A 57,671-nucleotide genomic window follows, 5' to 3' on the forward strand; every position below is an offset into this window, starting at 1 on the left:
ATTTTTAAAATTTAAGTGCCTAAAATTCGTTTACTACATGTTGTTTTAATTTTTATGATTTCACCTATGGTAATTTACATTACAAAACCTTTATCTATCTGAGCATTTTAACTTTTCAAGGGTGCCAATAGCAACAAATGCAGCTCTATCGTTAAAATAACGCTTAGCCAATAACCTCCAACTTAGCAAAACGCAACAGTAATTTTTTCGTGCCGCCGTGCTGAAAACTAATTTCGGCTTTTATATCGGCTCCCGTGCCTTCTATTTTTAAGACTTCACCCGTTCCAAAACGAATATGTTTTACCATATTACCCACTACTAATTTACTATCAAATAAATTAGTATTTCCGCTTGTTTTAGCAACTGGTTTTAGATTTTTTGGCGTAGTAACTTGAAATTTTTCGGTCTCTGACTTTGCTGTTTTCCCTTTTTTTAACACGGGTTGTTTTGCTGGCTTATATCTAATTTTTGTAGGTTCTACATCTCCAAAAATATCGGCATCCAACATGGGATTGAAACGGCGCTCTTCAATTGGGGTTACAATATCTAAATATTGCTCATCGATTTCTTCAATAAAACGACTTGGCTCAGCATCTACCAGTTTTCCCCATCGGTAACGCGATAAGGCATAAGTTAAATAGGCCTGTTTTTCAGCTCGTGTTAAAGCCACATAGAATAAACGGCGCTCCTCCTCTAGTTCGCTACGGGTATTCATGCTCATGGCACTAGGGAATAAGTCTTCTTCAAGGCCAACTATAAACACGTACGGAAATTCCAGTCCTTTAGCTAGGTGTATGGTCATTAAAGCCACGTGGTCTGCATCGCCTTTATCGGCATCCATATCTGTAGCCAATGCAACATCTTCTAAAAATTCTGCAAGCGACCCTGTAGTATCGGCAATTTCTTTTTGGCCTTCAACAAAATCTTTCATTCCGTTTAAAAGCTCCTCGATATTCTCCATTTTGGCCACGCCTTCTGGGGTACCATCTTTATTAAATTCTTTTATTAAACCCGTGGTTTTAGTAACATATTCTGCCAATTCAAAAACATCGGCAGTTTGATTTAGTACTTGAAAGCTTTCAATAAGGGTCACAAAATTTTGAAGCTTAGATTTGGTTCCAGAATTAACATTAACATTGGTTTTATCAATGTTTTTCATCACCTCAAAAATAGTGCGGTTATAGCCATTTGCGGCTACGGTTAACTTATCAACAGTAGTTTGTCCGATGCCTCGTGGCGGAAAATTAATGACGCGTTTTAAGGCCTCTTCATCGGCCGGATTAATGATGAGTCTGAGGTAGGACAAAACATCTTTTATCTCTTTACGCTGATAAAACGATAGGCCACCATAAATTCTATACGGGATATCGCGTTTTCGCAAAGCATCCTCAATGGCACGCGATTGTGCATTGGTACGATATAAAATAGCAAAATCGCTATTTTTTAATTGATGATTCATCTTGCTTTCCCAAATGGTACTAGCCACATAACGCCCTTCGTCTCCATCGGTTAACGAGCGGTTTACTTTAATTAATGGTCCTTCGTCATTCGCAGTCCAAACCACTTTGTCTAGCTTGGTTTGGTTTTTATCAATGATTGAATTTGCGGCGTTTACAATATTTTTTGTGGATCGATAATTTTGCTCTAACCTAAAAACCTTTACATCGTCATAATCTTTCTGAAAGTTCAATATATTGTTAATATTAGCACCTCGGAAGGCATAAATACTCTGGGCATCGTCCCCTACTACACAAATATTTTGAAACTTATCTGACAGTGCTCTCACGATTAGATATTGCGAGTGGTTAGTATCTTGATACTCATCAACAAGAATATATTTAAAACGATTTTGGTATTTCGCTAGTACTTCAGGAAAACGCGTTAAAAGTTCGTTGGTTTTCAATAATAAATCATCAAAATCCATCGCTCCTGCTTTAAAACAGCGGTCTACAAATTCCTTGTAAATATCACCCATGCGTGGTCTTCTTGCCATGGCATCGGCTTCTTTAAGCTCTGGGTTTTGAAAATAAGCGCGTACTGTAATTAAACTGTTTTTATATGAGGAAATTCGCGAACGTACTTGTTTGTATTTATAAATATCTTTATCCAAGTTCATTTCTTTAATGATAGTGGCTATTAATCTATCAGAATCTTGGGTATCATAAATAGTGAAATTGCTGGGATAACCCAACTTATCGGCTTCAATACGTAAAATTTTTGCAAATACAGAGTGAAAGGTACCCATCCATAAATTTTTGGTTTCACTTGCTCCAACAATACTGGCAATACGCTCTTTCATTTCGCGTGCCGCTTTATTGGTAAACGTTAACGATAAGATGTTAAAAGGATCGATACCCTTACTCATCATATAGGCAATACGGTAGGTAAGCACACGTGTTTTTCCAGAGCCAGCACCTGCAATTACTATCATAGGGCCGTCAATTTGTATGGTAGGTTCTAATTGTGCTTCGTTTAACTGACTTAAATACTTTTCCAATTCATTTTCATTTTAAGCTGTGAAATTAACTAATGTTGCGCTTTTAATTAAGGGGAATTATCAATAATTATAAACAATTTGAAATTCCAGTCACTTTTGGCACCATTTAAATACGATATGCCAAATTATTAATTTGATAATAAGTCAAGTTATGGCATAGTCGTTAAGACTTGTATAACCAATAACAATATCTATTTAACCAAAAATTTAGGTAAACAAACGAGATAAAAACGCTTTACTTGATGTCTAAAATTTTATGGTACTGAGAAGCTTATCATCTATCGTTTTTTGCGTCTAGAATCGCCTTTAGATTTGCGTTTATGTTTTTTAAACTTCGGATTAAAAGGTGTGACCGTATCATCAAAAGTATTTTTTGTTTTACCTGCCTTCTTATTCTTTTTCCACGATGTATTTTCGGGTAATAAAACCTTTAATAAATCGGGGCGACCTACTTTAGTTAATCGGTCTTTTATCCATTTTCGATTCTCATCCTTATACCAAAAGAAAAAACGGTGTTGATTTTCTTTCTCTTTAGCCGTTCTTGCTGTTTTTGTGGGTTTTAAGGTGTAGGGATGATAACCGCTGTAATAAATCACCGTGGCAACCGTCATAGGCGTTGGCGTAAAGCCTTGTACTTGCTCTAACTGAAAGCCCATATCTTTTGTTTCGGCCGCTAAATTGGCCATGTCTTCATCTTCACAAGCTGGATGACTAGAGATAAAATAAGGAATTAATTCAAGTTTTAATTTTTTCTTTAAATTTATTCGATCAAAGCGTTCTTTAAACAAATGAAAATATTTAAATGAAGGTTTACGCATGAGCTTTAAAACGGGATCTGAGGTATGCTCAGGAGCCACTTTTAAGCGTCCAGAAACATGGTTGGTCATTACTTCTTCGGTATAGGCATCCAGTTCCTTTGGGTCGGCATTTTTATTAAATTCAGGCACCAACATATCATGACGAATACCACTTCCAATAAATGATTTTTTAACTTTTGGATGGGCATCAACGGCTTTGTATAAATCGGTTAAAGGCTTGTGAGACGTGTCTAAATTACTACATATTACAGGCGAAATACAAGACGGTGCCACACACCTATCGCAAATGGACTGTATTTTTCCTTTCATTTTATACATATTGGCAGATGGCCCCCCAATATCAGACAAATAACCTTTAAAATCGTCCATTTTAGTAACCGCATCCACTTCTTTTAATACCGATTCTTGACTACGACTGGCTATAAATTTACCTTGATGAGCCGAAATGGTACAAAAGCTGCAACCCCCAAAACAGCCGCGGTGCACGTTTATGGAAAACTTAATCATTTCAAACGCTGGTATAGGTCCGCGTTTATTGTATTTGGGGTGTGGTAAACGCGTAAAAGGCAAATCGAAAGAGGCATCAATTTCACTTTCGGTCATGGTGGGGTAAGGTGGATTTATCATCAGCATCTTATCTCCCACTTGCTGAAAAATTCGTCGTGCCTTTAATTTATTCGACTCCTGCTCTATCACTTTAAAATTAGAGGCGAATGTTTTTTTATCTTTTAAACAAGCCTCATGCGAGTTAATTTCTACATCTTCCCAGTTTTTATTCTTCGGAACTTTCTCGTCTTTATTAACAAAAACAGCAGTTTGTTTGATGGTTTTTAGACTTGAAAACGGCACCCCTTTTTGTAATAATTCTACAATTTCACGTAAAGGTTGTTCGCCCATACCATACACTAGCATATCTGCTTTAGAGGTTTCTAAGATGGTTGGCAATAATTTATCAGACCAATAATCGTAATGGGTTACACGACGTAAAGACGCTTCAATCCCTCCTATTAAAACAGGAATATCTGGAAATTTTTCTTTTAATATTTTAGAATACACCGAAGTTGCATAATCTGGTCTAAAACCTTTATCCCCATTGGGGGTATAAGCATCTTTATCTCGACGGCGTTTACTAGCGGTATAATTACTCACCATGGGGTCCATACAGCCCCCAGTAACTGCAAAAAATAAACGTGGTATCCCTAGTTTTTCAAAATCCTGCAAATTGTCGTTTACACTAGGTTGTGGCACAATAGCTACCCGTAATCCGTAACTTTCTAAGATACGTCCAATGACGGCAGGTCCAAACGAGGGGTGATCTACATAGGCATCGCCACTAAAAAGGATGACATCTAGCTCGTCCCACCCTCTAATTTTAACCTCTTTTTTTGTAGTAGGTAACCAATCTGAAACACGTCTTATTTTCATACCCTGCAAAGATACGATGTTTTAAGTTTATATTTCTACCTTCAGGCAAAGCAGCTTCTGTGATAAAACTCGGCCCAAATTTAAAGTCACCACGAGATAACATAAATGGGTTTTTTAAGCTTAATCGCCCATTTCAAGAGGCGTATTTAAAAATTAAAAAAGCTCATTTTTCTATTAAATTTATATATTTACGACAACCAAAAAACCAAAAGTATGAAAATATTTTTAAAATTCTCAGTCTTATTTTTGCTTATTTTTACGAATTGCACTCCAAAAGACAGTAAAAACACTGAGATTAGTAACACTTTTGTTCAAGATCATTACACCAAAAAAGAGGTCAATATTACTATGCGGGATGGCGCTAAATTACATACCACCATCTACGCTCCTAGAGATGCGAGCCAAGCCTACCCTATTTTATTACAACGCACACCTTACAGCTGCAGACCTTATGGTGATGATGCCTTTAGAAAGAATATCGGTCCCAATTTACACCTTATGAAAGAAGGCAATATTATTGTTTATCAAGATGTTCGCGGCCGTTGGATGAGTGAGGGGGTTTATGATAATATGCGTGCCTATATCCCTAATAAAACGGGAAACCAAACCGACGAAACTACCGATACTTACGACACCATTGATTGGTTAGTAAACAATATTGAAAATAATAACGGTAATGTCGGTACTTGGGGGATTTCTTACCCTGGATTTTATACCACGGTTTCTACTATTGATGCGCATCCGGCTTTAAAGGCAGCATCGCCACAAGCCAGTATTGGCGATTTCTTTTTTGATGATTTTCACCATAATGGTGCATTTTTGTTAAGCTATTTTAATGCGATTCCTTTATTTGGTACTTATAAAGACCAACCCACCGATTCGGCTTGGTATAAGTTTCCAGATATGAAAACTCAAGATCAATATCAGTTTTTCTTAGACAAAGGCCCTTTAAAAAATTTAAACCAATATTTTCAATACCATACAGATACTACCGCTGTTGTCGACAAATACCATATCGACGATTTCTTTTGGAAGGAAATTGTAGAACATCCTAATTACGATACCCTTTGGCAAAGTAAAGGCATTATACAGCATTTAGATAAAGTTGCGCCCACCGTTGCCACCATGGTAGTTGGTGGTTGGTTTGATGCTGAAGATTTGTACGGTCCTTTAGAAACTTATAAGAACATTGAGAAGCATCAACCAAACAATTACAACACCTTGGTATTTGGCCCTTGGGATCATGGCGGATGGTCTAGAAATAAAGTAAAAAACACTGTAGGGAATTATTATTTTGGCGATTCGATTTCATTAAAATATCAAAAGGATATTGAAACAAAATTCTTTAATCATTTCTTAAAAGGAAGTGGCTCTAAAGACAGCGGATTACCAGAAGCTTATGTTTTCGATACGGGTAAAAAAGAATGGCAGTCTTATGCTGTTTGGCCGCCTAAAGATGCTAAAAAACAAGCCTTCTTTTTATCTGAAAATCAAGAATTGACTTCTAATCAAAAAGGCGTTAGTGAAATAAAATTTGTAAGTGATTTACAGAAACCCGTGCCTTATTCTGAAGATATAAAAACGGTTTTCACACCTCGTAAATACATGACAGACGATCAGCGTTTTGCGGCTCGCAGACCAGACGTTTTGGTTTTTGAAACTCCTGTCTTAACTGAAGACTTTACGCTTGCAGGAGATATATTAGCCCAATTACAAGTTGCCACCACAGGCTCTGCTGCCGATTGGATTGTAAAAGTCGTTGATGTGCATCCTGGCGATTTAGAAAATGATAACGAAGACATGCAATCGCACTTAAAACTAAGCAACTACCACTTGATGGTACGCAGTGAAGTGATGCGTGGTCGATTTAGAAATAGCTTTTCAAATCCCGAACCTTTTACACCTAATAAGAAAACGGCAGTAAATATAAAACTGCAAGATGTTTTTCATACGTTTAAAAAAGGACACAAATTGCAAATACAAGTTCAAAGTACATGTTTTCCATTAATTGATTTGAACCCACAAACCTATGTAGATAATATTTACAAGGCCGATGAAAAAGATTTTAAAACACAAACACATACTGTTTTTACCGATAGTAAGATTGAGTTTACGGTTTTAAATTAACACCAAATTAACCATACGACATTTCATAATTAAATTGGTATTAGATTTTTTTATAGGTTAAAAGTATTCATACATTGTATGTTTAAGAAACTAAAAACAGAAATCTAAATCATTTAAAATAAAAAGCAGCCCAATATAAAAATTGGGCTGCTTTGCATTGTATATTTAAATGTAGAATCGTTATTTACATAACATTGAGTTTGTTAAAAGCTATGCTTAAAGAAGTAGTTGTATGTCCGTTTTTCATCATACGACGAAAAAATCTGCGTTCATCTGCGAAATCAGCGAGAAAACAAATATTAGATAAGGAAGAATTATCCCGCAGATTGCGCAGATTTACGCGGAATAAAAATAAATATTTATTTTCGTGACGGTACAAAGATGTCATCATAAGTTACTAATTTATAGGTTTATGACAAATAGCGGACAATCAAAGAAGTAGTTAACATATAATTCTAGAAAAGTATGTGCTAGTAAAAGCATAAAACCATATCGTGTTGTCTATGACTAACTTGTTTTTGAGTACAGCATATAAATTTACCAATTACATTGAATAAAAGATCATTCATTTAAAGCCCCCACAAAATAGGTAGCACTATGTAAACAAACACAAATAAAATGACTATTGAAATGATATTCATCCAGAAACCTGATTTTACCATATCGATTATTTCTAAATAGCCAGAGCCAAACACCACGGCATTTGGAGGTGTTGCTACCGGAAGCATAAAAGCACATGACGCTGCTGTCGTGGCAGCCACAATAAGAATAAAGGGATCTACACCTAAACTCACAGCAACTGGCGCTAAAATTGGCAGTAACATGGCTGCTGTGGCCAGATTAGAAGTTATTTCTGTTAAAAAATTTACGGAAAATAAAATAATAACAACTAAAAGCGCAAGGGAAATTCCAGTTAATAAATCGATTTGATTCCCCAACCATAAAGCGAGACCCGTTTCTTGAAAACCTGCAGCGAGTGCCATACCTCCGCCAAAAAGCAAAATAATCCCCCAAGGTATTCTTATGGCGTCACCCCAATTAATAATGCGGTCGTTTCTCTTTTTTGTTGGTAATATGAATAAGAGGATTGCAGCTCCAATAGCAATAATCGTATCGTCTATTCCGGGAATTAAGTCTTGAAGTAAAAAAGAACGTGTAATCCAACACAGTGCGGTTAAAACAAAAACCAATAAAACAATTTTTTCTTCATATTTTATGGGACCTAACTCTTGTAGTAATCGATTGACTTCGTCTTTACCTCCAGGGAATTCTTTTTGTTCAAATTTAAAGGCAAAACGTGTTAAATAAACCCATGCTATCGTCAATAATAATATTGAAATTGGCAAACCGAATTGAAACCATTGTCCGAAAGTAATTTCTATCCCATAAGTCTTTAGAACAAATCCCGCCATGACCAAGTTTGGTGGCGTACCAATTAAGGTGGCAATGCCACCAATTGACGCTGAATACGCTATGCTTAGCATTAAAGCTTTTCCGAAAATAGCGTTCTCATTTTCTACAGTTGTTGGATTATCTTTTAATTGAGAGACAATAGACATGCCAATAGGCAACATCATCACCGCAGTCGCCGTATTAGAAATCCACATCGATAAAAAAGCCGTAGCTACCATAAAACCAAGAATTACTTTGTAAATATTGGTTCCTATCAGTTTGATAATATGTAACGCCATACGCTTATGTAAGTTCCATTTTTCAATAGCTATTGCCAAGAAAAAACCGCCTAAATACAGAAATATATATTTATCACCGTAGGCAGCTGTAGTCTCCGATATTTTCATGATACCCGTAGTTGGAAATAAAATCACTGGTAATAATGCGGTTACTGCAATGGGAACGGCCTCTGTAACCCACCAAATAGCAATCCATAATGTGACACCAACCATGAAGTAAGCAGAATCGGACATTCCTTCGGGTGGGTTAAAAAAAGTTAAGATTATAAAGGATAATGGCCCTAATATTAAGGCTATAATTTTTTTAGGATTGGTCATCTTAAATCGTTTTTAGTCTAGTTGAGTTTAAAAAAAGAACAAAAAAAATAGCCTCACAAACTAGCTATACGACATCGTATGAGTTGTTCTCTTCATTAAGGTCTAAAAGTATAAATTTAATTGGGAAATCCTTAGTGTTTTATATTTTTTAGAATACCGTAAAACATGGCATACCTGTTTACTTGCTTTCATTAGAAAGTTTTATGCCTTAAATTGAGACTTTTAATTTAATCCTGAGTAGTTTTGCTTTCCGAATTAATAACGGCAAGTTATTAGACTGTTCGATAAAATTATTGTTTCATTATGCTGCTTATAAGCATCTTGAACATAAAGAATCTCTTTTTTTATGCACAATTGTTCAGCCGGAATATAACGAATAGCAAGACAACTTTAAAAGTGTATTGAAGGACTGAAAAACGATTCAAATTTAGCTGTTTTTCTTCTATGCCAACAACAATCCATTAAACTTGAAACAGTTGACACTTAACAGGTGTAACTGATATCATATTATTGTTTCATATGTAGAGCGACATTCGCTCAAAAAGACTTCAAACGTACTTAATATCAACCTGAAAACAGACACGCTACCTTCATTTTAAAGAAGGGTTCTTCTCAACAAAAAGACGAGACATTTATAAACCAGTTTAACCGAACTTATGGCAACTTTTTTGTGTGAACTACAAGATAAACAAAGCGACCAAAAATGCAATGCTATTCGGCTTGGGAGAGAAAATTAAATTCTAAAGTGGCGTAAAAATTAAGCAAACTGTGATAAACAGCTAACTCTTTTTCTTTATCTAATAAATTCTTCGAGCTGTGTTCTGCAATCATATTTGAAGTATGCACCACAATTTCTGAGTCTAAATTAATAGTATTTTCAGACGACTTACTACCTAAAAGTTGTAACTCTAAAGCCCTTTTGTAAACGTTACACCAATGGTTAACCTGCAATTTGTTGAGTATTTCGGTTTTTAGAGTCATCAACCTTGTTCTACTGATGTTTAATTCTTGTTGAATATGCTTTTTAGGTGTTCTCTTATAACTTAGCTTTAAAATTTTTAGTTCTTCTTCAGATAAGTTGACCGTATGGTTTTTTAAGAAATTGTATTTACAACTGTTTAAAAACAAAAAGATTAAACCGTTTAACTGTTCTTTAGATACGACCTCCTCTTTTATTTTCTCAGTAATAATTTTAGAATAAACTAGAGCTTCATCTTTTACAAGCTGGGGTAAGTAATCTTCCTTTTTTAACATGCCAGAATCAAAAGTTTTAAGTTGGGCATCGAACATAGAAACTGTAATTAAGGTATTTTTAATACGCTTAATGGTGCTGTTGTAACTACTTTCAGTTAAGTCTAAAAAATCGATAATTTGCTTTTCGGAGTAATCATGTGTTAGTAACCTTAAAGTTAACAGTTCTAAACTACTTAGTTTAACAGGAGATTTTCCTGGGATTACCACAACTTTTTTCTTGTTGTAGTTGGTCATCACTTTATAGTAAACATCTCTCATATCGAACCTTATTTGTTACGGTTAAAAACTATTTTGCCCCCCTTGTTTCTGCAATGTAACCGCTAGTTATTGTTACAGTTTATCTAGGAATTTAGTTCTGCCATTATAAAAACCCTTTGACCATGTTAACAGCCAAAGAGTTTAAATAAATGGCTTCCCCTTTTTTTAAAACGTTTTTGTTAAACCATAAAACTAAACTCTTATGAAACGTTTGGAGCGAATTTAAAACCTTAACACATCAAAAATTAAACCGATGTAATAACTGATTTTTATCATGTTATAAACGTAAATATGATATACCATAAAATCAATATTATAGCAGTTTAAGAACTTTATATCTGCAATTTACCTAGTCACCTAAACCTTTTAAACACCTTTTAAAACTTTGATTTTGGCAGGGCCTTGTGAAAATCCCTAAAAACAATAAAAAAATCCAGTAAAATGGTAGAATTTAAGAGGTCTTCATTTTATTTAGAATAGTATTGACATATGTCAACTAATATTCAAATTTCTATCTAATAATTAAATTGAAAAAGGTATTTTTATGCACTTTTATTAATTAACGCTACAACTGATAAACTCCTATTCTTTTCTGTTAAAATGAACAGAAAAACATAGGCTATTAGAGATTGTATTTTATTATGAAGAAAAACGCATCGAAAAAATACCCTTCAAAACTAACAAAAGACTTAGATATCATTTTACAGCACATTGTAGAGCAATCCTCAGATTCGATTCTAATTTGTGATTTATCGGGTACTTTGCTGTATGCTAACGAATTAAGCCGAGTATGGCTAGGCCTCGAAAATAAAGAGCTAGATAATATAAAGGTTTACGATTACGAGCAGTTTTTTAATGGCGATAAGTTAAAGCATTGGGAAGCCCATGTTCAAGAACTCAAAAACGTTTCGGTAAAAGTGGAACGCGGTGCTTTGGTTAATTTCGAGACAAGCACGGTAACTCGTACTCATGTTAGACTTAGCTATTTGTCTTTAGAGCAGCAAGACTACATTTTGGCCGTGTCAAAAAAACATACAGAAAAAGACATTTTAGAACAGGAACTTATTCAAAACGCAAAACTTCAAGACGCCTTATTAAAAATGGCATCGAAATATATTAATGTTGATATTTCCGACTTAACTCATGTTATCAATAATTCCTTGCAAGAAGTTGCGCAATTTGTTGATGCCGATCGTGTTTATATATTTTCTTATGATTTTAAAGCGCAAACCACCTCGAATACCTACGAGTGGTGTCAAGAAGGCATTGAACCACAGATTAATGAGCTTCAAGATGTTCCAATCTCGGCGATACCAGAATGGGTAGACCAACATCGAAAAAAAGCATCTTTTATCATTCCAGACGTTTCACAATTACCAGATACAGGACCTTATGGTGTAAAAGCAATTCTGGAGCCCCAAGGTGTTAAAAGCCTAATAGCGCTTCCTATGTTTAATAAGAATGAATTGGTTGGGTTTATTGGTTTCGATTCGGTAAGAGAAAAACATTTTTACTCTAAAAAAGAAGAGAATTTACTTTTTGTATATGCCGAAATATTATTAAACATGGAGCTTAGGCAGCAATTTGAATTGGAACTGCTAAATCAAAAAGAACGCTTTCAAAATATTATTAGTAGTATCGATGCCGGGCTGGTGCAAATGGACGAAAATTTCAATATTACTTTTACAAACCACTCGTTTTTAAAGTTTTATAGCTATAACAAATCTAGTGTTTTTGGTAAAAACGCTTTTAATTTGTTTTTAAAACCAGAGGATTGGGATCCCTTAATGCTTAAAATGAACCAATTGGAAAAAAAAGAGGTGCTTCTTGAAGAGTTGTTAACTAAAGACAGCAAAGGCAATTTTATTCCCATATTAGCCAGTATCGTACGATACGATACTGATGAAACTAAGGGTTTTTTGGCCGTTATCATAGATTTAACCAATCAGAAAAAGCTAGAAAATGAATTACGAGATGCCATACAAAAGGTTGAGGAGTCGATGAGTTATAAAGAGAAATTCTTTGCCAATGTAAGTCACGAACTAAGAACACCATTAAATATAATTGGCGGTAGTCTTTCTGAAGTGGTTAAGCAGCGTCTATCGGAAGATGCTCACTTTTTAGTAAATCAAGCTAATGTTGCATCCCGACACATGTTAAGTCTGGTTAACAACATTTTAGAGTTTGCTAAAATTAATGAAGGCGCTATTAAGCTGACTCTAAAAAACTTTAATTTAAAAAATACACTAAAAGACACCTTTAATATTTTTGAATTAATGACCAGAGAAAAAGGTCTGAGATACGAATTGTTTATTGACGAGGCCATTCACCCTCATATTACAGGAGATTATGGCAAGTTAAACCAAATTTTAATTAATTTTTTGGGTAATGCCATTAAATTTACAGATCAGGGCAGCGTAACTTTAGCTGTAAAACTTTTAGAAACCACACGCCATTCGCAACGCATAGGCTTCTCGATTGCAGATACAGGCATTGGTATGAATAAAGTCTTTTTGGAAAATATATTCGACGAATATGCCCAAGATAACTCGGTTGAAAATCTTAAAAGTGGTACTGGTCTGGGGATGACAATCTCTAAACGACTTATCGACTTTATGGATGGACATGTGGAAGTTCACAGTGAAAAAAATAAAGGCACAACGGTACATTTTAATTTAACTTTTGAAAAAAGAGAAAAACCCGTTAACCATAAAATAATACAGACTAATAAATCACTCTTATCTAACAAAGTCTTTCTTATCGCTGAAGATAACTATATGAATGCCGTGGTATTAGAACGTAAAATATCAGATTTAGGCGCTCGGGTGGTTACGGTAGAAAATGGTCAGCTTGCCGTAGAAGCGCTTCAGAAGCAACACTTCGATTTAGTTTTTATGGATGTGCAAATGCCTATACTTGATGGATTTGGCGCCACGAAAGCCATACGAGAGAATCTAAAGTTAAACATTCCAATTATAGCCATTACGGCCAATGTTTTTAAAAATGGAATTCATGATTATTTGGATTTTGGTTTTAATGATGTTATTCTCAAACCCTTTGAGGATGAATTACTGTATTCTAGAACCTTGGAAGCTTTAAAACCCAACAAAGAAGACAGGTCTAAAAAAAGAAACAAAAAAACGAGAGTGCATAAAGCCACAAAAAAGGAATATCAATTAGAATACCTAGAAAAAATAAGCCATGGCGATCCAAAATTCTATAAGCGTATGCTAGTTGTTTTTGTCGATATTATGAAGACTGCCATAAAAGACTTAAACACAGCTTTAGATTCACAAAATGTGGACTCTATTGCTAAAACCGTGCATAAAATAAAGCCAAGCTTAAAAGACCTAAAGGTAAAAACAGCAGTGGGTCTCATAGAGGTCATAGAATCATCAGAATACAAGGACAGTGATTTTGTAGTAACTAATACCAAAGCCTTATTAAAAACCTTAAAAAAAGTACATACTGAATTTTCTAAAAATGAGTTGACCAAATAGAGATATTTAAACAAGTACCTACGATTTGCAAGCACAAAAAAATTAGAAAAAAACAACAAACAGGAGAAGGTCGAAAGCAAAATGTTAGGGATCTCTACCTTAGACAAAATTGAAATTGTAAATATTGCCGACATTCTATACATTAAGGCCGACGGGAGATACTCCCACTTTTATCTTAAAGATAGTTCGAAAAAAGTCGTTTCTAAAAATTTGGAAGAATATCAAAAATTTCTTCAAGTTCACTCTCCTTAGACAGATACAAGTTATAATTGCAAACCGTAAACATATTAAATTGGACCTGCTTTTCACTTTATAGCATTTTTATACGCTAAAAATACCACGTGGTTAATAACCATAAAATGCAGCGATAAAAAACAAGTAAAAACTCAATAATCGTTATACATAATCTCTCTTCACTTGAATAAAAATGCCATGATATCAAAGCATTTATTGATACTTGCTCTTATTATTTCACTTATTTTAGAGCTTTTTAACTACAAAAATCAACTAATCATTATTTCTCTTGAGATTAACATGGTAGGGCTTCCTTTTCCTTATCTGATAAAGGTTTAAAATATTAAGTAAAACCAAAAAATCACAGTTATTACATATTAATGACCAGTTATTACACAAATACATGAAATTTGTAATCCTTTCCTTATGTTCGTTTGTGTGGAATTACGACTAAAGCTTGTTGAAGAGTTTTGGCCATATGATTACTTCAGATACCAGAATATTAATTATTAAAAACTAAAAATATGAAAGTAAAAAAAGTCTATTTCGTCGTAATTATCATGGCCTTAATGAGTTTTACACAAAAATCTTTTTCTCAAAACCCAAGGTTGTGGTTTAGTGAAAATGGTGTAGAGTTTTATGTAAATTATGTTCCAAAAAAAGGGAGTGAATACGCCTATTACTATTTAACAGTAATCAATAAAAGGGGCACACAGAAATTAATTTATTATTATCCAGTTTTTGTGCATAATAATAAAATTACAGGAGAATCTCTGGAAAGAACGTTTCGTTTAGCGCCGGGAGAATCTAGAAGTGAAACATTTTACATATCAACACAACTTCTTATCCAATCTGGAGATCATATTCCTAAATTGACGTTTAAGAAATATTATGTGAAAGATGTTAATTAATAGTAGTTTTGAGTTTTTATTTAAAGAAGCCGTCTCATTCTAATAAAATAGACGGCTTCTTTACATCAATGGATAAAGCGCTCACTTGTAAACCCGTTAAAGTCACATAAAATCAGGATAAGAAATTGTACTAAAACCATCTTATAATTACTAGTATCTCTAATAATTGGGGTATTAAATCACTTGGGTTTCATTCCAAAAGTATAGTTTTTAATGTCACTGTAATCATGACTATTTAATTTAATGGGTGTTTTTAGTTTCTTTTTATGAACAAAATAAGAAAGTGTCATTTCATTTCCCTCAAGATAAATCAAATCGTTCGTCTTTAGATTTTAAGTTTAAAATTAGGAATCACATATTGCTTAATAAAAGTTATAAATTCTTTAATTACTTATAAACCTAGCCAAGCCGTTTTTAAATACATCTGGTTTTCTGTATTTAAAAATAGCTCTATGTCTTCTTTGTTTACCAATCTTTTAATAAATGACTTCAAGAGGTTAAAATTGAACGGTATCACCAATCCCAGACTTGAATTCAGAAATCGAATTTTAAACTTTATCGATTCTTGTAAATTGAGTTTAATCGAAAATTCACATATTTAAGATTCCATATTGTAGGGCAAAGCCATTACTTTAAAAAGTAAAAGGAAGAGTAATATCACGAGACCAGTCATAATTAGAGGTGGTAAAAAGTTTTGTGATATGGAAATAATGAAATATTTTTCTATTGAGATTTCAGCGAAAAATCATATTCATAAAGTCTGGCAGATAGAAGACTTTACAAGGCTACGCTCGGCTATTTATTGACCAATGCTCGGGTGTGTTCCTTTAAATAGCGCAACGGGTATAGAATCTTTTAAGCTCATTTGGTAAATTATTTGGGGTTCTTTTAAATTTTCAAATCCGGAATAATACAAATGATCTGCTCTATCCAACCACAAGTTCGTTGCACAAAGTCCTTTTTTAGTTAATCGTTTAACCTCTTTTGTGGTAAAATTATAACAAAATATAGCACTAGAAGGCGTATTCAATCCTGCTACATATTCGTTTATTCCAGCCTCAAATATTAAATTTTTATGATCAGATGTAAACCAAAAACGCGACTCAGTTGAAAAAAAGAACTCATCTCCAAGAAGTTTTGATAAATTGTAGGTCTCCAGTTGTTTCCCACTAATGTTAAACTTATACAAGTTAAATAGGTCGTGGGTATAAATATATTTTCCATTTGCGCCCCAAGTTGGAGCATATAGTCCATTTGATGAGTTGTTTGTTATCATTTTAAATGCGGAACCATCAGGCTTTATCAGTCCAATTTGCCATGTAGTTTTAAATATACTAAAGGCTAAATACTCACCAGTGGGCGAAAATATTGCCCCGAAATTATTTTTGTTATTTAGGTTTAAGTCGGTAATTTTCCCGCTTTTTGTACTAATCAACGCTATATTTCTTGAAAAATCAACGGTATCATGAGATGATTTTGTATAAGCAATCCATTTGCCGTTTGGTGAAATACAGGGGTCAAATCCTTGAGTTATTTTTTTAGCATTCTGGTTTAAAAAGCTGTACACACAAATAAACTCACCGCTTTGAAAAGCCAATTTTCGCGAATCTGTTTTAAGTTGATTTATCGCATCAAATTTATCGCTTTTTAAATTATTGTTCGAACCATTGATAACGGCATAAACGAATATAAAAAGTCCAGTTATTAAAATAAGATACTTCATGTTGAGCTTGTTTAATGTTACCGTCTCTATGGACTAAAATTTATCCTATATTAACGAGTGTAATTTAAAAAAATAATAGTTGCGGTGCAACATGCAGATAGAGTACATTTTTATCTAAGTAGTGCCTATACCTTTATTCTAAATTCAGAAATAGCCTTAACACCATCTTTCATAACACGTTACGTTAATGGCGCACCGTTTTCTACAGATTTCGCAACAACGGCATCATTTAATAATAATTTTAATTTTGCTATAGGCTATAGAACCGATAAAACTTTGGCTGGTTTAACCCAACTCACAATAAGCAACAGAATGGTTGTTGGCTTAGCTTACGAATATAGTTTAAGAAGTGAACTCATCAACAAAGCAAGAGGAACTACAGAATTATTTTTACAGTTTCAGCTTTAACCAAATAACATTTTTATAAAAGATAATAGGGGAATCATTTTTATGTATTCCCTTATTTTTATTTTATACTTATTGAATCACATGTCATAATCTTATAAAAATATACATTCGTAATACAACAATTATTTCTACCTAAAATATCTAAAAGAAGGAGAGGCAAAAACGCGCCTTAAAATTATGCTAGCTTTTGGTAATAGTTATAAACTATACTTCTACTAGAAAGCAAAATCTAAAAATATCTTTTTTGTTTAAAAGGTAATTTCAAAGTCAGCCTTTACCGGGTTTACTATAGTGTAAAGGTCTGCTGTTTGTATTGAAACGTATCATTAATCCACCTAATAAATCATTCGCTTGCCATCAGCTTGTAAATGTTTTCAAAACACTGATAACATCAAACTAAAATCCCAATTCTGATAATTGAAATACTTCTTGGGCTTTGCCATTTTTTTTGTACCTTTAATTGTACGATTAATGTAGAAAATTCAGAAACAACAATCCTATAAATTTTATGAATACCAACTATATGAATACAAGTAAAATCTTAGTTTTTACCCTCTTGTTTTTTTCAATATTAAAAACAGAAACAATTAATGCACAAATTGAAAGTGCTAACAAAAAAAAGGATAACCTAAAAGGTCCAATTTGTTTGTATAAAAAAACAGTTCAAAAGGATTTTTTAGAAAAGTTTGGAGAATATGAACCTGGAAATTCCACGATAGCGGCTTGGTATATTTACGATAAAGAAGGCAGAAAAATATTCAGCCAAGAGCCAAATGAGTCAAATCACAAGTTTTTTAGCCGTGACATTTATTTATATGAAAAAGGAAAGCTTCAGGTAAGGGCTTCGTCTCTTGTTAATGTCAGTGATAACAATATTTCTCAAGATGGCTACCACAATTATTATTTTTATAAATATCTACCAAATAACACAATTGAGGAACGATTTTATGGTGCCGGAGGAAAGGAAGTTATAAAACTAACTGAAAAAATTGATAACAAAAACAATTTAATTGAAAGATATGCCCGTTTAGGAACAGACTGGGGTTTTAAACTGGTTAAAACATACGATGACAACTCACAAATAATAGAGGAAACAAAATATGACGGTTACGGAAAAATTAAATACAAACAAAACTGGAAAAGAGATGCTAATGGCAATACAACAGAATGGGTTGAATACAATGCTGATGGCTCGTTAAAAAATAAAAACACTTACAAATATAACAACGCCGGAAAAGAAACTGAAGTCATCTGTTATAAATCAAACGGTGCTATTGATTGGGGTGCCAAAAAGACTTATATTAACGATACTTTGCTTTCTAAATATTATGGATATACTGGAAACGAAAAAACACCCAGCTATATTTTTAAAATCGACTACAACAGTAACAATCAGCGTATTAAAGATGAATACGAATACTCAAAAGGTAAAAAAGTTGACGAATATATTACTCATATTTACAATGCCAGTGGACAAAATACTGAAACTCATTTTTTTAAAGATAAAAAGCTAACAGAAAAACATATTTTTTCTGATTTCGTTGGGGAACAAAACCAATTAAAGAAGACTGAGGTTTATGATTCGACAGGAAATATAGTGGAGTTGATTGAATATAGATATGATAAATACGGTAACGAAATTGCATACGAAAAATATAAGGTTACTACCAGTTTTGGAGAAAAAAAGAAGATTCCGGTAGAAAAACGAAAGGTTGAAATATCGTATTATGACGGAAACCCGAAATTCAAAGTTAAGGTGGCCTACGAAAAAAGAAAAAACAGCAAAAAGAAGAAAGAAAATTACATTATTTTTGATATTGACCAATTTGGTAGTGAACAACCAAAGCTCTATTTGTTTCGTAAACCTGGCGTAACTGGGGGAAAAGAGGTTGAAGTGAATCGCGGTGGTTTAAGAAGTTACCAGCTAAGCATGTTTTCACGCTTTTATTTATCTACTTACATTGTAGAATCAGGAAACTACATTGTATTAATGAAAAGACCTGAAAGTGATGGTGTTTGGAGCCTTGAAAACAGTCATGTTTTTCAGTATTAACTCGTAAACAAAATAATAACTAATAAAAGGAAAAAAATACGACTCATTGAAATGGGGGGTTAAAGTAACTTTAAGAAGCACTAAGTACCCCTAAGTGACATTTTTGGCGAAATCGCGGTAACAAGGTGTAATAATTTTGGAAATATTAGATTATCTAACAGCTTAACATGATATTTATACTTTATGAGTGACTCAAACAAAATTAAAAGGTAGCGATCAAAAATCGCTACCTTTTAAAAATAATTCATATTGCAAGGCGATAAGATTCACCTCAAGTACTTCTAAAAAATTTAATTGTTGTTTTTCATTTCAACGCCGTTTGTCGAAGAAGAAATCTTAGCTGTTCCGTTATTAAATTTATTATCGTAGACTCTCACTTCTATTTTGTTTGGCGTCGTTGTATTCGCGTTTACGCTCGATAAAGCAACGGTGTTTCCAACTTTTACATTAATATCATTTGAATAAATTTGAACATTCTTCATCACCGCAGTATGGGCATAAATACCTCTTGTGAATTCAGTAGAATTATTAGTAATTATATTACCGTAAATTTGTGTATCTCTAACCTCATCTGGTACAAAAATACCTTTTCCAGCATTCTCGATAACATTATTAAAAACTTTTGCTTGTTTTGCATATAAGGTAATTCCGGTACCATAACCTTTTATTATATTTCCGGAAATTTCATTATTATAGGTTGTTTCGGTATTGGCAACACCTCCGCCAATAGCATTACTGTTTAAATGCTTTTCTGAAACGCCAGTAATTCTATTGTTTCTAATTTTAACGCCTGTGGCCAAAGAATAACTTATACCATTTTCAGTATCGTTATTTTCAATGAGTGTATCATCTCCAATAGCTACTATAAAAGCAGATCGCGCACTCCCCTTTTCAACATTATTTCTAATAATAACATCCTTTACTATTTCGTAATAAATATAATTACCAGCACTGTCAATATCTCTTAACGCTTCAATATCAATTCCTGCCTTGGGATTAGTTCCCAAAGATTTTCCAGTGTCTACACCTGCGTTTAAAATTTGGCAATTTTCAACAATAACATCATGTGCGTTAACTATAGATATGTTATTTCTTCTACTTTTATCGATAATACAATTTTTTATAACAATGTTATGAGATGGTCTATAATCGGGATTAAAAGAGAATCCAATAGCTTTAACCATTATGCCATCGGCTGTAGAATTGTAGAAGTTCACACCATCTACAACCACATTAACAGCAGCTTCAAGCTTTAACAAATCGCTATCTTGACACCATTCTCTACCACCACATGTACTGTAGTTATGCTCGTCTCTATCGCCATGTAAGTTACCACCTGTTATCGTAACATTCGATTCCTTATATACGGCTAATAACGTAAAATCTGTAAAACCATTTGGCTGCACTCTTAAGTGCGTGTTATCGGTCATGTTTAAGTTAAAATCTGAAGGGATAAAGATATCACCCATTCTATATTTAGGCGGGAAATTATTTTCTTTACTTACCAAGAAGTAAGCATCCATTTTATCAATATTAAAAGTAGTTACACCCAAGGCTTTGGTTTTAATAAAAAGATCGCTTAAAATATTTCTATTATTTAAGGCAACCTCATCAGAAACTTTGCCCTCTACAATACCCCATCGGCTGGGAATAAAGTTAAAGTTCGTGTCTTTTAATTGAGGAGAAGTACCTGAAATGGTTAGCGATTTATTTAGCAACTCAGAATCTAAAGTTGAGCCCGTAGAGAAAATAATAGTTCCATTAATTATATCGCCTCCTTCATAAGAAATAGTTACATTTTCTGGCAGGGTAATTGTTTTACCACCAAGATCCATTATACAATTTATTACCACTGTAGCATTAGGTTTAACATCATCTAAAGTAAAATCACAAGGTGCAGTTACATTTTGTACATCGGGGGTCTGGGTTTCGGTAGTATCGGTATTTTCTGTGTTCTCTGTGTTCTCTGCTAAAAGCGCATCTGCTAAATCTTCCTTATTACACGACATGATTGTGGTTGACAGTAATACGAAGAAGAAAAAATTTCTCATAATAGTAATTTTAAGTTTTAATAATTAAATATAGATTAGACCGCAATTCAGAATGGGATGTTTACTTATAAAAAAAACACTGATTAATAAAATCTGATAGGAATTCGATTTTATAAGCACAAATGAATTTTAGTTGTCTAATGGTCTATTTACGAGTTGAATACGTTTTTGGATGTTTCAAATCGATTTTAAAAGCGCGAAAATAGAACCTTTTTCCTAAAACCCAAGCAAAATGTTAATAACTTATTAGAAATTAAGGCTTTATACCAAATCCAAACTAAAGAACAAATCGGGAAAAATTTTTAAAAATATCAATTATAAAGACGCACAACCATTCGTTAGTCTGCCTTATTTTTCATTTCACACCCTTCTATTTTGAATAAAAAGACTTTTTATCCAATAATTAAGTCGTAGAAAGAAAAATAAATATAAAAAATCATATCTTTAATATATTCGTTAAACCACGAAAGGACAATTTTAAGTTTTTATGATGATGCAGTATAGTCATCTGTATTTATATAAAAGAAAATTCATCAAAAAACATATGCAGGACATACAAATTACAACTTTAACCAAAGACACTTTAAAAGAAGCCTTAGACCAAAATTTATATTGGAAAGAAAATAATAAAGTTGTGCCTTTTTCGAAAAAAAAAGCCCATTGGTTACTACAAAACGAACGTATTGAAAGCAACGATGTTTGTGCCATTTTAGCTTATCAGAACGATACGTTAATCGCTTTTATTTTTTTAGTTCCAGACTATATCCAAACACAACAAGGCCTCGAAAAAATCTTTTGGAGTACCAGATGGTGGGTTCATAGTAAATACGAAAACTCGGTGCTTTCTACTTATACAAAAAAACTATCTCTAGATGCGGTAAAAAGTAAAGTGCTTATTAAACACATCGATATAAATACTTTAGAATATTATAAGAAACAATCCTTTAAAGAATTTGCTAAAAGGGATAAATATATTTTTGTTTTTAGCTTAGATTACAACCTAATTGTGAATAAGATTAGTTCTTTAAGAACGGTAGCACCGCTTTTAAAAATAGTTACCAAACTATCTTATGCCGCTGTGGCTTCAGTAAACAAATTGAAATTAAATAAATTTAGTAAAAAGCTAACGTACCAATATTTTGATACGCTAGATAGCAGCGCTTGGGATTTTATTAAAAAGCATTGTGAAAACGATTTAATACCCAAATCGAAAGCCTATATAAATTGGCAAATCGATAACCAACAATACCTTAAAACCAGTGCTACAAATAAGGCCCCTTACAAATGTTTACTCAGTAGTGTGTCTCACAACATATATAACAGCAATTTTTTAGTAGTAAAGGAAAACAAGAAAATCGGGTTCATCTCTGCTCTCATTAGAGCAGATGAATTCGTATTGCGTTATTTTCTATGCAAGAAAGAAGATTATGATCTCTGTTTAACCGCTGTAATGCATCATTTTATAAAGTCTAAATGCACCTATATTTTAACAGATAACACCGATTTAGGTAAACAAATTCAGAAACAATATATATGTGTTTATACCAACAAAAAACAGCAATATTCTTTAGCGCACCATGCTATTAACTATAATTTTACTAGCGCGCTTATTCAAGATCAAGATGGTAATTTCTCGTAAATTTAGATGGTATGAATTTTATAGACAAACTTAAACACGCCTTTAAAAGTAATCCTTCCCAACCTGCTCTTTGTATTGATGAGGTATTTTATACCTATCAAGAATTATCGGATGCGATTTATAAAATTCGGATTCATATTCAAAACACTATACCTTTTGAAGAAAACTTAATCGGTTTAGTTGCGAATAATGATTTAGAAACTTATGCCTCTATTTTTGCATTATGGTTTGAGAATAAAGCTTATATCCCCGTAAATCCGTTTGCGCCTTTAGAGAGAAATTTGAAGATTTTTAATCAAACTGAAGTTAATACCGTTTTCGATTCCTGCACTAACTCTGGTTTTAATACTTATTTTAATGTTTTTTGTGCATCGAAACAGCACTTAATAGATTCTGAAATAAACTTGGCAAACACCGTTTTTTCTGAAAATGCTATCGCTTATATTTTGTTTACTAGCGGAAGCACGGGCACACCCAAAGGCATCCCAATACGTTTTAAAAATGTAAATGCCCTTTTAAACGCATTCGACAAAGAACCAGCATACCAATTAAATAACACTGATAAATGCCTAATGATGTACGACCTCACTTTCGATGCCTCTTTAACTGCTTTTTTACCCGCATTTTTAGCAGGAGCTTGTTTGTATACTGTACCTGGCGACTCTATAAAGTACTTCTCTATTTTTAAATTATTAAACACATACGAATTAACGGTCTTAAAAATGGTGCCTACCATAATAAACTACCTTCGTCCTTATTTCGCAGAAATAAATGCACCAAGCGTTAGGTACTGTATATTTGGAGGTGGTAAATTACATGAAAATATTGTAAAAGAATGGCTTAAATGCATTCCAAATAGCACGCTGTACAACCATTATGGGCCTACAGAGTGCACAGTTTGCAGCAGCTATTACACTTATAAAACTAACGGCAACAATCAAACTTACAATGGTGTATTACCTATTGGTAAACCTTTAAACGGCATTGATTTTATGCTTTTAAATGATGCCAACCAAAAAGTAAAGGTTGGTGCTCACGGTGAATTATGCTTATCTGGCGACCAGCTTACCACGGGGTATTGGAAAAACGAAGCCCTCAATGCGTTAGCTTTTTTTGAAATGAATAATAAAAGATATTATAGAACAGGAGATATCTGTTACCTTAACGAGGAAGGCGATCTTATGTATGTTGAAAGAAAAGATTTTCAGGTGAAAATTAGAGGTTTTAGAGTCGAACTTGGTGAAATAGAATATCATATTCAAAATAAAATTAAAAATCATATTAGTGTCATAGACATTGATAATAACAACGGAACAAATGAAATTGCACTAATTATTGAAGGCGAAACTATAGACACCAATGATTTGTTTAATTATTTAAAAACAAAACTTCCCAATTATATGATTCCAACTAAAACGTTTTTCTTACCAAAACTTCCACTTAACGACAATGGTAAGCTTGATAGAAAAAAACTAAAAACACTAATAGAATAAATATGACAAAAGAAGCCATTTTAAAAAAAGTTACCCAATCTTTCGTAAAAATACTAGAACACCATAATTTTGTATTAGAAGAATCTACCACAGCTAGCGATGTAGATGGATGGGAATCTATTACCCACATGTTAATTATAACCGATATTGAGACCGTTTTTGGAATTAAATTCAAACTCATGGAATTAATGAATATGAATAATGTAGGAGATTTAATTAACTGTATTTCTACCAAATTAGAACCTTAGCTTTTTGTATAACGTGTAATTTTTATTAAACCATCATTAGTTTTTACCAAAAATTTATCGTCGTAATTTAAAACAATTTTCCCCGAAGGTTCTTTGCAATATGTGTCTAACAGCGGTTGGTGCACGATTTTTTCGGCAGTAAATATTTTATAATTTACATTATCAAACGTAGCAAAACTACCCTGAGAACCAATACCAAAGCTTTTAATACACTTTAGTATCTGGTTAGTATTACAGTTTGTAAAATCGAGCTTTTGCATGCCTTCAGTACGGTTAAAATATGTTGAATTACCACTTTGTTTTCTACCAACATAAGTAAAATTTTTGGCTAGAAGTATTTTCCATGCTTCTTTAAAAACAATACCCTCTAGTTTCATTGCTAGATGATACAACAGACCTAAATCAATATCTGGTGTTAAAGTTTCTTTTTTCTGAAAAATAATAGCTCCAGTATCAATACCATCGTCTATATAATGTGCCGTAGCTCCGTAAAAATTATAATCGTCATAAAAAACTCCATTTAAAGGTGTTTTACCCTGTAAATAAGGAAGATATGTTGGGTGTACATTGATTAAAATTTGCTCTTTTTTGAATTTATGAACAGGAAAAATAATTGGACAACCATTTGAAATGAGAATATCGAAATTTGATTTTATTAATTTTTTTAAAACAATATCCTTATCTTTCATAGTAAAAGTATGGTGAGCTATGCCCTTTTGATCAAGTATTTTAGTTAAAACAGTTTGTTCTAGGGCGTAAATGGTAATACAATCAAGAGAAACCCTATCTAAAAGTTGTTCTAAAACATGAAATCTAGAACCTAAAAAAACAATATTTTTACTATGCTTCATCGTGTGTAGTTTGTACAGTACAATTAACGTTATACCATTGTTATAAATGAAAGATTTAAATAGTTTTAAAATATGAAAACTTCAGCTAATAAAAAAAAAGGTATTGGTTCTTTTTTTAGTTTTATTAATCCTAAATCAGAAACATTATTACCTCATAGCAATACCTTTATTCCAGAGAACTCAGTGTTGTTGTACTCAGGAAGACAGGCGATTAAATATGTTATTAATAGCATTACAAATACCAAAAACATACAAACCATTTGGTTACCAGAGTATTACTGTATGCATGTTACCCTATGGTTAAAAAAAACATATCCCAATATAAAAACTTACAGAGTGGAGCCGTTAAATCCCGATTTTGTGGTGAAAGCGTCTCAATTTGTTAATAAAAACGATATTATCCTTATTAATAATTTCTGGGGAGTGAGTAAATGTTTAGTTGACAAACCAGATGGCCTTGTGGTTATAGAAGATCATTCTCACGGTTGGTTAAGTACAACTTGTATAAATAGTAAAGCAGATTATTGCGTCGCTTCCCTTAGAAAATCTTTACCTATCCCCCTTGGAGGCATCGCCTGGAAACCCGATGGAAAAATTATTAATCGACCAAAATTGTTACCACCAGATCGTTTTGTTTCTATTTGGGATACCATAACGGAAGCCATGACATTAAAACATGATTTCGAGAGCACTTACGAGATTGATAAAAAAGAAAAAAGTTTAGAGCTAATTAACCTTGCGGAAAAACAATTGCATATTAATTTTGATTTAACCCATTTAGAAGATAGTCATAAAAAAAATATTGAAAGTTATATGAATATCAATGTACTAAAATTAAAATCTAAAAATTTAGCCACGCTTAGTACCATGCTAAAACACCACGAAAATTGTGCATATATGGCTTTAAATCCGGATGCTTTTGGACTTATATTACACTTACAAAACGAAACTGTTATGCAGCAACTGCGCTTATATCTTATTAATCATAATATCTATCCGTCGCAACTGTGGCCAGACAATGTATTACGTTATGGCTACTTTTTAAACATACATATTGATTATAGATATGGCGGTGAAGATATGGAATATATTGCTGAAAAATTAAACGCTTTTAGCATTTGAAAATCACAGTATATTTTGTAATTTTTGTAAAACAATCACCGTCTTATAAATGGATAAAACAAATTAATAACAACGTGTTTTTAACTCATTTTTTTAATATCACGACTTTACCAAAGCAAAATAATTAGGTATGTACAAAACCATTTTTAAAAGAATCATAGATATCATATTGTCTGCCATAGGTCTAGTACTACTTGCACCAGCATTCGTTAGTATTTATATCTGTTTGATGTTTTACAATAATGCTAAGCCATTATTTTTTCAGCGTCGACCAGGAAAAAATGAAAAGATCTTCAAAATTATGAAGTTTAAAACTATGACAGACAAAAAAGACGCTAATGGAGAGTTGTTACCCGATGCCATGCGAACAACTCGCTTTGGATCTTTTTTAAGAAAAACATCTTTAGATGAAATACCTCAATTAATAAACGTGTTAATTGGAGATATGAGTTTAATTGGTCCAAGACCTTTACGTGTGCGCTATCTGCCCTACTATACCAAAGAAGAAAAAATTAGGCATACCGTAAAACCAGGAATTACTGGTTTGGCACAGGTTTCGGGCAGAAATGCTATTGGCTGGGATGAAAAACTTCAAAAAGATATTGAATATGTAAACAATTTGTCTTTTACATTAGATGCCAGTATTTTTTTTAAAACTTTATTGAAAGTTATAAAATCTAATGATATTGAAATAAGTGAAACGACCTTAAATTTTGATGAACTGAGAAAACTTAAACAAAATAAAAAATAGTGCTTAGATGGATAGCGTTGTCATTTGTTACGATGCATCGACACTTTTTTTCATTAGTAAATATGTATTTGTTTTATTCAGCAAAAATAAGCGGAACAATTAACGACTAAGCGGCTATTTTTTTCTGTAAATTACGCCAACCTGCCTACTGTAGGCAGGTTGGTGATTTATTAATCATATAGTAAAATGGGTCGGACACTAAAAAATAAACCTTTAGTTTTCTCGGGTAATAGCTCTATACGTGTTTTTACGATAAGCTGGAAAAAAACCAATTTTACGGCCTTTTTTTTCTAAACCACCGTCATCTAACCCGATCTCATCATTAGTTATTTTATCTAACTCGTTGTAAACCGCTTTATTTATAATTTTTCTGCCGGTATAAAACACAAGATCATCATCATTTGGGAAGAAGGATTTTTTGTATTTGTATAAATTATCGAAATCTTCTCTTCCACCACCAAGAACGTAGTATTTAAAATGCTGCAATCGCGCCCATTTCATAACCTCTACTTTCAAAAAATCGTTAGGTCTTAAGCTAAAATAATCCATTATAGTACCTCCTAAATATGAATATAAAGTATTATTAGAAGTTAAAATAAGTTCTGTAGAAATGGCAATACCATCTTTATACACAAAAGCAAAAATAATTTTACCTTCACATAAACGCACAATATTTTTAAAATAACATAAAGAATAAAAATAATCGGTGTTCGCGTTTACACGTCTCATTGTACTTATATAGATGTCGTAAAATCTCTCGATATCTTCATCTTTAACATTATTATAGACAATATGACTTTTTAAATTATTATTAACCGCTTTTCTATAATTATTTCTAACTTTTTGCTTTAAAGAAGCCCACTGTTGCTCATAATCTAATAAACGGCCTCTTACATTAGACAGTGTTGGTATTAATGTTCCAGAATAAAACTGACAATTATTGTTGAGACTAAATCTTATAAACTCTGAAACCACATTGTTTTCTTTATACCAAGAATCTATTAATTCCCAAAATTTTAAAAGATACCCGCGCGACATGTCTTTGTTAAACAATGGCCCGCTATAACCATACGGAGAGATAACATCGTAATAAATCGTGTTTCGAAGCTTATATGGAATTTCCCTTAAAACAAAAGGCATTAATATTAAAACCTTATCCTCAACTTTTAGTGTAAAATACCTTAAGCCATCGTATGTAGATTCATTTTTTTCGGGAGTTAAAAACATGAAAAAAGGATTGACAACCTCGAAGCCATTTACAGTGTCTTTATACACATTAAAATCGTATTCATTTTGTATTTTATGTACTACTAACTCCATAGTATTTACCAAATTTTTAAAATAATAAATCTCTTATTTCGGTTAAACTCCTTATTTTAAATGTGGGTTTCTTGTAGGGAAGCGTATTGAAGGACTGTGGATGAATATTAACCCCGTTATCCAATAAACAAATACTTGTCCACCCCAATTTATTAGGTGCTTCAAAATCTTTGCTCGTATTATCTCCTACATATACATATTTGTAATGACTCCCATATTTCTCAACAAAATATTTAAAATTATTTATGTTTGGTTTCTCAGATCCGAATGCTTCAGAAATCACGATATCATCAAAATAATCGTTTAAACCCAAAGCTTCAATTTTATGTTGTTGCTGAATGCATCTGCCGTCGGTAATCAATCCAGTTTTATACACGCTTTGTTTTATATTATCTAATAGCATTTTATTAGAATCGGTTAAATATATATTTGGTTTATGATTTCTATATCTTTTAATCAAATCGTTAACAACAACGCCTTGTATATTATTTTTAAAGATTACGGTTTCAAAAACATTTTTTTTCTCTTGATAGGCCAAAATCATTTCAGCCAAAATTAACTTCGCTGTTTTATTTGTTTTCTTCGAAAGAAAATCAGCAATATCTTTAAAAGCAGATTTTAAAAAATCTATTTCTTTATACAGTGTATCGTCCAGATCAAATACTATAATTAAATCAGTCTTTATAATCATCAACTAATATTTCATTATCATATCTCAGCATTAATAAATTTGATTTCCAATCGTCGTAAAATTCAATGGCTTCATTAAAAAAATATTCTTTAATAATCCACTGTGGAAAATTTGCACCCGCCAGATAAGTTAAAGGATACCCCCCTCCAAATCTCGCATTTATCTCAATACCGTAAATTTCATTCGTTTCAATATGCTTAAAAAACTGAGCCGTTAAACAGCCAAGGGCTCCATCAATATGATATAAGTGTTGTTTAATAAAATCTACTAAAATATTTTTTTTAGTAACACCTTTATTAACTTCTCCATCTCTTACTTCTATACGTTTTCTGGGAATTACCGACTTTAAATTACTCTTTTTGTCGTAGTAAAGATCGCAAGTATACTCCTCGTATTTATCGTGATCTAAATATTCTAAAAACATTAAGTTTTTATTGGTAAAGTGGTATTCTGTTAGGTCTTCTTGATTTTTAATTATAAAATTATCCACACTTCTACTGCCATTATAGGGTTTTATAAATAGCGGCAACTTATAATTATATTTTGAATATTCTTTTGCAACATTAATGTTGTGTTCAACAAAAAAAGCATTCATCTTTCTTTTGTCTCTGCAAATGCTGATGAATGCCGTTGAGGAAACTACTGGAAAAATACCGTTTTTTATGAATTTTTTTTTATTTTCAGCTAAAAGCAGAAGTTCTGTATCGATGGTGGGAATTAAAACTTTTATGTTATTATTCTTACATATTTCCAATAATTCCTTTAAATAGCTTTGGTGACTCACTAAAGGAAGTTGGAACGCCAGGTCGGAAACATGGCAAGCTGCAGAAAGGCCAGTGTTAAAATCTGTTGTCATAACCTTTCCTTCTGGCACCATTTTTTTTAGTTCTTTTTGAAAGGCTTTAACTAAAGAAACGCGCCTTCCAGCAGAGGTTATTAAGATATTCATTGTGGTTTATAAACAGGTTAAAATATACATTTGATGTGGTTAAATTAAAGAAAAAAAACTGTAATTTAATAGAAATTAGATAATAAACCATTTTTAAAGTTATCCTGTCATACAAAAACTAACGGCGCTGTGTTTCGGGCTTTAAATAATTTATAACATATGGAATTTCACAAAATCAAAAGCCAAAAAAAGCCCTAAAAAAGGGCTTTTTGCAATATTCTATGTAAATTGATTTTATAACTCATTAAAAATAGAGTGCATTAATCGTTTTTTATCATTTAAACTCTCTTCAAGTGAGATCATCGTTTCAGTTCTGTAAACTCCCTCGATATCATCCAGCATAAAAATTACTTCTTTTGCATGCTCGGTACTTCTTGCTCTAATTTTGCAAAAGATATTAAACTTCCCCGTTGTAATGTGCGCTACGGTAACAAAAGGAATTTCGTTAATACGTTCTAAAACAAACTTAGTTTGGGATGTGTTTTTTAAAAATACTCCAACGTAAGCTATAAATGAATACCCCAATTTTTTGTAATCTAAATTTAAGGAAGAGCCTCTAATAATACCAGATTCCTCCATTTTTTTTACACGCACGTGAACGGTCCCCGCTGAAATTAATAATTTTTTGGCAATGTCTGTAAAAGGAATTCTTGTGTTGTCGATTAACATATCAAGAATTTGATGATCAATTTCGTCTAATTTAATTTTCCCCATAATTAACGTTTGTTAAATAAAGTGCAAAAATAGCATATAATTATTACAAAATAACCATTATTTATGGATAAAACTGTTAAAACAATGCAATTTTATTATTATTTATGACTACGAAATCGTTTGCGTTAAAAACTTTTAAACCATTTCCATGCTCATCGGTCACGCTCATGTAATTCGCATCTAACTCCTTATGAGCAAAATAATTAGTTAAATCGTCAATTTTTTCAACTGTGGGTATAAACTCTATTTTATTATTAATTAATTTTTCCTGATACATAAAAGCAATATCCTGGGTTGTCTGCTCAGTTGTTTTAACGTTTCGTATAATAACATCAAAGAAACACTTTTCGTTTTCAGGAATACCTAAATATCCCTCATAAGAACTCCCATTTACCTCATTTTTGGCAATGTAGTCTAAAGATTCTAATAGTGCTATGTAAATAAACTCACGTGTTTTATCGCGACTATAATCCCGCTTATAATGACCTGCTTCAAACAAAATAGTAGGCACATTTTCACTTTGAAACATGTCACCTACACAGTTTAAATTAAAAGCATCATCATAAACACCAACTTGATTGGGAATTAGCTTTTGAAGCTTGGTATTCATAACAGCAATTACCTCCATAGCCATTTTTCGGTTCGCTGTAAGTTTACAACTTTTGTCTTGAGCAGGCGAAAGAAAGGAGACTGTAGCAGAACGGCCGGTGTTTCCCGCCCCAAAAATAGTGCGTTGCCCATGCAGATTATAGCAAAAATGAGGTTTAAAATTGTTAAAAACCGACCTTAAAATTACACTCTCTGGTTGCGACAAGTTTTGAGCATCTCGATTTAAATCGACTTGATTAGCGTTTAGCCTAGTATAGACCAGCGCGCCATCTGGGTTTAAAATAGGTATAATGTATAAGGTACAAGACTCTAAAATATGAGCTATTTGAGTTTCTGTACTTGAAAGCGTATTTAAAAGATCAAAAAGCGCTTTTGTGGTTGTCGATTCATTACCGTGCATTTGCGACCACATTAAAACTTTTTTATTTCCAGTACCAATTTTAATGACATGAATAGGATTGCCCAATACAGAAGTGCCTTTAATATCTGCACGCCATTCTTTATGTCGTGATTTAATTAAAGGCTCAATATGATGATGCGTTATATAGCGATCGCTTAATCGTTTTTCTCTATGTTTTAAAAACAGTGCTTTAATATGCTCGATGTTCATACTTTTTGTTTAGGATACAAATGTAAACAATAACTAATTTACAAATGTAAACAATAAATTAGGAACATGATGTTTACAAAACCAACCTATATTTAGGTCGTATATGTGCGTTTAAGCAATATTATCTTTCGCAGTATTATTTATATCACTATTTACTGTTTATCAGTGCATTAATATCTTTGAAATGAAGTATTAATTTAAATTGTTTTAACTAGTTTAACCTAATATTTCTTTTATTGCGTTTAATTTGTTACATTTGTAACATATTTACAACACACAACTTGTTTACAATGATAAACAGCGAGGCTTTTGCTAAACGACTTCAAAAAGTAATAGATTATTATGGTGAATCTGCATCTTCTTTTGCAGAAGAAATAGGTGTACAACGCTCAAGCATATCTCATATTCTATCTGGAAGAAATAAACCGAGTTTAGATTTTGTTTTAAAAATACTCGCCTCTTTTCCCGAAGTTGAATTGTATTGGCTTTTAAACGGGAAAGGTCATTTTCCTCCAAAAGCTCAAGAAGAACCTATACACCATAAGGCTCCAGAATTAAAGTTTGAAGAAATTACTAAACCTGAAACAACCCTTGACAAACAGATTGAGCGTATTGTTATTTTCTATAGAGACGGAAGTTTTAAAAATTTTGAGAACTAATACCAAATTAACAAAACGACATTTAAAAATTAAATTGGTAGAATATCCTCATTCTTTAGTAGCTTTGCTTTAAAATTTATGTTATGCGTGTACTGTTTTTTGTATTGATGCTTGGCCTTTTTGGCTGTTACGAAACTTCTAGAGATTGTAAAGATTATAAAACAGGAGCATTTTACAGCGAAGTTGTTATAGACAACATTCTTTATAAGTCGACGTTTGAAAGAACTGATGATATCCAAATTGAAACCTATAACAAGAAAATTGATTCGTCTAAATTACGATGGATAAATGATTGCGAGGTTATTTTTAAAACTATAAATCCTAAAAATAGGGCTGAAAAAAAGGATATTCATCTCAAAATTTTAACGACCACCGATTCGTCCTACACGTTTGAATATTCTTATGTTGGCGAATCTTTAAAACAAAAAGGTGTTGCTTATAAAATTAAAAAGTAAAACCAAATAAAACTATGAGGTCGAGATTTAAGGTCAATTTTTTCAATAAATTCGCAGATTAAACTAAAAAATAGTTCAAGAAAAGGTGGCTTCAATCGAACGGATATAAAAACGACTCTACTGCAGTAAACTTTATATTATTCTGTTCTAAAACTTCGTAAGTTAAAAAGATTTCTCCCCAATATATACCATCAGAAAAATCAGCAATAATCCATTTGTGGTTTAATAACTTTACGGTGTTAATCATCATTTTTTTTCCTTCATTTGCCGAAAAAGGTACAATAGGATGTTCGCCAGTAACCGCATTTAATCTATACAACTCATCTTTAATAAAAGGGATTAATTCTGAAACTTGGTATCCTTCATTTTCAAAATAACTAATAGCGTCTTCATTTCTTTCTAAATTAAAATGCGACAGTTTTAATATATCATCCTGCAAAACCGCCACAGAGTCCTTGTATTTTTGCGATTGTTCTCTATATAAATCTAATTTAATGTTTAATTTATCGAATGTTCGCTTAGCATTAACGTATTGGAACAACACTAACAAGGCGGTAAAAACAAACAGATACATTAAGATTTTTTGCTTCATTTTTTAATTTTTATTTTGACTATGGTCAATTTGAGAATCGTACTATTTTAGTTTTAACTCTGTTAAATACTGTTTTTAAATATCTAATTGCAAACCATCGTAAGCTAAGTGAACATTTTGTGGTAATGTTTTCTCTACTTCATCATGGAACCCTAAAAGATGGCTAATATGAGTAAAATACGCTTTTTCTGGTTTTACTTTTTCAACAAAGGCCAAAGCTTCATCTAGATTAAGATGTGAAATATGCGGTTCTATACGCAGCGCATTAAGAACTAGAACTTTTAGATTCTTTAGTTTTTCAAGCTCTTGATCATCAACAGTCTTAATATCAGTTAAATACGCAAAATTATTAAATCTATACCCGTAAACTTGAACGAAATAATGGTCGGCGTTAATAGGTATCACATCCATTCCTGACAAATTAAAGGGTTTGTTTTCTATGCTATTAGTAATTATTGTGGGCGATCCTGGGTATTTGTTTTCCTTAACAAAAATGTAGGCAAACCTGTTTTTTATGGATTCTATAACACGCTCATGTGCGTAAATTTGCATGTCCCCGTTCATATAACACAAGGGTCTAATATCGTCTATGCCAGCAACATGATCGGCATGTTCGTGAGTAAATAAAATACCGTTAATTTTCTCGCATCCGCAATTAAGCATTTGTTGCCTAAAGTCTGGACCGCAATCTATCACGTAAGCAAAATCGTTCCATTCAATTAGAACAGAAACTCGTAAGCGTTTATCTTTTGGATTATCACTTAAACAAACCGGATGCTTACACCCTATTACTGGAATACCCTGAGATGTACCTGTGCCAAGAAATGTGATTTTCAAAATGCCATTTATTTAAACACAAAAATAAGCTTATTTTTTTATTTGCTTTGGTTATTTGGTATCTTTGTGTATATCAGTAATCACTAAAACAAACAAATGGAAATCACCCTTAAAGGAGATAAAAAGTTTGATGATGTACCTTCATTAAAAACTAAAGCTTTACGTATAAATTTAAACGAAAATATTTATGGTTCTTTTGCCGAGATTGGTGCTGGACAAGAAACCTGTCGTCATTTTTTTAGAGCTGGCGGGGCTTCTGGAACTATCGCGAAAGCCATGTCTGCTTATGATAAAGATTTTAGTGATGCCGTTTATGGTATAGAAGACGATAAGCGTTACGTTACAGAATCTCGTTTGCGCAAAATGTTGGCCTACGAGATGGAACTGATTGAGCAACGTATTAAGAGAGATAAACACCCGAATAAAATATTCTTTTCTTATGCCAATACCGTAGCAACAATAGATTTTGCTAAAAAATTTAAAGGACACGGCTGGGTAGGTATTAAGTATCAAATAGACCCTAAGGGCGGTTATAACGATATCATTCTTCATATTCGTTTTAAAGAAACAGATACACGATTACAGCAAGAAACATTAGGAGCTTTGGGTACTAACCTTATTTATGGAGCGTTTTACAAGTACAACGAGCCAAAAAAATTATTGAGGTACCTCTACGATAACCTAGATAAAGATCAATTAGAAATCGATACGATTAACTTCTCTGGCCCTATTTTTAAAGATGTCGATAACCGATTAATGAGCCTACAATTGGTGAAAAACGGAATGACCGATGCGGTTATGTTTGGCCCCGATGGCAATAATGTACTTCCGGCCAGAGTGTTTTACAAAAAAAATATTTTAGCCTTACGCGGAAGTTTCAGGCCTGTTACGAGGGTGAATATGGCTATGTACAAGAAGTCTTACGAGATGTTTGTTAAACAGAATAAAGTAAATGCCGATAATACCGAAGTCGTTTTCGAGATCACCTTGTCTAACTTGCGTGCGGAAGGTGAAATAGACGAACAGGATTTTATGGATCGAGCCGATTTATTATGCTCACTTGGGCAGTCGGTAATGATTTCCAATTTTCAGGAATACTATAAAGTCGTTGAATATTTTTCGCGTTACACCAAAGCTAGAATGGGTTTAGTTATGGGCGTTAATAATTTAATTGAAATTTTCGACGAGAAATATTATCGCCATTTAAGCGGCGGTATTCTGGAGGCTTTCGGCAAATTATTCTTTAAAGATATTAAAGTGTATTTATATCCGATGATGGATCCTGAAACAGGAGAATTGATTACTAGCGAAAATTTAAAAGTACACCCACGTATGAAAGAACTTTACAAGTTTTTTAAATACAACGGTAAAGTAGTCGATATTAAAGATTACGATACCAGTATCATGAATGTTTTCTCTAGAGACATCCTTAATAAAATTGAAAGTGGAGAACGTGGTTGGGAAGATATGGTGCCTGAAGGTACAGCCGATTTAATTAAAGACTATAGGCTTTTTGGCTATTCTCGAAAACCTTTAAAACCCTTAACCCTTAAAAAAAGAACAAAAAAATAGGATTTTTATAATCTATAAAATCGAGGCACTATTACTAAAATAGCGCCTCTTTTTGTTTGCATACAAGCACACTTACCCCAAAATCTGCGCCGCGTGGTCTTTTGTTTTAACTTTGTCAATAACGCGTTCCACTAGTCCGTTTTCATCAATAATGAACGTTTTTCTGTGAATGCCATCAAAAGTCCCAATCATTAATTAACGAAATTCAATAATATAGATAAAGCCGTGATTTTTATGTAAAATGGTATCGTATGAAAAACGATAAAAATGGTTAAACTCATTACCGAAGACACATATACTCATAGACTGATTTTCATTATCAAGAACTTATAAACTTAGCAAATTAATAACGAAAAATTGAGAAAAGTGCACCAAACAGAGCTGAAAGTTAAAAATAAACAAGAAAAATAGACTGTATTTTAAAAATTTCTTTTTAAATTACAAGTCGTTAGAAAACCCAAATCTATAGTTATATAAAAAAAATCTGGAATGTCTAGTTTTGTTGGTACGTTTTTAAGTGAATAAATTAACTTAGCAAAATGGGTAGAATAGTTTATGATCAAAGTTTTAAAAAAACCTTAGTAGAATTGTTAAATTCAGGTAAATCTGTAAAGGATCTCACGAAAGAGTTTGGGGTTAGTCAAGCTTCCATCCATAGATGGGACAAAGAGTTTAATACAACAACTTCACAAGATAACAGCCAATCAGAAATGCTTAAAATTAAGGCCTTAGAAAAGGAATTAAAGGATGTAAAGTTAGAGCGTGATATATTAAAAAAGGCGGTAAGCATCTTTTCCAAGAGCGACAAGTAATATACCGGTTTATTAAACTTAATACTGGTCTATTTCCTGTTGAAAAGATGTGTAAGTGCATGAGAGTTAGTAAAAATAGCTATTACACTTGGCTACGTGTTGGACAATATAAAGGTCAGAAAAGTTCTGTTTCTCATTTAAAATCAAGGGTTATAGCTATTTTTAACGATAGCAAACAAATTTATGGCAGTTTACGTATCCAAAAATCATTGGAACGTGAGGGCATTGTTTACTCAAGGTCCTATATCGCTTTAATTATGAAATCACTGGGTTTAAGGAGCGTACTAAGCAAAAAGTTTAGAGTTTGTACAACCGACTCTAATCATACTTTTGCTCTAGCAGACAATATGCTAAACAGAAACTTTAAAAGCACAAAGTTAGGCGAAAAATGGGTTTCAGACATTACCTACATAAAAGTTGGTGGTCAATGGAATTACCTTACAACTATTTTAGATTTAGCAGATAGAAAAATAGTATCCTGGGTATTGACTGAAAATATGGATACTGAAAACACCGTTTACAAAGCTTGGTTACAAGCTAGAAAGAATAGGGATATAACTAACAATCATATTTTTCATTCCGATAGAGGCGTACAATATGCGTCGAATAAAATGACCAGCGTTTTAAACTCTAGTAAGAAAATAACGCAAAGTATGAGCAGGAAAGGGAACTGCTGGGATAACGCTGTTGCAGAGAGCCTATTTAAAACAATAAAATACGAATGTACAAATAGATATGTTTTCAATTACTATTTAGACGCTTACAAAGTTATTGAACAGTACATTAAATGGTATAATTGTAAAAGACTTCATTCCGCTTTAGACTATAAATCTCCAATGGAAATGGAAGCAGAATTAATAATGAAAAACAATAAAAATGTAGCTTAAAAAATAGTACCAAATTTATTAGGTAGTCCAAAAACTTTGGTTTTAACTAGATTAGCCCCAATAAGTTCGTTGTATTATTTTAAATTTAAAAACAGTATATTTTAGACATGAAATCAAAAATTTTATTTTTCTTAATTTTAAATGTCCATTTTCTCAGTTTTGCTCAAGAATATAATAATTCAAAATATTATAAACTCTATAAAGGTGGAGAAAAAATATTGAGACCTGTTATCTACGTACTTAATGATTGTACAAACGATTTACAAAAAACAGAAGGTGGAGAAATTGTTTTTAAAATTGATAATCAAATATTTATATACAAACCTATTAAGCATAAAAAAGTTAGCTTATCACTTAATGAATTTAAAAAAATTGAATTTAATAAAGTAGAAACGCTAATAGATTTGGAATATCAAGAGTATTTAAAGGTATCTAATAAAATTATGAATGAAAAAGGTTTCAAACCTCCTGCACCCATTAACCATTCAATATTGAAAATTATTGTTGTTTCAAAAAAGGAAAATAATATTGTAACTTATGAAACTGATTGGTTGTATTCTAAGTTTTAAGGTATAAGTAGCGAAACAATAAATGCTGCCTACACCGCGGAATATAACGCCAATACAGTAAGATGGGTTTGGACACCAAATGGTAATAATAGATATGTCAATTATTTTGACTCAAGAACTAGTAGCGGTAAAAGAGGCCCTACTTATTCAGGAAATCAAAGAAATTATTCTGATAATAATGATGACGTAGGAGACCAATTGCCTTGTCTTTTTGGACAAGTAAAAATTGGCTACGATTGTGTGAAGATTTTGGAAGATGAGGATCATATTTTTAATGAGCTTACAAACCCATGTGCAAAAGATATTTTTTCTGAAATAGAAAACGCATTATTCATAGAACAATATATGGGACAATATGTAGGTGCAATTGGCTATTCTTTATATGAGTGGGATAAAGAATATGGTACTGGTGGAAGCCTTGGTTGGAGCTATTATAAATCTATGGCTTGGGGAGGTTTATTTCAAACAGATCCCAATACGGGCTTAATAACATCAGAAACGGATGCATTTAAAGAATTAGAACCTAATGCAAACAATAGACAAGATATTGCAGATATAGTAGTTAACGAACTTAAAAATAATAGTGATGCGAAAGGAACGAAATGTAATTAGATTTTTTATAGTTTTAGCCTTTTTGTTAAATGTTTCAAGATTGCCTGCACAACAAAAAATTAATGGCAAATATTCCATGGTTGATGGAACAGGATATTTTTGGACAGACTATACTTTTGACATAAATAGCACATTTACTTTTGAAGAAGGCGGAGACTTAGGGACAGAGTCTTATGGGCAAGGTCATTATACTATAAAGAATGATAGTTTATTTTTAAATTATGATTTAACTGAGTTAAAAGAAGAAAGCTATTTTAAAGCAAAGAAATATTATAATTTTAAAGATTCAATTCAAATTAAATTAAACATTTATAATTATAACCATGAGCCATTATATAATATGCAGGTTTATGCTTTCCCTAAACGTAAATCGACCGAATCTGATAAAAATGGGCTAGCGGTTCTAAAATTTAAAAAAGAGAAGCGAAAAGATAAATTAGAAATCCATATTGATGGGGAGTTTTTAGCGAAACAGATTATCTATTTAGATTTTGATATAAATTATAATATCGATGTTTTTATGAACGAATCTGTAATTCAGGGTTTTGGACATCCAGAAGCAATAAAAAATCAAATTGACAGATTTAAAATTATCGAAATTTCTGAAAAATATATTAGGCTTGAAAACAATAATAAAGAAATAAAACTGATTAAAATGTTGCAATAAGCACGAACCTTTATAATTAAATAATCAGCTCTTAGAAATTATAGAACGAGTTGATTACTATTTGGTTTAGTAGTATTTGTGAGTAATTCTGGGTCAGGTTAATTTCTTGGGGATTAAGCAAATAATTTGTGCAATCTAAAGAGGAAAAAAGTGGTATCTGTTACACCTCTTAAGTTAGCTCTAAATAATTTGATCTTTGCATTAAAAGACTCTGCATTAGCATTTGTACTTCTGTTAGAGTTTATCCAAAATTTTGTGTTTTTGAAAAATAATTTCAAAATTCATAGGTTAAAATAATATTGATTATAACCTGTTTGGAAAACAAATATACAATTGATTGTAAATTTGGCCCCATTTAAATCGGGTTTTCTTCCATTTTTTACTGATACTTTGAGCTGCTAAATATATTGATTTCAGGGCTGCATCATCATTTGGAAAGACTTTTTTGTTACGTGTATATTTTCTTAAACTGGCATTAAAACTCTCAATGATATTGGTCGTATATATGAGTTTTCTAATCTCTTTTGGGTAGTTTAAGAAGACGGTTAAATTGTCCCAATTGTTTTCCCACGACTGTACGGCAGAGAGATATTTATCTTCCCAGTTTTGTTTAAATACTTCAAAAGCCTCTAAAGCAAATTTCTCATTATCGGCTTGATAAATAGCTTTAATATCGACCATAATTGGCTTACGGTCTTTATAGCTCACGTATTTTAATGAGTTTCTAATTTGATGTACGATACATATTTGACGAATACTATCTGGAAAAATAGCTTCTACAGCTTTATCCAATCCAGAGAGGTTGTCGGAACACAGAAAGAAGATGTCTTTTACGCCTCGAGAGCGCAGATCGTCTAAAATGGACATCCAGGCAGCTGCTTTTTCTGTTTCTACAATACTCATGTTCAAAATATCTTGTTGCCCTTCGGTATTTACCCCTAAAACTATCATACAGGCTTTAGAGATCACCTTGCCTTCCTGACGTATTTTATAATGAATAGCATCTATCCAAACTATGGGATATACATCTTCTAAAGGACTGTTCTGCCAATGTTTGATGTCTTCCAATAATTGATTGGTGATAATGGATACCTGTGATGTGGAATACTGCACTCCATAGGTGCTTTCGATAAAATCAATAATATCGCTATTGCTCATGCCTTTGGCGTAAAGCAATTGAATACAATCTTCTAATTCTTGACTGATGGATTGATGTTTGGGAACAATAACCGGCTCAAAGCTGGCTTGACGGTCTCTGGGTATTTTGATACGTTGCTCTCCATTGTGAGTCTTGATGGTCTTCTCTGAAAAGCCGTTACGCTGGTTGTTCTCAATTACCGGACTACCTTTTTGATACCCTAAGTGGGCGGTCATCTCAGCTTTCAAAAGCGATTCAATACCACGTTTAAGCAACTGTTCCTTGACATGGTCAAAGTCCTCCTTGTTGCTGATTTTGCCTATCAAGGCGTCTAATTGTTTTTCTAATTCTGAGTTCATAAAATAAAAATTTAAAAGTAAATTTTTTGCCTATGAATTTCAAAATCATTTTTCAACTAACTAAGAGCAAAAACATAAAATAGTTTACAGTCCCGATAATTATGAACTATACAAAGTAGCAGTAACTGTTGTTGCTCATTAATAAATACAAGCCACAACTCTAATTCTTCCTTTAAAAAGGTAGTTGTAATTTAAACTCTGTCCGATTCATTTTTTATCCATTCCAAAATCATTCGAAACTTGTTTTCGACTGATTTTGGAATGCGATCTATTATAAACCCACTACCCCAATATCTGCGCCGCGTGGTCTTTTGTTTTAACTTTGTCAATAACCCGTTCCACTAGTCCGTTTTCATCAATAATGAACGTTTTTCTGTGAATGCCATCAAATTCCTTACCCATAAACTTTTTAGGGCCCCAAACGCCAAAAGTATTAATTACGGTTTTGTCTTCATCGGCTAACAAAGGAAAGGGGAAATCGTGTTTATTCTTAAAATTGGACTGTTTTTTAGCAGAATCGGCACTTACGCCCAGCAATTCATAGCCTTTTTCTTTTAAAACATCATAGTTGTCTCTTAAATTACAAGCCTCGGCAGTACAACCTGGTGTGCTGGCTCTTGGGTAAAAAAACACAATAAGCTTTTTACCTTTATAATCCTTTAAATTAATACGGTTGCCTTGTTCATCTAAAGCTTCAAAATTTGGCACCTTATCGCCTACTTTTAATGTATTCATATGTTTTTAAATTTAGTTATTAATAACTCGCTTTTTAGTGTTCGACTGAAAAATCATTTTCTGATTTAAAATTTCGCTACACACTTTCATATTGCTTAACTTTGTTAGTAAAGTTATTGTTTTGATTAATTGTATTAAATAAGTCAAAACGATAACGTAGAATTCATGTAAAAATACAACCCAATGACCAAACAAGAAAGCGTAAACTTTATAATTAACACCTTATATAAATTATATCCAGAAATTCCTGTTCCACTAGACCACAAAGACCCTTATACCTTGCTTATTGCAGTTTTACTATCGGCTCAAAGCACCGATGTTCGTGTAAATAAAATAACACCCTTACTTTTTGAGCAGGCCGATAACCCTTACGATATGGTTAAGCTTAGTGTAGAAGAAATTAGAGAAATAATCAAACCTGTTGGTTTATCTCCTATGAAGAGCAAAGGCATATACGGTTTGTCGCAAATTCTTATTGAAAAACACAACGGCGAAGTACCCCAAACTTTTGAAGCACTTGAAGAATTACCAGCCGTGGGCCATAAAACTGCGGGGGTTGTTCTGGCTCAAGCCTTTGGCATACCAGCGTTTCCCGTAGACACGCACATTCACAGACTCATGTACCGGTGGAATTTATCCAACGGAAAAAACGTGGTTCAAACCGAAAAAGACGCTAAACGCTTATTCCCTAAAGAATTATGGAACGATTTACACCTACAAATCATTTGGTATGGACGAGAATATTCTCCTGCAAGAGGTTGGGATTTAGATAAAGATATTATTACTAAAACCGTAGGAAGAAAAAGCGTGATAAAAGAATATTATAAGCAGAAAAAGTCTTAACCAAATTGGCTAAGACTTTTTAACTTCTGCCTAATTTAAAATCATTTCGAACTTTAGTTTTTCTAAATTAACAACCTTTAAACTCTTAGAGTAGTTTAAAATAAAACTAATGGTCTGATCGTTTGGCGTTAAATCGTGTAAATTTTTAGTTGAGGCTTTAGAGTAAAATTTTCCCATTTTTATATGCTTGGTTAGAACTAAAAAACGCAGTAAATCTTACTTTATTGCTTTAATCAGTTAAAATTATATTATGCTTTTCAATTATCTTACGTAAATTAATCAAGGCATAGCGCATACGTCCTAAAGCGGTATTAATACTAACCCCAGTTCTTTCAGAAATTTCTTTAAAACTCATATCGTTGTACATACGCATTAATAACACTTCTTTTTGATCGTCTGGCAACTCCTCTACCAAGCGTCTTACATCTTGCTCTACCTGCGCTTTAATTAAGGTTTTTTCTGCATTTAAGCTAGAGTCACTTAGCACAGAAAAAATACTAAAATCACCATGATTATCGAATTTGGGCATACGATTATTCTTTCTAAAAAAATCTATAACCAAATTATGAGCTATACGCATAACCCAAGGTAAAAACTTACCTTCTTCGTTGTATGCACCGCGCTTAAGTGTACGAATAACTTTTATAAAAGTGTCTTGAAAAATATCTTCAGTAATATCGCGATCGTAAACTTTAGAATAAATAAAACTATAAATTTTTTGTTTATGTCGGTTTACAAGTGTTTCTAAAGCACGTTCATCTCCTTTTATATAGCTGTTTACTAAAACAGCATCAGATACAAGTTTGTTTTGCATAATAATTACTTTTAAAGCAATAACGTTATACGCATTGCATGGGGTTAAATTCTTAAAAGTAATATTGTGCGATAGGCAAGTCTAATTTTCTAATTAATTTCAAAACCAAATATAACAACAATCGTTCCTAGAAAGCAATAATTATCTATTTTTTTTAACATGTTATTAAACATTTTTCTGTTTTCTTAGCTGATTTACTTGTGGTATCTTTGCACACTAATTTATTTCAAAGCCTATGATTACTAATATTTCTGAAGTAAACCCAAAACATAACATCATTATAAAAGGTGCTAAATTGCATAACTTAAAAAATATCGATGTAGTCATTCCTCGGAATAAATTAGTGGTTATTACTGGATTATCAGGTTCTGGAAAATCTAGCTTAGCCTTCGATACATTATATGCCGAAGGCCAGAGACGCTATGTGGAAAGTTTATCGAGTTATGCCCGTCAATTTTTAGGCAGACTAAACAAGCCCAAAGTAGATTATATAAAAGGTATAGCCCCAGCCATAGCTATCGAACAGAAAGTAAATTCTACAAACCCAAGATCTACTGTAGGAACAACTACAGAAATTTACGATTATTTAAAACTATTATTCGCAAGAATTGGAAAAACCTATTCTCCCGTTTCTGGAAATGAAGTAAAAAAAGACACAGTTACTGATGTTTTAAACTATTTAAAGGCATTTCCCGATGGTGAAAAGCTACTGCTACTCGCTCCTATCCATTTAGAAGAAGGCCGCACTATGGCCGATAAACTTAAATTACTAAACCAACAAGGTTACGCCAGAATAAAAGCAAATAACAAGGTTATAAGAATTGACGAAGCAAAAGCTCTTACCGATGTAAAAAACGTTTTTCTGGTTGTAGACAGAATTATAGTAAGACATGAAGAAGATTTTTTTAACCGATTAGCCGATGCTGTACAAACTGCTTTTTTTGAAGGTAAAGGTGAATGTATCATAGAAACCCTTAACGATAACAAACAGCGTGTCTTTAGTAATAAATTTGAATTAGATGGCCTTACTTTTTTAGAACCTAACGTCCATTTATTTAGCTTTAATAACCCCTACGGCGCCTGTCCAAAATGTGAAGGTTATGGAGATATTGTTGGCATCGACGACGATTTAGTGATACCCAATACGGGTTTATCTGTTTTCGATAACGCTATCTTTCCATGGCGTGGCGAAAGCATGAGTTGGTATAAAGATCAATTGGTGAATAACTCACATAAATTCGATTTTCCGGTGCACAAACCTTATTTTGAACTAAGCGAGGCTCAAAAACAACTTATTTGGACAGGTAACAAGTATTTTGAAGGCTTAAATTCGTTTTTTGCCGAATTGGAATCTAAAGCTTATAAAATTCAAAATCGGGTGATGTTATCGCGTTACCGCGGAAAAACTAAATGTAAAGCTTGCCAGGGTAAACGCTTACGTAAAGAAGCTAATTATATAAAAATAAACGAAGCAACTATTACAGATTTAGTTGAAATGCCCTTAAGTAAATTAAGGACTTTTTTTAAGCAATTAGAATTAAACGACTACGATACTAAAATCGCAAATAGACTTTTAAAAGAAATTAACAATAGGCTTCTGTTTCTGTCTAATGTGGGCTTAGATTATTTAACTTTAAACAGAAAATCAAACACGCTTTCTGGCGGTGAAAGTCAGCGTATTAATCTCGCCACTTCCCTAGGTAGCAGCCTCGTAGGCTCCATGTATATATTAGACGAACCCAGCATTGGATTACACCCAAAAGATACCGAACGTTTAATTCTAGTCTTAAAACAATTACGAGATTTAGGAAATACCGTTATTGTAGTTGAACATGACGAGGATATTATGAAAGCTGCCGATAATATAATTGATATAGGACCAGAGGCGGGAACACTTGGTGGCCATATTGTAGCTCAAGGTACTTTTGATGCTATTTTAGAATCCCAGTCGTTAACGGCTCAATATTTAAATGAAACGTTAAAAATAGAAGTACCTAAAACACGTCGAACTTCAAAATATTATGTCGATATTATAGGTGCTCGAGAAAATAACTTAAAAAATATTGATGTACGTTTTCCCTTAGGCATGTTAACCGTTGTTACGGGGGTTTCTGGAAGCGGAAAAAGCACCTTGGTTAAAAAAATATTGTATCCTGCATTACAAAAAAAACTGACAGATTTTGGAGATAAAGCAGGTCAATTTTCGGCAATCGAAGGAAATTTCATTAATATTAAACACTTAGAATTCGTCGATCAAAACCCCATTGGACGCTCCTCACGTTCTAACCCTGTAACCTACGTTAAGGCTTATGATGATATTAGAGCGCTATTCGCAAAACAGAAATTAAGCACGATAAGAAACTACCAACCTAAGCATTTTTCTTTTAATGTAGATGGCGGACGTTGTGAGACTTGCAAAGGTGAAGGTGAAGTAACTATTGAAATGCAATTCATGGCCGATGTACATTTAGAATGTGAAACTTGTAGTGGTAAACGTTTTAAAAAAGAAGTTTTAGAAGTCACTTTTGCCGATAAAAATATCGACGATATTTTAAATTTAACTATCGACGATGCCGTAGCTTTTTTTGAGGCAAATAATCAAACTAAAATTCAAGCGAAATTGAAACCTTTGCAAGATGTAGGTTTAGGCTATGTCACCTTAGGGCAAAGCTCGTCTACCCTTTCTGGTGGTGAAGCACAACGCATAAAGCTAGCCACATTTTTAGGTAAAGGCAATCAGAAAGATAAAACCCTCTTTATTTTCGACGAGCCCACAACTGGTTTGCATTTTCACGATATTAAAAAGCTTTTAAAATCTTTTGAGGCTTTAATTGAAATTGGACACTCCATTATTGTTGTTGAGCATAATTTAGAACTTATCAAATGCGCCGATTATATTATCGATTTAGGCCCAAATGGAGGTGAAACGGGTGGAAATTTAGTTGCTGTAGGCACTCCCGAAGCCATTGTAAAATCTAAAAGCTCTGAAATTGGTAAGTATCTACGGGAAAAACTATAGGCTTTTCTTTAGTAAAAGAAAAATCCAACAAGACTAATAATAACTATGGCTATTGGAATAACAATCATTAAGTAAACAAAAGTCGCTAAAGCAGATTTGTAAAAAGTTGAAAACCACCCCTTTTTATAAAAACGTTTTATTGCTATAACAAGATAAAAATAGGTAGACAATAAAAGCAAAAAACCTATCCAGGATGTGTCCCAAAAGTAATTTACAATAAGTATAAAGCTAAAAATAGTAAATAAGAATGAAAAGTAATATAAGCTAAATACTAAATGATGAGTGTACGCACCACCTTTATAAAAAAGTAGTTTTAAAATTAAGGCAAAAATTGGCAAAAGAATAAATAACGATAGTGGTATTGTGTCAATTATTGCTTCATAAATTTCTCCGCCATTTCGTTGCTTATAAAACTTTAGACTTTGTTCATAAAACTTTCTTTTAAAATATCCAGCGTCTTCATCCATTCCCATAGCTTTATAGAGGGTTTCATTAGAAGCATTTCCAGAAAGTAAAGAATCTAATGTTTTAGCCCGTTTTCTGTCTATTTCTGAAATATTTTTCTCTTTCAACGGAAGCAAAACACTATCTATTTTTACGGAGTCTAAAACTTGTTGCGTTTTAGTTTTTAAACCATCAGAAATTAAAGGTTTTTCTAATGTTTTCTTTAACACAGTATCTATTTCTTGAACCTGATTTCTAACAACTGTCGTTGTCAATAAAAAGAAAAACACTATTGAAACGAACAAGAATAATTTCGCAGGATGTAAATACAGTAACCGCTTTCCCTCAATAAAACGACGTGCTAAATACCCTGGTTTAAATAACAGGGGGAAAAAGCTTTTAAAAAAGCGTGCATCAACCGAAAAATAATTATTTATTGTATTGTAAAATAAAACGCCAAAAGTAAGCTCTTCTTTTGTTTTTTGCCCACAATGCGGACAAAACAAAAAACCCTCTTCAAAATTTTCCTCGCAGTTTTTACAAGTATTATATTGTTTTCCCATTAAAATTAATGCTTCCTATAAAAATATAAAAAAATTCATTAATGTCCGACAAAAGACATAAGACCGCTTCGCTAATAGACATAAGAACCAAGACTTGATTCTAACTAACTGATAAACAGAAATACTTTAAATTAACAAAATGGCTCCTTTAAATCTTAATAATTATTTCAAATAAGCAAGGTGACATTTTAAAAAACGTGCAAAGTTCTTAATTTTAAAAGGATGGACAGCATTTTAATATTTTTAATCGGACACTAATGAAAAAATATTAACAAATGCGTAATATTCCAAATACTGATATACCAGAGATATACAAAACTTAAAGCTTGACTGGGTTTAGTAAATCTTAAGAACACAATGGCATTTAAACAAGATAGGTTTAACTTAAAGACCTCCTGATATTATAGTACTAAACGTATTAAAGAAATTGGTTTTTATTAATCGCTTAACGGCAGGAACATTATTCTGAGCAAAAAATAAAAATTGATTTCTGAATAAAATCGGACTTTTTAGTGCGTTTATAAAATCAGACACCAATAAAGATTTTCTGATACAAACTTTCTTTGACCGCACTAGAATTGTATTTCGCTCACTTTACCTCGAGCTTTAAAATTAAAATTCGGTATTGTATGAGAGCAGCAATTTCAACAGAAAATTCTGCACAGAATAAGGAGAAGTTTTATTATATTAATCATCGTAAAAATAATCCGTTCTGCATTTTAAGTAAACGCATCCTTTCGAGACATTCCATCATTAAAAATGAATAAATTTCAAAATGCAAAACGGATTAAAATAACTCATATTTTTACTTTATAATTGAAAGCGGCTCTGTATTTCTCCATTTACCTCGGGTAAAATCTGGAAAAGCTTGAGGGGCACCGCCTTGAGCTACAGAGCGCTCACTTAGAGGTGTAACAGCACTCCATAGACAACCTTCGTATACATTTTGATCCAATGGCTCACCGTTGCGTAAACATTCAACAATTCTAAATAGCATCATAAAATCCATGCCGCCATGACCTCCCATTTTTTCGGCCAACGCGCCAACACGTTTATATAGTGGGTGTTCGTACTTTTCGTAAATTTTTGCTAACTGCTCACCTTGAGCCCACCTATGATGATCTTTAGTCGCTCCCTCGACACCGCCTTCTAAAGCTATTCGCGTAGGAAATCCGGCTAAAACACCTTTTGTGCCTTGCACCATATTATGTCGGGAATACGGTCTCGGACTAGTCTCGTCCCATTGCACCATAATGGTCCTACCCAAAGTGGTTTTAATAATTGAGGTATTTAAATCACCCCCTTGATAGTCAAGTTTATTCCATTTATGATCTTCCGCATAATTTTTCTTAGCATATAAATTTCTACCTAGAGCTGGTGTAGAAAAGGACACTAAACTTTTAAAATTATCTTCGGCTCTTGCTAAATTCATATATTGAGCTACGGGACCTAAACCATGCGTGGGATAAAGATTTCCGTTTCTTTTGGCATAATGAGGCGTTCGCCATGATCCGGTACCTCTTTCCTGCTCTTCCATTTGAAATCTCAATTCGTGTATATAAGAAGCCTCACCATGTAAAAGATCACCAATTACGCCTTGTCTGCACATGTTTAAATACAAAAGCTCATCTCTTCCATAGTTAACATTTTCCAACATCATGCAGTGTTTTTGGGTTTGCTCTGAAGTGAAAACAATATCCCACATTTCTTCTAAAGTTAGAGCCATAGGAACTTCAACAAAGGCGTGTGCTCCTTTTTTCATCGATTCTATAGCCATGGGTGCATGATTTATCCAATTTGTAGAAATGAACACGGCGTCTGGCTTGACTTCATCTAACATCTGCCTCCATTTGTCTTCCGCACCATGATACACGGCAATATTTTTATGGCGCTGGCCTTTTCCAATAGCTTTGCACTTATCGGCAGACTTATTCGCCCAATCTTCATACAAATCACTTATAGCTACAATCTCTGTGCCTTCAATAGACGCCAATTGAACGGCGTGACCACTTCCGCGTGCACCTACTCCTATTAGCGCTATACGTACTTTATCTAATTTTGGAGCTTTAAACCCTCCCATATATTTACTGTCATCTTCAAAAAAAGGATGGTTACTGGCGTAAGCTGGAAGCATGCTACTTAAACTCAAAGCTGCCCCTGTAAGTGATGTTTTTTTAATAAAACTTCTTCTGTCAAATTTCTTCATTGATACTTGTTTAAATTATTTCTTATAATTTTATTTAATGTCTTTTAATATTATTTTGAAACTAATTACATATTGTAATGAGCCTCTGATTCTTTTTTTTTGATTCCCTTAGGCTCCTCGTCAATATTAAATGCTAATATTCATTTCCAATAATTTAACAACTCCGTTTATCGGGTCGTGATGATAAGCTATAATTAAAAACCAGCTTCTAATATATTCAGTATTTCGAAACCTTTGGAGATTTATTTCTAATATTTATAAACAGTCCACAATTTTTTAGAGAGATAAACTCATTCGTTCACATACCTACTTATTGATTATAAGATACTTACAAGCTAAACTATTTTATGGCACGTTGTTTGTAAATACACTGTCAGATGATAATTAAAACATACAATTATGAAAAAAATTATATTTTTAATAGCAGGTTTAGTCCTTACAGGGTTTACTGCTACAGCAACCACAACTGAAAAAATTAGTTTTAAAGAGTCTACATTTTCGAGGGGTTATGGTAATTCTTTCATTTTTGTAGAAGATGGCATTGAGTTTTCAATATTTCGTGATGGACAATTCGATTTTAATATTTTACGAAATAATTCACGCTTAAACGTATCTATTGGTTCGCCAAATGTGAATATTAGTTTTAATTCGGGTTACAATTACAACGCTTATGTGCAGTACGATGAATACGGCGCCATTATTCAAATTGAAAACACGCCTATTTATTATGATTATTACGGTAGAGTTAACCAAATAGGCCGGGTAAATATTAGCTATAACCATTACGGACACCTAAATCGTGTAGGTGGACTGCATGTATATTATAATAGAAATCGCTCTTTTTCCCACTACTCTGGTTTTATAAACATTTACAACAGAAGGTATGTTTACAGACCTTGGCACAGATATTATCGCGTTCCAGCCTACGAGCACTGTGTAGTTTACAACAGACCCTACAGGAAACATTACGCACCAATACGATATGCGTATAAGAGACCGTTTTATAATAACTACAGACCAAGAACGGCGATTGCCACAAGGCGTGGATCTAAAATTCATAGAAACAGAAGCTATGCAACAGCGCACAGAAGCGCAAGAAATAGAACACATATTACCAGTGGCGTAAATTATAGACGAGAGGCAACTCAAACAACCACAAGAAATCGAAATACAGCTTTAAATACAAACAGAAGTTCGAGGGTACATTCTCAAAATATAAACAGAAGATCAGCTGTTAAAAATGAAAATATAAGATCTAAAAATGTTCGAAATACTGCTAACAACACAAGAGCGAACCTTAATAGAAATACAGTAAATCATTCTAATAAGCAAAGAACTAATGCAAGAAACAGAAAAACTGAGGTTACAAAAAAACCAAACAGCATAAATTCTCGTAGATATAATAAAATATCAAATACGACAAGAAAAAAACAAGATGTAGCCCCAAGAACTAGGTCATACCAACCTAAAACTGCACAACGCACAGTTACGAGATCGAGTAAACCAAAGTCGACTCAAAGATCAGTTTCAAGGTCTGTGCAAAGTAAACAACGAGCTATACAAAGTAGGAATACATCTAGTAACAATAATATAAGATCGACCTCTAGGAGGGGATCGTAAAAATTTTGGTTGGTTAGTTGGAAATCCCCACGGTAAGTGTGCCTCAAAGCATATTCGTGGGGATTCTCTTTTTTATGAGGTATTTAGCTTAAATCCCCGGTAGTAAAGGCGTTTGAAGATGGAATTTCATAGAAACTAAAAAGTATTATTTACGCTTTATAACACTATCAATAAGCGATATTATATTCTCTGAAAACCTAAAGAAGTACACTACAAATGCATATAAAATTGTAATAAGCGCAGATTTTAAAAGGATATTTATAATGGGATGAAAAGAAAAATCCCAAAAATAAAATAGTAAAACGGCAACAAAAATACTCGCTCCTATTTTTAAGGTATTTGTACTAAACGGCAGCATTTTGAATTTTTTATAAACAAAGTACAACTTAATAATATTATAGAATACAATAGCCAAAAATGTCGCCAATGCAGCACCATTAATACCGTAATACGGAATAAAAGCCATGTTTAATAACACCATAACAACTACTAAAACAACTCCAAAAAACAATACCATTCTGTAATAATCACTATTAAACAGAATAGCATTATTACTGCCTAAAACAGCGTCAAACAATTTAGCCAAACTAATTAAAAACACCACAAAAAGACCACCGTTAAACTCTTCTGGAATAATGTTATAAAGCTGATTAACATTAAGTACAATCAACAAAAAAATAAAACCACTCACAACAAAAAGGTTTAACGAGCTTCGCTTATACAAATCTTTTAAAGCACTAAAATCTTTTTCGTTTAAGTACTTAGCAGATAAGGGCAGTAATATTTGATGCATTGATCGCTGTGGAACAGCAATAACGGCCGCAATAAAAATAGCAACGTTGTAGTAAGCTATTTGTTCAATTGGCACATAATAACCCAACATCACTTTATCAATATCTAACAACATTGTAGCGATAGAGCCCGCAACAATAATCAAGGACGAATATTTTAAAATGGCATTTAAATTCGTAAGCTTTTTAAACACCATCACTGGGAATCTTATGCTAAATGCGTAAAATTTCATTACTAGCATTCTTAAAATATAAACCACAACTAACCCCACCATAAACTGCTCGACATCTATAACTTCAAAAAAAAGACAGCACAACAACATCATAGTTCCTACACGATGAAATACTTCCTTCATGAAATTACCAAAAACGGTTTGCAAATGCACTTTTGTCCAAGCAAAAAACACTTCAAAATACGCTAAGGCTATGGCGATAAACACAGTATGCCATAAATAATTTTTAATAATTGGGTTTTCTCGTGATAAAAATTCTCCTATCATTTCATAACTAAAATGAGTAATAAGAACTAGTGGCAAGATAATGACCAAAGGTAAAAACAACATCAATGTTAAGAAACTATTTAACATCTGTGCAGACTTAAAAGATGCATAAAATTTAACTAAAGTATTATGCACCCCAAACGCCATTAATGGCATGATAACATAAGCTAAAGACAGCATATACCCTACCATACCGTAATATTCGTCGCTTAAAAATTTGGTGTATAAAAACAAGGTGTTTACAGCGCCAATTAAAAACCCCAAATAGGTTGATAGTATGTTTTTAAATGATTGTTTTGCTACAATGCCCATTACAATAGTTTAGATAACGATGCGGTTAAAGATTTTCTACTATATTTTTTTAAGCCAATTGGATGACTTTCTAAGGTGTTATTTAAAAAAGCTTTATAGTGTTTTAATATAATCGTTTGTAAAGCTTGATAATCGTCGTAATATAAATAATTACCCGTATTGGTTTCTGTAATAATTTTTTCGACATCAGATCCTTTTGGTCCCAAGGCTAAAATAGGCCTATTTGAAACCATATACTCAAATAATTTACCTGGAATAATACCTTTAGTTTCTTCTGAATCGATTTCTATTAATAATAATATTTGTGACTTCTTCTGAAACACAATAGACTCACTATGCGACACATAACCCACATTATTTACATACTTACTTAAACCGTGATTTGCAATAGAATTTAATACATTTTCACTTATAGTACCAACAAAATTAAGTTGAAAATGGGTAGCGAACGTTTTGTTAGTTTTAACTAAATCACTTAAAACTCGCCATAAAATTTCTGGATTTCTTTTAGACAATAAAGACCCAATATGTGCTATAGAAAACTTGGAATCTAACACCACTTCGCCAACAAACTCGGTATCGTATCCATTTGTAATAACTGCAATAGGTTTTGTTGTAATGGCTTCAAACTCTTTTTTAGTGACAGTACTCGTTACAATAATCTGGTCGGCTGTGTTTAAAACTGCTTTTTCAAGGGCTTTATGCTTTTGTTTAGCTTTTTGAGTTAGTTTTAAATGTTTGTGGTAACCTATGGTAGTCCAAGGATCTCGAAAGTCTGCCAACCACTTCACTCCTGTTTTTTCTTTGAGCTGCAAACCTATAAGGTGCAGACTATGCGGAGGGCCAGTGGTAATAACCGTATTAACACCTTGCTCTAAGATATATTTTGAAAGATAAGACACCGAAGGTTTCACCCAATTTTTTCTAGCATCTGGAATAAAAAAATTACCACGAATATACAATAGTGCTTTTTCAATCACACTCTGCTTGTTGTTTTCTGAAATAATTCCTTTACTAATGGTTTTAGAAGTTTTTTTAGAAAACAAACCTGCTAATCGATAGGGCTCTTTTATAGGTTGTCTTATCGTTTCTAAATCCTTAGAAACTTCATCAACTAAACTCTCATCAATTAAAGGATAATTAGGTTGTTCTGGAACATAAACAATAGGCTCGATATTAAATTCTGGTAAATATTTAACAAATTTCAACCAGCGTTGCACTCCTGGCCCCCCAGCTGGAGGCCAGTAATAACTTATTATAAGGACTTTTTTTTTTGCCATGGTGGTTTACGTTCTGGAATTTGTTGTTATAGCGATTACCATCTTGAAATAGTATTGTCTCTATAAGGACAACCAACTATTTCTTTTTAAACTCATAAAACAAAGCTCCTAAAAGCAATACTCCAAAAATTATTGAACTCGCCAGTGCAATTCGGCTTCCCGTTTTTACAACATCGGGGTCGAACCTAAATTCTATAATATGCTTGCCCGCAGGAACCGCCATACCTCGTAGGGTATAATTTACGCGTATATGATTAGTAGGCTTTTCATTAATAAAGGTTTTCCAGCCATTACCATAATAAATTTCAGAAAAAACGACAAAGCCATCATGTGCATTATCCGTTTCGTATTTTAAATAATTTGGCTGATGTTCAACCAATCTAATAGACGCTAAAGAATCGACCGTATAAGTAGCTTTTGGTTCTTCAAATGGTAATGGTTGTTTCGATTTTATATAAATTGCTTTGTTTTTATTATCTAAATCACCCAAACGTTTCATTTCTTCATTTGCAGTATCGACTTGCTCAACTGTGCTAACAAACCAAGCGTTACCATTAGCTTCTTCGTTGGTATATGGTATAGGATTCCCCGCATCATCTTGAATAACAATATACTTAGTATTTAACATATTAAGCACATTAATATTATTTTGAGCGATATAAAAATTGAATAACTCTCGGTAGCGTTTTAACTCTGCAGCATTATAGCCGTTTAACGAATTGTGATAATACGATGGTTTTGATCGCCCCGAAACCAAATCATAAACCCTAAAATGTGTACTGTCTTTTAAAATTTCGACATCAGCCTGATTTTTTTGAAAAGGCTGACTTACCTGCAAAGCAGAAACAAAATTATCGTTATTTACATAGCGCCTGTTTACCCCAACTAAATCAAAAAGAATGAGTACCGCAAAAGCGAGTATTAGAGCATTTTTATTCAATTTATTTTTCACAAAAGCTAAAATAATACCTGCTGAAAGCACTACAAATAGTAACGACCTTAGAGTGTCTTGAGTAAAAATGGCTTTCCTGTCGGTTTTTAGAGCATCAACAAAGGCTTGACCGTAATTCTGCCTATAAAAACCATCGTTAATACCAGCAAAATCGAAAGAAGATTTAAACAGTAAAAACAAGATGGCAAGCCCGCCGGTTATAAAGGTTGTATATTTTAAAGCAAAGCTTTTAATTTCTCTTCAATATGAATAGATTTACCTAATAGCTTTACCAATCCGAAAATCGCTAAAACAGGAATACACAGCTCTAAAATAACTTGAATAGAGCTCACAGCTCTAAATTTATTGTAAAGCGGAACGTAATCGATAAAAAAATTGGTTAGAAAACTTAAATTTTTTCCGTAGGATAATAATAAGGACAATATTGCAGCGCCAACTATCCACCATTTTAAGCGCCCTTTTACTAAAAATAGCGCAAACACGAACAGAAACAATACCACAGCACCAACATAAGCAGGTGCTTCTACAATAGGTTGGTCGCCCCAATACATGGGCGCACGTTTCGATTCTTGTAAAGCCTGAGTTGGCGAAGCTCCTAATTTTCTAAAAGCTTCGTAAGTTGCAGAATCTTTACCGAGGTTCTCCCCGTTTCCGCCCCCCATAAAACGCGGAATAAACAAATTAAAGGTCTCTAAAAAACCATAACTAAATTGAGTAATATAATCTCTATCTAAACCCGAGGTTATTTCTTTTGGCGAACCATCGGGGTTTATGGTTAGTTCGCTTTGACCTCGCGTGCTTTCTTTAACATATTCTTTTGTTGCTAAAATTCCAGTAGCATTTAAGGCGATTGCCAGAAAAACAGCAGCAAACAAAATACCAACAGATTTAAAATATTGAGGTAGTATTTTCTTTTTGTACGCATCGAATAAATAAGCAACTCCCAAAACAATGACCAAAAACAACAAATAATAAGTCATTTGAAAGTGATTGGCTACAATTTGCAAGCCCATGGCCACAGTAGTCAGTAAAAACCCAGCAACATATTTTCGTTGAAACGTTAGTATAATACCACTTAAAACCAAAGGCATATATGCAATGGCATGGGCTTTACTGTTATGTCCCACTCCAAGTATAATGATTAAATAAGTAGAAAATCCGAAAGCAAGAGCACCAAGAGCTGCAAGCTTAAAATCGACCTTTAAGACAAGTAGAAGCACGTAAAAACTAAGCAAATAAAGAAAAAGATAATCGGCTGGTCGCGGAAGAAAACGTAAGGTTAAGTCTAATTTTTTTATATAATTATGTGGATATTTTGCACCCAATTGATAGGTTGGCATACCACTAAATGCCCCGTTTGTCCAATAGGTTTCTTCTCCCGTTTCTGCACGGAAATCTTTTTGCTGCTTACTCATGCCAATATATTGCACGATGTCGCTCTGCAAAATTTGTTTTCCTTTTAAAACAGGACTAAAATAAGCTAAAGAAATTACTACAAACCCAATTAGAACCAGAATATGTGGCGCTATTCTTTTAAATGAAAAATGCATAAATAAAAATTAAAAGCAAGCTGTGAAATTAACTATTATTTTATAGATATTCTAAATATGTTGCGGCAAAATATAAACACAAAATTTAGAACTGATTATAGAGCGCACAAAGACTAATCAATTTCTTCATAATCCACATAATCGCCAACTTTTTTATTTGAAGATTTGGTTTCTGGCATTTTAACAATAGTTACTTCTCCTTCTGTTTTAGCTTTCCCTTGTTCTTTTTCGTCTTGAAACTGACCAAATTGACCACCAAAACGTTTCTCAGCTTTTTTTACAGCATATTTCACTAAGAAAGGCGCAAAAATTCTTAGAAGTAATTTAATACCATAATACACTAAAACAATGATAAGTATGGTTCGCAATAAACCCATTATAGATTTTTTTTATAGTTTTAAAGCAAAAATACAATTCTTAATATTTAAAAAAGATTGAAAAATGATAAAAAAAGTATAAAATATCTATCTTTGGCCTAACTATGGTTATTTACTTAAGGTTTTGTGTAAATCTTAATTGTAGATATATTTTAAATCATACTTTATGAACCCAATCAAATTTGTTTTAATTCTCTTATTCATTTCACTAACCTCAAAAGCCTACAGCCAATATACCGAC

The 57,671-nt window shown here is 32.8% G+C and carries 46 protein-coding genes and 2 pseudogenes (1 of these 48 cut by a window edge); 21 read left to right on the top strand and 27 right to left on the bottom strand.

Annotation, left to right across the window (positions count from 1 at the left end):
- Window positions 1–163 precede the first annotated feature (163 nt).
- Both FEZ18_RS14165 and FEZ18_RS14170 read right to left on the bottom strand, forming a co-directional pair.
- Window positions 164–2,497, bottom strand: a complete 2,334-nt coding sequence (locus tag FEZ18_RS14165; RefSeq protein ID WP_153268927.1) for an ATP-dependent helicase — start codon at window positions 2,495–2,497, stop codon at window positions 164–166.
- Window positions 2,498–2,775: 278 nt separating this feature from the next.
- Window positions 2,776–4,740 (bottom strand): YgiQ family radical SAM protein, encoded by a 1,965-nt coding sequence (locus FEZ18_RS14170; RefSeq protein WP_153268928.1) that lies wholly within the window; start codon window positions 4,738–4,740, stop codon window positions 2,776–2,778.
- A gap of 213 nt (window positions 4,741–4,953) precedes the next feature.
- Between FEZ18_RS14170 and FEZ18_RS14175 the strand changes: the two genes are divergently transcribed.
- Entirely contained in the window at window positions 4,954–6,867 is a 1,914-nt protein-coding gene (locus FEZ18_RS14175) for a CocE/NonD family hydrolase (RefSeq protein WP_153268929.1), read from the top strand.
- A gap of 569 nt (window positions 6,868–7,436) precedes the next feature.
- Here the strand turns inward: FEZ18_RS14175 and FEZ18_RS14180 are convergent.
- Window positions 7,437–8,876 (bottom strand): SLC13 family permease, encoded by a 1,440-nt coding sequence (locus FEZ18_RS14180; RefSeq protein WP_153268930.1) that lies wholly within the window; start codon window positions 8,874–8,876, stop codon window positions 7,437–7,439.
- 711 nt (window positions 8,877–9,587) lie between these two features.
- The gene (locus FEZ18_RS14185) at window positions 9,588–10,388 is read right to left on the bottom strand and encodes a hypothetical protein (RefSeq protein ID WP_153268931.1); all 801 of its coding nucleotides are present in this window, start codon (window positions 10,386–10,388) and stop codon (window positions 9,588–9,590) included.
- A 641-nt stretch (window positions 10,389–11,029) separates the two neighbouring features.
- On the opposite strand from FEZ18_RS14185, the gene FEZ18_RS14190 reads away from it, so the two are divergent.
- Complete coding sequence (locus FEZ18_RS14190) at window positions 11,030–13,888, top strand: ATP-binding protein (protein WP_153268932.1); 2,859 nt, start codon at window positions 11,030–11,032, stop codon at window positions 13,886–13,888.
- Between the two features lie 758 nt (window positions 13,889–14,646).
- The gene (locus FEZ18_RS14195; protein WP_153268933.1) at window positions 14,647–15,033 is read left to right on the top strand and encodes a hypothetical protein; all 387 of its coding nucleotides are present in this window, start codon (window positions 14,647–14,649) and stop codon (window positions 15,031–15,033) included.
- Between the two features lie 799 nt (window positions 15,034–15,832).
- Here the strand turns inward: FEZ18_RS14195 and FEZ18_RS14200 are convergent.
- Window positions 15,833–16,756 carry a TolB family protein gene (locus FEZ18_RS14200; RefSeq protein WP_153268934.1) on the bottom strand — a complete coding sequence of 308 codons (924 nt, stop codon included), beginning with the start codon at window positions 16,754–16,756 and terminating at the stop codon, window positions 15,833–15,835.
- Window positions 16,757–16,840: 84 nt separating this feature from the next.
- Between FEZ18_RS14200 and FEZ18_RS14205 the strand changes: the two genes are divergently transcribed.
- Window positions 16,841–17,164, top strand: coding sequence for a type IX secretion system membrane protein PorP/SprF (locus FEZ18_RS14205; RefSeq protein ID WP_194269487.1), 324 nt, complete (start codon window positions 16,841–16,843; stop codon window positions 17,162–17,164).
- Window positions 17,165–17,687: 523 nt separating this feature from the next.
- Entirely contained in the window at window positions 17,688–19,217 is a 1,530-nt protein-coding gene (locus FEZ18_RS14210) for a hypothetical protein (protein WP_194269488.1), read from the top strand.
- 290 nt (window positions 19,218–19,507) lie between these two features.
- On the opposite strand, the gene FEZ18_RS14215 is transcribed toward FEZ18_RS14210, so the two are convergent.
- Window positions 19,508–21,268 carry a right-handed parallel beta-helix repeat-containing protein gene (locus FEZ18_RS14215; protein WP_153268937.1) on the bottom strand — a complete coding sequence of 587 codons (1,761 nt, stop codon included), beginning with the start codon at window positions 21,266–21,268 and terminating at the stop codon, window positions 19,508–19,510.
- 544 nt (window positions 21,269–21,812) lie between these two features.
- Here FEZ18_RS14215 and FEZ18_RS14220 point away from each other — a divergent pair.
- Genes FEZ18_RS14220 through FEZ18_RS14230 form a run of 3 tightly spaced genes read left to right on the top strand, consistent with a single transcriptional unit; the run spans window position 21,813 to window position 24,648 of the window.
- Complete coding sequence (locus FEZ18_RS14220) at window positions 21,813–22,907, top strand: hypothetical protein (protein ID WP_153268938.1); 1,095 nt, start codon at window positions 21,813–21,815, stop codon at window positions 22,905–22,907.
- An 11-nt stretch (window positions 22,908–22,918) separates the two neighbouring features.
- Window positions 22,919–24,400, top strand: a complete 1,482-nt coding sequence (locus tag FEZ18_RS14225) for an AMP-binding protein (protein WP_153268939.1) — start codon at window positions 22,919–22,921, stop codon at window positions 24,398–24,400.
- Between the two features lie 2 nt (window positions 24,401–24,402).
- Window positions 24,403–24,648 (top strand): acyl carrier protein, encoded by a 246-nt coding sequence (locus FEZ18_RS14230; RefSeq protein ID WP_153268940.1) that lies wholly within the window; start codon window positions 24,403–24,405, stop codon window positions 24,646–24,648.
- On the opposite strand, the gene FEZ18_RS14235 is transcribed toward FEZ18_RS14230, so the two are convergent.
- Entirely contained in the window at window positions 24,645–25,499 is an 855-nt protein-coding gene (locus FEZ18_RS14235) for a formyltransferase family protein (RefSeq protein WP_153268941.1), read from the bottom strand. The genes FEZ18_RS14230 and FEZ18_RS14235 overlap by 4 nt on opposite strands.
- A 72-nt stretch (window positions 25,500–25,571) precedes the next feature.
- On the opposite strand from FEZ18_RS14235, the gene FEZ18_RS14240 reads away from it, so the two are divergent.
- A complete protein-coding gene (locus FEZ18_RS14240) occupies window positions 25,572–26,621 on the top strand; it encodes a hypothetical protein (protein ID WP_153268942.1) in 1,050 nt (349 codons plus the stop codon).
- A gap of 130 nt (window positions 26,622–26,751) precedes the next feature.
- Complete coding sequence (locus FEZ18_RS14245; protein ID WP_153268943.1) at window positions 26,752–27,372, top strand: sugar transferase; 621 nt, start codon at window positions 26,752–26,754, stop codon at window positions 27,370–27,372.
- A 213-nt stretch (window positions 27,373–27,585) separates the two neighbouring features.
- Here the strand turns inward: FEZ18_RS14245 and FEZ18_RS14250 are convergent, their stop codons facing one another.
- The 5 genes from FEZ18_RS14250 to FEZ18_RS14270 all read right to left on the bottom strand — a co-directional run bounded on the left by FEZ18_RS14250 (window position 27,586) and on the right by FEZ18_RS14270 (window position 32,265).
- Window positions 27,586–28,692, bottom strand: coding sequence for a GNAT family N-acetyltransferase (locus FEZ18_RS14250; RefSeq protein WP_153268944.1), 1,107 nt, complete (start codon window positions 28,690–28,692; stop codon window positions 27,586–27,588).
- Between the two features lie 16 nt (window positions 28,693–28,708).
- Entirely contained in the window at window positions 28,709–29,383 is a 675-nt protein-coding gene (locus FEZ18_RS14255) for an HAD family hydrolase (RefSeq protein ID WP_153268945.1), read from the bottom strand.
- Complete coding sequence (locus FEZ18_RS14260; RefSeq protein WP_153268946.1) at window positions 29,367–30,332, bottom strand: ATP-grasp domain-containing protein; 966 nt, start codon at window positions 30,330–30,332, stop codon at window positions 29,367–29,369. Before FEZ18_RS14260 ends, FEZ18_RS14255 begins: the two co-directional genes overlap by 17 nt.
- A gap of 234 nt (window positions 30,333–30,566) precedes the next feature.
- Complete coding sequence (locus FEZ18_RS14265; protein WP_153268947.1) at window positions 30,567–31,046, bottom strand: Lrp/AsnC family transcriptional regulator; 480 nt, start codon at window positions 31,044–31,046, stop codon at window positions 30,567–30,569.
- Between the two features lie 76 nt (window positions 31,047–31,122).
- A complete protein-coding gene (locus FEZ18_RS14270; RefSeq protein WP_153268948.1) occupies window positions 31,123–32,265 on the bottom strand; it encodes a M14 metallopeptidase family protein in 1,143 nt (380 codons plus the stop codon).
- 290 nt (window positions 32,266–32,555) lie between these two features.
- Between FEZ18_RS14270 and FEZ18_RS14275 the strand changes: the two genes are divergently transcribed.
- Together FEZ18_RS14275 and FEZ18_RS14280 are read left to right on the top strand one after the other, a co-directional pair.
- Complete coding sequence (locus FEZ18_RS14275) at window positions 32,556–32,924, top strand: helix-turn-helix domain-containing protein (protein ID WP_153268949.1); 369 nt, start codon at window positions 32,556–32,558, stop codon at window positions 32,922–32,924.
- Window positions 32,925–33,007: 83 nt separating this feature from the next.
- Entirely contained in the window at window positions 33,008–33,379 is a 372-nt protein-coding gene (locus tag FEZ18_RS14280) for a DNA topoisomerase IV (protein WP_153268950.1), read from the top strand.
- A gap of 91 nt (window positions 33,380–33,470) precedes the next feature.
- On the opposite strand, the gene FEZ18_RS14285 is transcribed toward FEZ18_RS14280, so the two are convergent.
- Window positions 33,471–33,971 (bottom strand): hydrolase, encoded by a 501-nt coding sequence (locus FEZ18_RS14285; RefSeq protein WP_153268951.1) that lies wholly within the window; start codon window positions 33,969–33,971, stop codon window positions 33,471–33,473.
- Window positions 33,972–34,046: 75 nt separating this feature from the next.
- Window positions 34,047–34,808: an MBL fold metallo-hydrolase gene (locus FEZ18_RS14290; RefSeq protein ID WP_153268952.1), complete on the bottom strand. Its 762-nt coding sequence runs from the start codon at window positions 34,806–34,808 to the stop codon at window positions 34,047–34,049.
- Between the two features lie 96 nt (window positions 34,809–34,904).
- Here FEZ18_RS14290 and FEZ18_RS14295 point away from each other — a divergent pair, with 96 nt between their 5' ends.
- Window positions 34,905–36,380, top strand: coding sequence for a TonB-dependent receptor (locus tag FEZ18_RS14295; RefSeq protein ID WP_153268953.1), 1,476 nt, complete (start codon window positions 34,905–34,907; stop codon window positions 36,378–36,380).
- Between the two features lie 72 nt (window positions 36,381–36,452).
- On the opposite strand, the pseudogene FEZ18_RS14780 reads toward FEZ18_RS14295, so the two are convergent.
- Window positions 36,453–36,560 (bottom strand): annotated as a pseudogene (locus FEZ18_RS14780) (peroxiredoxin); the annotation flags it as partial.
- A 359-nt stretch (window positions 36,561–36,919) separates the two neighbouring features.
- Between FEZ18_RS14780 and FEZ18_RS14300 the strand changes: the two are divergent.
- The 4 genes from FEZ18_RS14300 to FEZ18_RS14315 all read left to right on the top strand — a co-directional run bounded on the left by FEZ18_RS14300 (window position 36,920) and on the right by FEZ18_RS14315 (window position 39,927).
- Window positions 36,920–38,079, top strand: a protein-coding gene (locus FEZ18_RS14300) for an IS3 family transposase (RefSeq protein WP_410505112.1) whose coding sequence is annotated in 2 segments (ribosomal slippage) — window positions 36,920–37,151 and window positions 37,151–38,079 — 1,161 coding nt in all. Because the reading frame shifts where the segments join, the coding sequence is not laid out codon by codon here.
- 107 nt (window positions 38,080–38,186) lie between these two features.
- Window positions 38,187–38,648 carry a hypothetical protein gene (locus tag FEZ18_RS14305; RefSeq protein ID WP_153268954.1) on the top strand — a complete coding sequence of 154 codons (462 nt, stop codon included), beginning with the start codon at window positions 38,187–38,189 and terminating at the stop codon, window positions 38,646–38,648.
- Between the two features lie 198 nt (window positions 38,649–38,846).
- Window positions 38,847–39,260: a hypothetical protein gene (locus tag FEZ18_RS14310; protein ID WP_153268955.1), complete on the top strand. Its 414-nt coding sequence runs from the start codon at window positions 38,847–38,849 to the stop codon at window positions 39,258–39,260.
- Window positions 39,261–39,300: 40 nt separating this feature from the next.
- Window positions 39,301–39,927, top strand: a complete 627-nt coding sequence (locus tag FEZ18_RS14315; RefSeq protein WP_153268956.1) for a hypothetical protein — start codon at window positions 39,301–39,303, stop codon at window positions 39,925–39,927.
- A 113-nt stretch (window positions 39,928–40,040) separates the two neighbouring features.
- Here the strand turns inward: FEZ18_RS14315 and FEZ18_RS14785 are convergent.
- From FEZ18_RS14785 to bcp, 3 genes and pseudogenes are all read right to left on the bottom strand, one after another.
- A pseudogene (locus FEZ18_RS14785) lies at window positions 40,041–40,163 on the bottom strand (DDE transposase); the annotation flags it as partial.
- A gap of 67 nt (window positions 40,164–40,230) precedes the next feature.
- Window positions 40,231–41,424: an IS256 family transposase gene (locus tag FEZ18_RS14325; RefSeq protein ID WP_153268957.1), complete on the bottom strand. Its 1,194-nt coding sequence runs from the start codon at window positions 41,422–41,424 to the stop codon at window positions 40,231–40,233.
- Between the two features lie 282 nt (window positions 41,425–41,706).
- Entirely contained in the window at window positions 41,707–42,159 is a 453-nt protein-coding gene (bcp, locus tag FEZ18_RS14330) for a thioredoxin-dependent thiol peroxidase (RefSeq protein WP_153268958.1), read from the bottom strand.
- Between the two features lie 183 nt (window positions 42,160–42,342).
- Here bcp and FEZ18_RS14335 point away from each other — a divergent pair, with 183 nt between their 5' ends.
- On the top strand, window positions 42,343–43,002 hold the full coding sequence (locus FEZ18_RS14335) for an endonuclease III domain-containing protein (protein WP_153268959.1): 660 nt from the start codon (window positions 42,343–42,345) through the stop codon (window positions 43,000–43,002).
- A 30-nt stretch (window positions 43,003–43,032) separates the two neighbouring features.
- Here FEZ18_RS14335 and FEZ18_RS14615 read toward each other — a convergent pair whose 3' ends face one another.
- On the bottom strand, window positions 43,033–43,179 hold the full coding sequence (locus FEZ18_RS14615; protein ID WP_194269489.1) for a hypothetical protein: 147 nt from the start codon (window positions 43,177–43,179) through the stop codon (window positions 43,033–43,035).
- A 52-nt stretch (window positions 43,180–43,231) separates the two neighbouring features.
- The gene (locus FEZ18_RS14340; RefSeq protein ID WP_153268960.1) at window positions 43,232–43,816 is read right to left on the bottom strand and encodes an RNA polymerase sigma factor; all 585 of its coding nucleotides are present in this window, start codon (window positions 43,814–43,816) and stop codon (window positions 43,232–43,234) included.
- Between the two features lie 235 nt (window positions 43,817–44,051).
- Between FEZ18_RS14340 and uvrA the strand changes: the two genes are divergently transcribed.
- Window positions 44,052–46,835, top strand: coding sequence for an excinuclease ABC subunit UvrA (gene uvrA, locus FEZ18_RS14345; RefSeq protein ID WP_153268961.1), 2,784 nt, complete (start codon window positions 44,052–44,054; stop codon window positions 46,833–46,835).
- A gap of 8 nt (window positions 46,836–46,843) precedes the next feature.
- Here uvrA and FEZ18_RS14350 read toward each other — a convergent pair whose 3' ends face one another.
- Both FEZ18_RS14350 and FEZ18_RS14355 read right to left on the bottom strand, forming a co-directional pair.
- Window positions 46,844–47,842 (bottom strand): DUF3667 domain-containing protein, encoded by a 999-nt coding sequence (locus FEZ18_RS14350; protein WP_153268962.1) that lies wholly within the window; start codon window positions 47,840–47,842, stop codon window positions 46,844–46,846.
- A gap of 805 nt (window positions 47,843–48,647) precedes the next feature.
- Window positions 48,648–50,048 carry a Gfo/Idh/MocA family protein gene (locus tag FEZ18_RS14355; RefSeq protein WP_153268963.1) on the bottom strand — a complete coding sequence of 467 codons (1,401 nt, stop codon included), beginning with the start codon at window positions 50,046–50,048 and terminating at the stop codon, window positions 48,648–48,650.
- 399 nt (window positions 50,049–50,447) lie between these two features.
- Here FEZ18_RS14355 and FEZ18_RS14360 point away from each other — a divergent pair, with 399 nt between their 5' ends.
- Complete coding sequence (locus tag FEZ18_RS14360; protein WP_153268964.1) at window positions 50,448–51,668, top strand: hypothetical protein; 1,221 nt, start codon at window positions 50,448–50,450, stop codon at window positions 51,666–51,668.
- A 145-nt stretch (window positions 51,669–51,813) separates the two neighbouring features.
- On the opposite strand, the gene FEZ18_RS14365 is transcribed toward FEZ18_RS14360, so the two are convergent.
- The 5 genes from FEZ18_RS14365 to FEZ18_RS14380 all read right to left on the bottom strand — a co-directional run bounded on the left by FEZ18_RS14365 (window position 51,814) and on the right by FEZ18_RS14380 (window position 57,430).
- Complete coding sequence (locus FEZ18_RS14365; protein WP_153268965.1) at window positions 51,814–53,271, bottom strand: lipopolysaccharide biosynthesis protein; 1,458 nt, start codon at window positions 53,269–53,271, stop codon at window positions 51,814–51,816.
- The gene (locus FEZ18_RS14370) at window positions 53,271–54,551 is read right to left on the bottom strand and encodes a glycosyltransferase (RefSeq protein WP_153268966.1); all 1,281 of its coding nucleotides are present in this window, start codon (window positions 54,549–54,551) and stop codon (window positions 53,271–53,273) included. Before FEZ18_RS14370 ends, FEZ18_RS14365 begins: the two co-directional genes overlap by 1 nt.
- A gap of 76 nt (window positions 54,552–54,627) precedes the next feature.
- Window positions 54,628–55,683, bottom strand: a complete 1,056-nt coding sequence (locus FEZ18_RS14955) for a YfhO family protein (protein ID WP_317164445.1) — start codon at window positions 55,681–55,683, stop codon at window positions 54,628–54,630.
- Window positions 55,684–55,718: 35 nt separating this feature from the next.
- Window positions 55,719–57,053, bottom strand: a complete 1,335-nt coding sequence (locus FEZ18_RS14960) for a hypothetical protein (protein WP_317164446.1) — start codon at window positions 57,051–57,053, stop codon at window positions 55,719–55,721.
- Between the two features lie 113 nt (window positions 57,054–57,166).
- Window positions 57,167–57,430 carry a DUF4834 family protein gene (locus FEZ18_RS14380; RefSeq protein WP_153268967.1) on the bottom strand — a complete coding sequence of 88 codons (264 nt, stop codon included), beginning with the start codon at window positions 57,428–57,430 and terminating at the stop codon, window positions 57,167–57,169.
- Window positions 57,431–57,596: 166 nt separating this feature from the next.
- On the opposite strand from FEZ18_RS14380, the gene FEZ18_RS14385 reads away from it, so the two are divergent.
- Window positions 57,597–57,671, top strand: partial view of a transporter gene (locus FEZ18_RS14385; protein WP_153268968.1) — the 5' end (the start) only. 930 nt of this gene lie beyond the right edge of the window; only the first 75 of its 1,005 coding nucleotides appear in the window; it begins with the start codon at window positions 57,597–57,599; the stop codon falls past the right edge of the window.

This window comes from Oceanihabitans sp. IOP_32 (assembly GCF_009498295.1).
Taxonomy (GTDB): domain Bacteria; phylum Bacteroidota; class Bacteroidia; order Flavobacteriales; family Flavobacteriaceae; genus Wocania; species Wocania indica.

Coding starts and splice junctions, on each gene's coding strand:
- FEZ18_RS14185 (WP_153268931.1), bottom strand. CDS start 10,388: ATGAGAGATGTTTACTATAAAGTGATGACCAACTACAACAAGAAAAAA.
- FEZ18_RS14240 (WP_153268942.1), top strand. CDS start 25,572: ATGAAAACTTCAGCTAATAAAAAAAAAGGTATTGGTTCTTTTTTTAGT.
- FEZ18_RS14200 (WP_153268934.1), bottom strand. CDS start 16,756: ATGAAGTATCTTATTTTAATAACTGGACTTTTTATATTCGTTTATGCC.
- FEZ18_RS14180 (WP_153268930.1), bottom strand. CDS start 8,876: ATGACCAATCCTAAAAAAATTATAGCCTTAATATTAGGGCCATTATCC.
- uvrA (WP_153268961.1), top strand. CDS start 44,052: ATGATTACTAATATTTCTGAAGTAAACCCAAAACATAACATCATTATA.
- FEZ18_RS14210 (WP_194269488.1), top strand. CDS start 17,688: ATGAATACAAGTAAAATCTTAGTTTTTACCCTCTTGTTTTTTTCAATA.
- FEZ18_RS14265 (WP_153268947.1), bottom strand. CDS start 31,046: ATGGGGAAAATTAAATTAGACGAAATTGATCATCAAATTCTTGATATG.
- FEZ18_RS14325 (WP_153268957.1), bottom strand. CDS start 41,424: ATGAACTCAGAATTAGAAAAACAATTAGACGCCTTGATAGGCAAAATC.
- FEZ18_RS14285 (WP_153268951.1), bottom strand. CDS start 33,971: ATGAAGCAAAAAATCTTAATGTATCTGTTTGTTTTTACCGCCTTGTTA.
- FEZ18_RS14215 (WP_153268937.1), bottom strand. CDS start 21,268: ATGAGAAATTTTTTCTTCTTCGTATTACTGTCAACCACAATCATGTCG.
- FEZ18_RS14335 (WP_153268959.1), top strand. CDS start 42,343: ATGACCAAACAAGAAAGCGTAAACTTTATAATTAACACCTTATATAAA.
- FEZ18_RS14170 (WP_153268928.1), bottom strand. CDS start 4,740: ATGAAAATAAGACGTGTTTCAGATTGGTTACCTACTACAAAAAAAGAG.
- FEZ18_RS14225 (WP_153268939.1), top strand. CDS start 22,919: ATGAATTTTATAGACAAACTTAAACACGCCTTTAAAAGTAATCCTTCC.
- FEZ18_RS14350 (WP_153268962.1), bottom strand. CDS start 47,842: ATGGGAAAACAATATAATACTTGTAAAAACTGCGAGGAAAATTTTGAA.
- FEZ18_RS14230 (WP_153268940.1), top strand. CDS start 24,403: ATGACAAAAGAAGCCATTTTAAAAAAAGTTACCCAATCTTTCGTAAAA.
- FEZ18_RS14270 (WP_153268948.1), bottom strand. CDS start 32,265: ATGAACATCGAGCATATTAAAGCACTGTTTTTAAAACATAGAGAAAAA.
- FEZ18_RS14295 (WP_153268953.1), top strand. CDS start 34,905: ATGGAAATCACCCTTAAAGGAGATAAAAAGTTTGATGATGTACCTTCA.
- FEZ18_RS14275 (WP_153268949.1), top strand. CDS start 32,556: ATGATAAACAGCGAGGCTTTTGCTAAACGACTTCAAAAAGTAATAGAT.
- FEZ18_RS14355 (WP_153268963.1), bottom strand. CDS start 50,048: ATGAAGAAATTTGACAGAAGAAGTTTTATTAAAAAAACATCACTTACA.
- FEZ18_RS14960 (WP_317164446.1), bottom strand. CDS start 57,053: ATGCATTTTTCATTTAAAAGAATAGCGCCACATATTCTGGTTCTAATT.
- FEZ18_RS14380 (WP_153268967.1), bottom strand. CDS start 57,430: ATGGGTTTATTGCGAACCATACTTATCATTGTTTTAGTGTATTATGGT.
- bcp (WP_153268958.1), bottom strand. CDS start 42,159: ATGAATACATTAAAAGTAGGCGATAAGGTGCCAAATTTTGAAGCTTTA.
- FEZ18_RS14615 (WP_194269489.1), bottom strand. CDS start 43,179: ATGGGAAAATTTTACTCTAAAGCCTCAACTAAAAATTTACACGATTTA.
- FEZ18_RS14260 (WP_153268946.1), bottom strand. CDS start 30,332: ATGAATATCTTAATAACCTCTGCTGGAAGGCGCGTTTCTTTAGTTAAA.
- FEZ18_RS14245 (WP_153268943.1), top strand. CDS start 26,752: ATGTACAAAACCATTTTTAAAAGAATCATAGATATCATATTGTCTGCC.
- FEZ18_RS14360 (WP_153268964.1), top strand. CDS start 50,448: ATGAAAAAAATTATATTTTTAATAGCAGGTTTAGTCCTTACAGGGTTT.
- FEZ18_RS14175 (WP_153268929.1), top strand. CDS start 4,954: ATGAAAATATTTTTAAAATTCTCAGTCTTATTTTTGCTTATTTTTACG.
- FEZ18_RS14365 (WP_153268965.1), bottom strand. CDS start 53,271: ATGGGCATTGTAGCAAAACAATCATTTAAAAACATACTATCAACCTAT.
- FEZ18_RS14305 (WP_153268954.1), top strand. CDS start 38,187: ATGAAATCAAAAATTTTATTTTTCTTAATTTTAAATGTCCATTTTCTC.
- FEZ18_RS14255 (WP_153268945.1), bottom strand. CDS start 29,383: ATGATTATAAAGACTGATTTAATTATAGTATTTGATCTGGACGATACA.
- FEZ18_RS14250 (WP_153268944.1), bottom strand. CDS start 28,692: ATGGAGTTAGTAGTACATAAAATACAAAATGAATACGATTTTAATGTG.
- FEZ18_RS14220 (WP_153268938.1), top strand. CDS start 21,813: ATGCAGGACATACAAATTACAACTTTAACCAAAGACACTTTAAAAGAA.
- FEZ18_RS14195 (WP_153268933.1), top strand. CDS start 14,647: ATGAAAGTAAAAAAAGTCTATTTCGTCGTAATTATCATGGCCTTAATG.
- FEZ18_RS14370 (WP_153268966.1), bottom strand. CDS start 54,551: ATGGCAAAAAAAAAAGTCCTTATAATAAGTTATTACTGGCCTCCAGCT.
- FEZ18_RS14235 (WP_153268941.1), bottom strand. CDS start 25,499: ATGAAGCATAGTAAAAATATTGTTTTTTTAGGTTCTAGATTTCATGTT.
- FEZ18_RS14280 (WP_153268950.1), top strand. CDS start 33,008: ATGCGTGTACTGTTTTTTGTATTGATGCTTGGCCTTTTTGGCTGTTAC.
- FEZ18_RS14340 (WP_153268960.1), bottom strand. CDS start 43,816: ATGCAAAACAAACTTGTATCTGATGCTGTTTTAGTAAACAGCTATATA.
- FEZ18_RS14190 (WP_153268932.1), top strand. CDS start 11,030: ATGAAGAAAAACGCATCGAAAAAATACCCTTCAAAACTAACAAAAGAC.